At 74.0% G+C, this 45,365-nt stretch carries 41 protein-coding genes; 33 read left to right on the top strand and 8 right to left on the bottom strand.

Annotated features, from left to right (window positions below; all coding sequences use genetic code 11):
- Positions 1-205: 205 nt before the first annotated feature.
- Together ACFC1F_RS24445 and ACFC1F_RS24440 are read right to left on the bottom strand one after the other, a co-directional pair.
- Positions 206-1,129, bottom strand: coding sequence for a lytic polysaccharide monooxygenase (locus ACFC1F_RS24445; RefSeq protein WP_376161263.1), 924 nt, complete (start codon positions 1,127-1,129; stop codon positions 206-208).
- 285 nt (positions 1,130-1,414) lie between these two features.
- Positions 1,415-2,647: an amino acid deaminase/aldolase gene (locus tag ACFC1F_RS24440; RefSeq protein ID WP_376161261.1), complete on the bottom strand. Its 1,233-nt coding sequence runs from the start codon at positions 2,645-2,647 to the stop codon at positions 1,415-1,417.
- A 99-nt stretch (positions 2,648-2,746) separates the two neighbouring features.
- On the opposite strand from ACFC1F_RS24440, the gene ACFC1F_RS24435 reads away from it, so the two are divergent.
- Positions 2,747-3,490 (top strand): SseB family protein, encoded by a 744-nt coding sequence (locus ACFC1F_RS24435; RefSeq protein ID WP_376161259.1) that lies wholly within the window; start codon positions 2,747-2,749, stop codon positions 3,488-3,490.
- A gap of 58 nt (positions 3,491-3,548) precedes the next feature.
- Here the strand turns inward: ACFC1F_RS24435 and ACFC1F_RS24430 are convergent, their stop codons facing one another.
- Positions 3,549-3,926 (bottom strand): DUF1844 domain-containing protein, encoded by a 378-nt coding sequence (locus ACFC1F_RS24430; protein WP_209415201.1) that lies wholly within the window; start codon positions 3,924-3,926, stop codon positions 3,549-3,551.
- Positions 3,927-4,385: 459 nt separating this feature from the next.
- Here ACFC1F_RS24430 and infC point away from each other — a divergent pair, with 459 nt between their 5' ends.
- The 12 genes from infC (at position 4,386) to ACFC1F_RS24370 (ending at position 16,356) form a co-directional block, all read left to right on the top strand.
- Entirely contained in the window at positions 4,386-5,093 is a 708-nt protein-coding gene (gene infC, locus ACFC1F_RS24425; RefSeq protein ID WP_209415245.1) for a translation initiation factor IF-3, read from the top strand.
- A gap of 140 nt (positions 5,094-5,233) precedes the next feature.
- Positions 5,234-5,428, top strand: coding sequence for a 50S ribosomal protein L35 (rpmI, locus tag ACFC1F_RS24420; protein ID WP_030055648.1), 195 nt, complete (start codon positions 5,234-5,236; stop codon positions 5,426-5,428).
- A 109-nt stretch (positions 5,429-5,537) separates the two neighbouring features.
- A complete protein-coding gene (gene rplT, locus ACFC1F_RS24415) occupies positions 5,538-5,933 on the top strand; it encodes a 50S ribosomal protein L20 (RefSeq protein WP_030055649.1) in 396 nt (131 codons plus the stop codon).
- A 283-nt stretch (positions 5,934-6,216) separates the two neighbouring features.
- Positions 6,217-7,092 (top strand): TrmH family RNA methyltransferase, encoded by an 876-nt coding sequence (locus ACFC1F_RS24410; RefSeq protein WP_376161257.1) that lies wholly within the window; start codon positions 6,217-6,219, stop codon positions 7,090-7,092.
- Between the two features lie 51 nt (positions 7,093-7,143).
- Positions 7,144-8,247: an ATP-binding protein gene (locus tag ACFC1F_RS24405; RefSeq protein WP_209415204.1), complete on the top strand. Its 1,104-nt coding sequence runs from the start codon at positions 7,144-7,146 to the stop codon at positions 8,245-8,247.
- Between the two features lie 251 nt (positions 8,248-8,498).
- Positions 8,499-9,620 (top strand): phenylalanine--tRNA ligase subunit alpha, encoded by a 1,122-nt coding sequence (gene pheS / locus ACFC1F_RS24400; protein ID WP_209415205.1) that lies wholly within the window; start codon positions 8,499-8,501, stop codon positions 9,618-9,620.
- Positions 9,620-12,121, top strand: a complete 2,502-nt coding sequence (pheT, locus tag ACFC1F_RS24395) for a phenylalanine--tRNA ligase subunit beta (RefSeq protein WP_376161254.1) — start codon at positions 9,620-9,622, stop codon at positions 12,119-12,121. Before pheS ends, pheT begins: the two co-directional genes overlap by 1 nt.
- A gap of 100 nt (positions 12,122-12,221) precedes the next feature.
- Positions 12,222-12,665, top strand: a complete 444-nt coding sequence (locus ACFC1F_RS24390; RefSeq protein ID WP_209415207.1) for a GntR family transcriptional regulator — start codon at positions 12,222-12,224, stop codon at positions 12,663-12,665.
- Positions 12,662-13,591 (top strand): ATP-binding cassette domain-containing protein, encoded by a 930-nt coding sequence (locus tag ACFC1F_RS24385; RefSeq protein ID WP_376161251.1) that lies wholly within the window; start codon positions 12,662-12,664, stop codon positions 13,589-13,591. Before ACFC1F_RS24390 ends, ACFC1F_RS24385 begins: the two co-directional genes overlap by 4 nt.
- Positions 13,588-14,562 (top strand): ABC transporter permease subunit, encoded by a 975-nt coding sequence (locus tag ACFC1F_RS24380; protein WP_209415209.1) that lies wholly within the window; start codon positions 13,588-13,590, stop codon positions 14,560-14,562. The genes ACFC1F_RS24385 and ACFC1F_RS24380 overlap by 4 nt, the downstream gene beginning before the upstream one ends.
- A 111-nt stretch (positions 14,563-14,673) precedes the next feature.
- Positions 14,674-15,516: a chitosanase gene (locus tag ACFC1F_RS24375; RefSeq protein WP_376161249.1), complete on the top strand. Its 843-nt coding sequence runs from the start codon at positions 14,674-14,676 to the stop codon at positions 15,514-15,516.
- 108 nt (positions 15,517-15,624) lie between these two features.
- Positions 15,625-16,356 (top strand): hypothetical protein, encoded by a 732-nt coding sequence (locus ACFC1F_RS24370; protein ID WP_209415211.1) that lies wholly within the window; start codon positions 15,625-15,627, stop codon positions 16,354-16,356.
- Positions 16,357-16,763: 407 nt separating this feature from the next.
- On the opposite strand, the gene ACFC1F_RS24365 is transcribed toward ACFC1F_RS24370, so the two are convergent.
- Positions 16,764-17,633 (bottom strand): 3-hydroxybutyryl-CoA dehydrogenase, encoded by an 870-nt coding sequence (locus tag ACFC1F_RS24365; protein ID WP_209415212.1) that lies wholly within the window; start codon positions 17,631-17,633, stop codon positions 16,764-16,766.
- 351 nt (positions 17,634-17,984) lie between these two features.
- Between ACFC1F_RS24365 and ACFC1F_RS24360 the strand changes: the two genes are divergently transcribed.
- Complete coding sequence (locus tag ACFC1F_RS24360) at positions 17,985-18,803, top strand: SDR family NAD(P)-dependent oxidoreductase (RefSeq protein ID WP_376161246.1); 819 nt, start codon at positions 17,985-17,987, stop codon at positions 18,801-18,803.
- A gap of 65 nt (positions 18,804-18,868) precedes the next feature.
- Here ACFC1F_RS24360 and ACFC1F_RS24355 read toward each other — a convergent pair whose 3' ends face one another.
- Positions 18,869-20,089 carry an MFS transporter gene (locus ACFC1F_RS24355; protein WP_376161244.1) on the bottom strand — a complete coding sequence of 407 codons (1,221 nt, stop codon included), beginning with the start codon at positions 20,087-20,089 and terminating at the stop codon, positions 18,869-18,871.
- Between the two features lie 156 nt (positions 20,090-20,245).
- Positions 20,246-21,169 (bottom strand): polysaccharide deacetylase family protein, encoded by a 924-nt coding sequence (locus ACFC1F_RS24350; protein WP_376161242.1) that lies wholly within the window; start codon positions 21,167-21,169, stop codon positions 20,246-20,248.
- 221 nt (positions 21,170-21,390) lie between these two features.
- On the opposite strand from ACFC1F_RS24350, the gene ACFC1F_RS24345 reads away from it, so the two are divergent.
- The 3 genes from ACFC1F_RS24345 to ACFC1F_RS24335 all read left to right on the top strand — a co-directional run bounded on the left by ACFC1F_RS24345 (position 21,391) and on the right by ACFC1F_RS24335 (position 23,553).
- A complete protein-coding gene (locus ACFC1F_RS24345; protein ID WP_209415215.1) occupies positions 21,391-22,281 on the top strand; it encodes an SAM-dependent methyltransferase in 891 nt (296 codons plus the stop codon).
- A gap of 155 nt (positions 22,282-22,436) precedes the next feature.
- On the top strand, positions 22,437-22,985 hold the full coding sequence (locus tag ACFC1F_RS24340; protein ID WP_376161240.1) for an HD domain-containing protein: 549 nt from the start codon (positions 22,437-22,439) through the stop codon (positions 22,983-22,985).
- A gap of 61 nt (positions 22,986-23,046) precedes the next feature.
- Entirely contained in the window at positions 23,047-23,553 is a 507-nt protein-coding gene (locus tag ACFC1F_RS24335) for an FBP domain-containing protein (RefSeq protein ID WP_376161238.1), read from the top strand.
- Positions 23,554-23,671: 118 nt separating this feature from the next.
- Here ACFC1F_RS24335 and ACFC1F_RS24330 read toward each other — a convergent pair whose 3' ends face one another.
- A complete protein-coding gene (locus ACFC1F_RS24330; protein ID WP_148647632.1) occupies positions 23,672-24,046 on the bottom strand; it encodes an RNA-binding S4 domain-containing protein in 375 nt (124 codons plus the stop codon).
- Positions 24,047-24,071: 25 nt separating this feature from the next.
- Entirely contained in the window at positions 24,072-24,473 is a 402-nt protein-coding gene (locus ACFC1F_RS24325) for a VOC family protein (protein ID WP_148647631.1), read from the bottom strand.
- A gap of 97 nt (positions 24,474-24,570) precedes the next feature.
- Here ACFC1F_RS24325 and ACFC1F_RS24320 point away from each other — a divergent pair, with 97 nt between their 5' ends.
- The 16 genes from ACFC1F_RS24320 (at position 24,571) to cobA (ending at position 45,125) form a co-directional block, all read left to right on the top strand.
- Positions 24,571-25,773, top strand: coding sequence for a methyltransferase (locus ACFC1F_RS24320; RefSeq protein WP_376161236.1), 1,203 nt, complete (start codon positions 24,571-24,573; stop codon positions 25,771-25,773).
- Positions 25,774-25,869: 96 nt separating this feature from the next.
- A complete protein-coding gene (argC, locus tag ACFC1F_RS24315) occupies positions 25,870-26,898 on the top strand; it encodes an N-acetyl-gamma-glutamyl-phosphate reductase (protein WP_376161234.1) in 1,029 nt (342 codons plus the stop codon).
- On the top strand, positions 26,895-28,067 hold the full coding sequence (gene argJ, locus ACFC1F_RS24310) for a bifunctional glutamate N-acetyltransferase/amino-acid acetyltransferase ArgJ (RefSeq protein WP_376161232.1): 1,173 nt from the start codon (positions 26,895-26,897) through the stop codon (positions 28,065-28,067). The genes argC and argJ overlap by 4 nt, the downstream gene beginning before the upstream one ends.
- Positions 28,068-28,142: 75 nt before the next feature.
- Positions 28,143-29,018 (top strand): acetylglutamate kinase, encoded by an 876-nt coding sequence (gene argB / locus ACFC1F_RS24305; RefSeq protein WP_376161265.1) that lies wholly within the window; start codon positions 28,143-28,145, stop codon positions 29,016-29,018.
- Entirely contained in the window at positions 29,015-30,226 is a 1,212-nt protein-coding gene (locus ACFC1F_RS24300) for an acetylornithine transaminase (RefSeq protein ID WP_376161230.1), read from the top strand. The genes argB and ACFC1F_RS24300 overlap by 4 nt, the downstream gene beginning before the upstream one ends.
- 17 nt (positions 30,227-30,243) lie before the next feature.
- Entirely contained in the window at positions 30,244-30,792 is a 549-nt protein-coding gene (locus tag ACFC1F_RS24295; RefSeq protein WP_148647626.1) for an arginine repressor, read from the top strand.
- 268 nt (positions 30,793-31,060) lie between these two features.
- Entirely contained in the window at positions 31,061-32,485 is a 1,425-nt protein-coding gene (argH, locus tag ACFC1F_RS24290) for an argininosuccinate lyase (protein ID WP_376161228.1), read from the top strand.
- Positions 32,486-32,583: 98 nt separating this feature from the next.
- A complete protein-coding gene (locus ACFC1F_RS24285) occupies positions 32,584-32,850 on the top strand; it encodes an RNA polymerase sigma factor (protein ID WP_376161226.1) in 267 nt (88 codons plus the stop codon).
- Between the two features lie 381 nt (positions 32,851-33,231).
- Positions 33,232-33,735, top strand: coding sequence for a GNAT family N-acetyltransferase (locus ACFC1F_RS24280; RefSeq protein ID WP_209415224.1), 504 nt, complete (start codon positions 33,232-33,234; stop codon positions 33,733-33,735).
- Between the two features lie 544 nt (positions 33,736-34,279).
- On the top strand, positions 34,280-35,320 hold the full coding sequence (locus tag ACFC1F_RS24275) for a methionine ABC transporter ATP-binding protein (RefSeq protein ID WP_376161223.1): 1,041 nt from the start codon (positions 34,280-34,282) through the stop codon (positions 35,318-35,320).
- Entirely contained in the window at positions 35,317-36,063 is a 747-nt protein-coding gene (locus ACFC1F_RS24270; RefSeq protein ID WP_209415226.1) for a methionine ABC transporter permease, read from the top strand. The genes ACFC1F_RS24275 and ACFC1F_RS24270 overlap by 4 nt, the downstream gene beginning before the upstream one ends.
- A 57-nt stretch (positions 36,064-36,120) precedes the next feature.
- Entirely contained in the window at positions 36,121-36,948 is an 828-nt protein-coding gene (locus ACFC1F_RS24265) for a MetQ/NlpA family ABC transporter substrate-binding protein (RefSeq protein WP_209415227.1), read from the top strand.
- 190 nt (positions 36,949-37,138) lie between these two features.
- On the top strand, positions 37,139-37,774 hold the full coding sequence (locus ACFC1F_RS24260) for a GNAT family N-acetyltransferase (RefSeq protein WP_209415228.1): 636 nt from the start codon (positions 37,139-37,141) through the stop codon (positions 37,772-37,774).
- Positions 37,775-37,997: 223 nt separating this feature from the next.
- Positions 37,998-39,260, top strand: coding sequence for a precorrin-6y C5,15-methyltransferase (decarboxylating) subunit CbiE (gene cbiE, locus ACFC1F_RS24255; protein ID WP_376161220.1), 1,263 nt, complete (start codon positions 37,998-38,000; stop codon positions 39,258-39,260).
- 629 nt (positions 39,261-39,889) lie between these two features.
- Positions 39,890-43,762, top strand: coding sequence for a nicotinate-nucleotide--dimethylbenzimidazole phosphoribosyltransferase (cobT, locus tag ACFC1F_RS24250; protein WP_376161218.1), 3,873 nt, complete (start codon positions 39,890-39,892; stop codon positions 43,760-43,762).
- Between the two features lie 106 nt (positions 43,763-43,868).
- Complete coding sequence (gene cobA / locus ACFC1F_RS24245; RefSeq protein WP_376161216.1) at positions 43,869-45,125, top strand: uroporphyrinogen-III C-methyltransferase; 1,257 nt, start codon at positions 43,869-43,871, stop codon at positions 45,123-45,125.
- Positions 45,126-45,365 lie beyond the last annotated feature (240 nt).

The following is a 45,365-nucleotide window of genomic DNA, read 5'->3' as shown; positions in this document are numbered from 1 at the left end:
TTTTATACCTCTCGGGCTGCGCAGCCAGTTCCCCGCGCGCCCCCCCACCCCCGGGCGCCCCCCCCGCAACGGCCGGCGGGCCCCGCCGTCGTGTCGGGCGGTCCCGTCCCGTCCGGCGGGGCGGGGCCGCCCTCCTGCGCAGGGGTGGGTCACCGGGCCCGGACCGCACGGGGTTCGGTGGGCGGTCCGGCCCCGGTTCCGGCGGTCAGGCGTCGCGTCGAACAGCCTCGAAGCGACGGCGCCGGAGCACCATGCCGGCCCAGCCGACGCCGATGGCGGCGGCGCCGGCGAGCAGCAGCGGGCCGGTGGCCGAGCCGCCGCCGACGGCGGCGCTGGCGGTCGGGACGACCGCGCCGGCCGGCTCGTTGGCGTTGCCGCCGTGCCCGTGGTGGGAGACGGTCGACTTGGCGAGGCCCGCGGTGATCTGGTCCTCGCTCGGCGCGGCCGGCGCCTGCGCGGCCAGGGCGGAGACCGGCTGCCCGGCGGTGGCGGCCTTGCCGAAGTCGATGTCGGAGCAGCTGTAGAAGGCCTCGGGGCTGTCGGTGCGCTGCCAGACCGTGTACAGCAGCTGGCGGCCGGTGCGCTGCGGCAGCGTGCCGGTGTAGTTGTAGTAGCCGTTGTCGGAGGTGCGGCTGGTCGGCACCACCGCGACCGGGGTCGGGTCCAGGTCGGACCACTTCAGCGGCTGGGTCGGGTCCCAGCTCTGCTTGGTGATGTAGACGGTCTGGTTGCCCTGGTGCGGCGCGGTGACGCGGAACTTGAAGGCGAGGCTGCCGGAGCTCACCGGGGTGGCGGGCCAGTCGGCGCGCGGCAGGTCGAGCGCCTTGTACTTGTCCCGGTTGGCCGAGCAGAGCTTGCCGTCCGGGATCAGCGCCTGGTGGTGGCCGTCCGCGTTGGCGATGTTGACCTCGTTCCAGTCGTAGAGCGGCTGGGTGCCGCTCATCGCCACGAGGTCCTTGCAGATCTGGGACTTGGGGGTCTCCGGGCCTTCGGCGTAGCAGGCGGCGACCCGGCTGACCGGTCCGGTCATCGTGCCGTGGGCACCGGCGGTGCCGGCGGTGGTGGCCGACACGGCGAGGACCGCGGCGCCGATCACGCCGACGGACAGGGCAGTTCGCTTGATGGACATGGGGTGGGGACTCCTTGACCGTGTTCCGGGCCGATGCGTGGGGGATGGACACGTCTGCCCTGGGGCCGCCGACCCGGCGCGCGGGCCCCGGCCAGAGCGTATGATTGGACTAGACCAACTGGCAATAGCCCGTTGTGGGCCACTTTTTGACGGACTGTAGCCGTAAGCGCAGCACAAAGGCCCGACGGGAAGCCGGAGTTAGGCATCCCATCGGGCCTGCTTAAGGCGGGGGAAAGGTCGTCGGCCGTGCGGCCGCCCGGTCGGGTGGCGGGCCGGCCGTCGGGGTCAGAGGAACGTCTTCCCCTCGCCCCGGTAGGTCGGGACGGTCCGCACCACCGCGTCGCCCTCGATCAGGTGCAGCTCGGCGAAGCGCTCGCACAGCTCGCCCGCCTTGGCGTGCCGGAACCAGACCCGGTCGCCGATCAGCAGGTCGTCGGCGGCCGCGCCGAGCAGCGGGGTCTGCACCTCGCCGGCGCCCTCCATCGGGTCGTAGCGCAGCCCCTGCGGCAGGTACGGCACCGGCGAGCGGTCCGGGCCGGCCACGCCGGAGGCCGGGTAGCCGCCGCCGAGGACCGTCACCACGCCGACCCCGGGCCGGCGCACCACCGGCTGGCCGAACAGCGCGGCCGGGCGCCCCCGGAATGAGCGGTAGTTGTCGAACAGCCGCGGCACGTACAGCCCGGAGCCGGCCGCCACCTCGGTGACCGCCCGCTCGGCGGCGGTCGACTCGACGCTGCCGGTGCCGCCGCCGTTGACGAACTCCAGCTCGGCCACCCGCCGCAGCTGCCGGACCACCTCGGCGCGGCGCGCGGCGAGCTCGGTCCGCGCCTTGGCCTGCATCAGCCGGACCATCCGCGAACGGACCGGCCGCCCGGGCACGTCGTCGCCCACGCCGGCGATGTGCCCCTCGTACGCCATCAGCCCGACCACCCGGAACCCCCGGCGGCGCTGCACCAGTTCGGCGAGGGCGGCCACGTCCTCGGGCGTGCGCAGCGGCGAGCGCCGGGCGCCGACCCGGACCCGGCCGCCCAGCAGGTGCAGCGCGGTGTCCAGCTCCAGGCAGACCCGCACCTCGGCGGAGCCGGCCCGGGCGGCGTCGATCAGGTCGAGCTGGGCCGGGTCGTCCAGCAGCACGGTGACGCCGGCGGCCAGCTCCGGGTCGGCGGTCAGTTCGGCGAAGCCGGCCCGGTCGGCGGAGGGGTAGGCGAGCAGGACGTCGCGCACGCCCGTGCGGGCCAGCCAGAGCGACTCGGCGAGGGTGAAGCTCATCACCCCGGCGAAGCCCTCCATCGCCAGCACCCGGTCCAGCAGGGCCCGGCAGCGCACCGACTTGCTGGCCACCCGGACGGGTTTGCCCGCGGCCCGGCGCACCAAGTCGGCGGCGTTGGCGTCGAAGGCCTCCAGGTCGACGACGGCCACGGGGCCGTCGAGGTGGGCGGTGGCCCGGTCGTACCGGGCGCGGTCGGCCGCCGGCGAGGGGGCGGGCGCGGTACGGGCAGCAGCTTCGAGCGTGGCCATGGCCGCACCTTGCCACACCCTCCCTACCGCCGGGTAGGGGTCGGACGCGGGACCTTCGGACCGTGTGGCCGCGGGGCGGGGTGGCATAGGGTCGGCCTGGTGGAGCGCAAGAACATCCCGAACCCAGGATTCGCCGCCGACGACGGCACCGCCGACCCCGTGCTGGCCGAGGCGCTCGCGCGCTGGTCGCAGGACCGCACGGCCGAACCGGAGCTGCTCGCCGCGCTGGCGCCGACCCGGCTGATGGTCCCGATCGTGGCCGTCCTCGGCGAGGTCGAGGTGGACGAGCACGGGCACAAGCACGAGAAGACCAGTGACATGGCCGTCCCGGTGGTCGAGGCCGCCGACGGCCGGCGCGCGCTGCCGGCCTTCACCTCGATGGAGACGATGGCCCGCTGGCGCGCCGACGCCCGCCCGGCGCCGGTCGCCGCGCCGCAGGCCGCGATGGTCGCCTTCTCGGAGCGGGCCGACACCCTGCTGGTCGACCCGGCCGGCCCGGTGACGTACCGGCTGTCCGGCGCCCGGCTGCGCGCGCTGGCGGAGAACCGGCCGTACCTGCCGCCGCTGGACGACCCCGAGGTGCGGGAGGCCGTCCGGGCGCTGCTGGCGGCCGAGCCGGAGGTGGTGAGCGGTCTGCTGGCGCCGTACCAGGACGGTGACGGGCTGCTCGCCGTGGTCTTCGACCCGGCGCTGGACCAGGCGGGCGTGCAGGCGGCCGCGGAGCGGGTGGGCCGGGCGGTGGCCGCCGACCCGGTGCTGCGGGTCCGGCTCGACCGGGGCCTGAGCCTGGCGGTGCTGCCCGCCGGCGCCGCGTTGCCGGGCGAGCCGCTCCACCGGCGCTGAACGCGCGGGTGCCCCCTCGGACCGGGTCCGAGGGGGCACCGCCGTGTCCGGGGAGGGGTCAGGCGTAGACGGGGCCGGTGAACTTCTCGCCCGGGCCCGCGCCCGGCGCGTCCGGGACGAGGGAGGCCTCGCGGAAGGCCAGCTGGAGCGACTTCAGGCCGTCCCGCAGCGGGGCGGCGTGGAAGTTGCTGATCTCGGGGGCGCCGGCGGTGACCAGCCCGGCCAGCGCGGTGATGAGCTTGCGCGCCTCGTCGAGGTCCTTGTCGGCCTCGCCTCCCTCGGCCAGGCCGCACTTCACGGCGGCGGCGCTCATCAGGTGCACCGCGACGGTGGTGATCACCTCGACGGCCGGGACCTCGGCGATGTCCCGGGTGAGGTCGTCGAAACCGATCGCCTCGTCGTCCGCGGCGGGGTTCTGGGTGGGCTCGCTGCTCAAGGGGGGCTCGTTCCGTCGTGCCGGTGTCCGTACAGGGCGAGCGTACAAGGGCCGGTGGGAAGGGGCGGAATAGCGTTCGACCCCTGTGGGCTGTATGCTTCGAGACTGACCGGCCAGGAGCCCTGAGGGCGCCCGGCCAGCAAGAGGAGGCTCCACCCAGGAGGCCCGAGAGGGCAACCGCGAAAGTCTCCCACCCGATCGGCCTCGCGGTCGACGGGTCCGGTCCGCGACGGGCGCCCAGGCGCCGAGTCGCCCGCAGCGTCCCTCACCGGACGCGGCCCCCGGTTGTGTGGAGCCCCGCTTGTACCGAGCGGGGCTTTTTTCGTGTCGCGGTGCATGCAGTGCCTAGCAGCAAGTCAGGCAGCGCAGCACGAATGAAGCCCCGCCCAGTGGTCGAGTCCACTACGTGCGACCGCCGTCCGACGGCCGCATCGCAGAAGGTGCAACCGAGGAGGCCCCATCAGCACCGAGCCCCGCATCAACGACCGGATTCGCGTCCCCGAGGTGCGACTCGTCGGTCCCAGCGGCGAGCAGGTCGGCATCGTGCCGCTTGCCAAGGCGCTGGAGCTCGCGCAGGAGTACGACCTCGACCTGGTCGAGGTCGCGGCGACCGCCCGGCCGCCGGTGTGCAAGCTCATGGACTACGGCAAGTTCAAGTACGAGTCGGCCATGAAGGCCCGTGAGGCGCGCAAGAACCAGGCGCACACGGTCATCAAGGAGATGAAGCTCCGGCCGAAGATCGACCCGCACGACTATGACACCAAGAAGGGTCACGTCGTCCGGTTCCTCAAGCAGGGCGACAAGGTCAAGATCACGATCATGTTCCGCGGTCGTGAGCAGTCCCGCCCCGAGCTGGGCTTCCGACTGCTGCAGCGGCTGGCGAACGACGTCCAGGACCTGGGCTTCGTGGAGTCCTCGGCCAAGCAGGACGGCCGAAACATGATCATGGTTCTCGGCCCGCACAAGAAGAAGACCGAGGCGATGGCCGAGGCCCGCGCCCTCGCGGACGCCCGCAAGGCCGAGCGCCAGGGCCGGACCACCGGCCCCGACGACGCCGAGGTCGACGAGGACGCAGCGCTTGAGGCCGAGAACGCCGCGGCCGAGGCGGAGGCCGACACGGCCGACGACGAGGTCGAGCAGCCGGCCGAGGCCTCCCAGGACGCCTGAGCCTTCACGGCCAGGGCGGCCCGGGTGACCGGCCACCAAGGGTGACGGGGCGTCCCGCCCGGTCACCGCAGATCCATCCTTCACGCCCGCGCGGCGCACACCGCGCGGGCGTGGACGGACCGACGAGGAGATACGGCGAAATGCCGAAGCAGAAGACGCACAGTGGCGCCAGCAAGCGCTTCAAGATCAGTGGCTCTGGCAAGGTGCTGCGCGAGCGCGCCGGCCGCCGCCACCTCCTGGAGCACAAGCCCTCGACGCTGACCCGCAAGCTGGCCGGGACCGTCGAGCTGGCCCCCGCTGACGCCAAGAAGATCAAGAAGCTTCTCGGCAAGTGATCGCGCTCCCGCCCGGCGTCAGCCGCGTGCGGGACAGCTGATCCTTCCCGACCCATTCGAATGACGGACCGCGTGAAGTAGTCCGTGGTCCAACCCAAGGAGTAATCAAGTGGCACGCGTCAAGCGGGCAGTCAACGCCCACAAGAAGCGCCGGGTCATCCTGGAGCGCGCCAGCGGCTACCGTGGCCAGCGCTCGCGCCTGTACCGCAAGGCCAAGGAGCAGGTCACCCACTCGCTGGTCTACAACTTCAACGACCGCAAGAAGCGCAAGGGCGACTTCCGTCAGCTGTGGATCCAGCGCATCAACGCTGCGGCCCGTGCCAACGGCATCACCTACAACCGCTTCGTGCAGGGCCTGAAGGCCGCCAGCGTCGAGATCGACCGCAAGATGCTGGCCGACCTCGCGGTGAACGACCCGGGCGCCTTCGCGTCGCTGGTCGAGGTTGCGCAGAAGGCGCTGCCGGCCGACGTGAACGCCCCGAAGGCCGCCGCCGACGCCGCCTGATCCCCTCCTGGATCAGCAGTCGCACAGACCGGACCCGCAGGCACCTCCTGCGGGTCCGGTTTTGCGTTCCGCCGTCGTCCCGCGCCCGCCGGGTCCCGCGGCCGGGTCCCGCGGCCGGGTGCCGCGGCCCCGGGTTCCGCGTGCCGCCGCCGGACGGCGTCCCGGCGTCCTCGCGCCTTTCCGCGTCCGCCGTCGTTGAACTCCCCGGGTGCCTCCGCCGGCCCCGCACCGCCGCCGGCACCGCACCGCACCGCCACCGGCTCCCCGCCACAGAGACGAGACCATGCCGAGCACCGACACGCCCCTGCTCACCTCCCTGCGCTCGCCGCGCGTCGTCGCCGCCCGCCGGCTCGCCAAGCGGAACCAGCGCACCAAGGAGCGCCGTTTCCTCGCCGAGGGCCCGCAGGCCGTCCGCGAGGCCGTCGCGTTCGGGAAGCTGCCGGGCACGGCCGAGCACGCCGTGGTCGAGGTGTACGCCACCCCGGAGGCCGCCGAGCGGCACGCCGGCATCGTCGACGCCGCCCTCGCCGAGGGCCTGCCGGTGCTCACCGCCACCGACGAGGTCATCGCGGAGATCTGCGACACCGTGACCCCGCAGGGCATCGTGGCGCTCTGCCGCTTCATCGACACCCCGTTCGCCGAGGTGCTCAAGGCCCGCCCGAAGCTGGTCGCCGTGCTCGCCCACGTCCGCGACCCCGGCAACGCCGGCACCGTGCTGCGCACCGCCGACGCGGCCGGCGCGGACGCCGTGGTCCTCACCGACGCCTCGGTGGACCTGTACAACCCGAAGGCCGTCCGGGCCTCCGTCGGCAGCCTGTTCCACCTCCCGGTGGCCGTCGGCGTGCCGGTCGAGGAGGCGGTCGCCCGGCTGCGGGAGGCCGGCGTGCGGGTGCTCGCCGCCGACGGCGCGGGGGAGCGCGACCTCGACCAGGAGCTGGACGAGGGCACGCTGGGCGCACCCGGCGCATGGGTGTTCGGCAACGAGGCCTGGGGGCTCCCGGAGGAGACCCGCGCACTCGCCGACGAGGTGGTGCGCGTGCCGATCCACGGACACGCCGAGAGCCTCAACCTGGCCACGGCCGCCGCCGTCTGCCTCTATGCCTCCGCCCGGGCGCAGCGCTCGCCCGGAGGGTGTCGCGCACAGGGCCAGGGGCGCTAGGGTCTGCCTCGGTGGGGGGAAAGACACGGTGGGTAATCGGGGAGGACACCCATGGTCGGCAGCAGGCCAGAGCTCGATCCGGACGACCTGCCGGACGGCCTGGTGGTCGCCGACGCCCGGGGCCGGGTGGTCTGCTTCAACCGGGCCGCCGCCCGGCTGACCGGCATCCGCCCGCAGGCCGTGCTCGGCAGCCCGCTGGAGGAGGCCCTCCCGCTGGAGGACCTCGACGGCCGCCGCTGGTGGCAGCTGACCGACCCGTACGGCGGCCTGGCGGTCCGCACCAGCCAGCCGGAGCGCAACCTGCTGCTGCCCGGCGGCCGTGAGGTGCTGGTCTCCGCCCGGTACGTGCGGGAGTGCCCGCAGGGGCCGCTGGAGCGGCTGGTGATCGCGCTGCGCGGCACCGAGGCGCGCCGCCGGACCGAGCGCAGCCACGCCGAGCTGATCGCCACCGTGGCGCACGAGCTGCGCTCGCCGCTCACCAGCGTCAAGGGGTTCACGGCGACGCTGCTGGCCAAGTGGGAGCGGTTCACCGACGGGCAGAAGCGGCTGATGCTGGAGACCGTCGACGCGGACGCCGACCGGGTCACCCGGCTGATCGCCGAGCTGCTCGACATCTCCCGGATCGACGCCGGCCGGCTGGAGCTGCGCAAGCAGGTGGTCGACCTGGCCGCGGCGGTGCGCCGGCACGTGGAGCGCAAGGTCGCCACCGGCATCCCCGAGGACCGCTTCGACATCCGGATCGGCGGGCCGCTCACCGTGCTCTGGGCGGACCCGGACAAGGTCGACCAGGTGCTGGGCAACCTGCTGGAAAATGCGGTGCGCCACGGTGAGGGAACTGTCACGATCGAGGTGGCACCGGCCAAGGAGGTCGTCGAGGCACCCGTCTGGGAGCGCTCGGGCACCCCGCCCCGCACCGTGGAAGGCACTGCAGTCACCGTGAGCGACGAAGGAACGGGCATCCCCGAGGAGTCGATGCCGCGCGTCTTCACCCGCTTCTGGCGCGGCTCCAAGCGCGGCGGCACGGGCCTGGGCCTCTACATCGTCAAGGGCATCGTGGAGGCCCACGGCGGCTCGATCCGCGTCGACCGCGCGCCCGGCGGCGGCGCCCGGTTCCGATTTATCCTGCCCGCCGGGGTGCCCGACTTCATGCTCTGAAGGAGCACGAGCGACGAACACGACCACGTGTGAGTCGAGGGCCCGGCGGGCACCGAGGCAGCCGCGCTACGCGCTGCGACTACACTCGACCTTTGGCGTTGCGCAACGCCCTGCGCGGCCGTGCCGCGGACAACCTCCCCGGGAACCGAGGCGGGGGCTGCCCGTGCCCCGGCCACGCCGGGCGTGACGCGAAGGTCGCGAGCCCCCCCTTTACCTGAGCACGGACGAGCAGGAGCACGGGAAAGATAGAGATGTCGGCACCCAACAAGTCGTACGACCCGGTCGAGGTCGAGGCCCTCAAGCCCGAGGTGGTGGAGCAGGCCCGGGACGAGGCCGTGCAGGCCTTCGCCGCCGCCGCCTCCCTCGACGAGCTGAAGCAGGCCAAGGTCGCCCACACCGGCGACCGCTCCGCGCTCTCCCTCGCCAACCGCGAGATCGGCGCCCTGCCCCCGCACGCCAAGGCCGCCGCCGGCAAGCTGATCGGGCAGGCCCGCGGCGCCGTCAACCAGGCCCTCGCCAAGCGCCAGGCCGAGCTGGAGGCGGAGCGCGACGCCCGCGTGCTGGTCGAGGAGGCGGTGGACGTCACGCTGCCCTACGACCGCGCGCCGCGCGGCGCCCGGCACCCGCTGACCACGCTGGCCGAGCGCATCGAGGACACCTTCGTCGCGATGGGCTACCAGGTCGCCGAGGGCCCCGAGGTCGAGGCGGAGTGGCTGAACTTCGACGCCCTCAACCTGGGCCCGGACCACCCGGCCCGCTCGATGCAGGACACCTTCTTCGTCCAGGCCCCGGACGGCTCCGCCGACTCCGGCGTGGTGCTGCGCACCCAGACCTCCCCGGTCCAGGCCCGCACGATGCTCGACCGTGAGCCCCCCGTCTACGTCGTCTGCCCCGGCCGGGTCTACCGGACGGACGAGCTCGACGCCACCCACACCCCGGTCTTCCGGCAGGTCGAGGGCCTGGCCGTGGACGAGGGCATCACCTTCGCCGACCTCAAGGGCACCATCGAGCAGCTGGTCTCCAAGCTGATCGGCGACGGCCTGGAGCTGCGCTGGCGCCCCTCGTACTTCCCGTTCACCGAGCCGAGCGCCGAGATCGACCTGCAGTGCTTCGTCTGCCGCGGCGAGTCCGTCGGCAACCCGGACAAGCCCTGCCGGACGTGCTCCTCGGAGGGCTGGATCGAGCTCGGCGGCTGCGGCGTCGTCAACCCGCGGGTGCTGGTCGCCTGCGGCGTCGACCCGAACCGCTACAGCGGGTTCGCCTTCGGCCTGGGCCTGGAGCGGATCCTGATGAACCGTCACAACGTCGCCGACATGCGCGACATGGTCGAGGGTGACGTGCGCTTCACCCTCCCGTTCGGGATGGAGATCTGATGCGCGTCCCGCTTTCCTGGCTGCGCGAGTACGTCGACCTGCCGGCCGGCGAGACCGGCCGCGACGTGGCGGAGCGGCTGGTCCGGGCCGGCCTGGAGGTCGAGACCGTCGAGCAGATCGGCGCCGACCTCAAGGGCCCGCTGGTGGTCGGCCAGGTGCTCTCCATCGAGGAGCTGACCGGCTTCAAGAAGCCGATCCGGCACTGCTTCGTCAACGTCGGCGACGCCAACGGCACCGGCGAGCCGCAGGAGATCGTCTGCGGCGCGACCAACTTCGCGGTCGGCGACAAGGTCGTCGTCGTGCTCCCGGGCGCCGTGCTGCCCGGCCCGTTCCCGATCGCCGCCCGGCAGACCTACGGCCACACCTCGGCCGGCATGATCTGCTCCGCCCGCGAGCTGGGCATGGGCGACGACCACAACGGCATCATCGTGCTCCCGCCCGAGTACGAGCCCGGCACCGACGCGATCGAGCTGCTCCAGCTGGTCGACGAGGTGCTGGACATCGCCGTCACCCCGGACCGCGGCTACTGCCTCTCCATGCGCGGCGTGGCCCGCGAGGCCGCCGCCGCGTACGGGCTGCCGCTGGCCGACCCGGCGCTGCTCGACGTGCCGCCGGCCAACTCCTACGGCTACCTGGTCAAGGTCGCCGACCCGGCCGGCTGCGACCGCTTCGTGGCCCGCACCGTGGTCGGCCTCGACCCGGCCGCCAAGTCGCCGATCTGGCTCCAGCGCCGCCTCCAGAAGGCCGGCATCCGCCCGATCTCGCTGGCCGTCGACATCACCAACTACGTGATGCTGGAGGTCGGCCAGCCGCTGCACGCCTACGACAAGCAGCGGGTCGACGGCCCGATCCTGGTCCGCCGGGCCGAGGACGGCGAGACCCTCACCACCCTCGACGGCGTCAAGCGCAAGCTCTCCGCCGAGGACCTGCTGATCTGCGACAACAGCGGCCCGATCGGCCTGGCCGGTGTCATGGGCGGCGCCTCCACCGAGATCCTCGACCCGGCCGCCGGCCCGGGCACCACCGAGGTGATCATCGAGGCGGCGCACTTCGACCCGGTCGCCATCGCCCGCGGCGCCAAGCGGCACAAGCTGCCGTCCGAGGCGTCCAAGCGCTTCGAGCGCGGCGTCGACCCGGAGGCCGCCCGCGCCGCCGCGCAGCGCGCCGTGGACCTGCTGGTGCTGATCGCCGGCGGCACCGCCGAGGCGGGTGTCACCGACATCGCCGCCCCGCACCCGCTGCGCACCATCACCATCGCCGCCGACCTGCCCGACCGGGTCGCCGGAACCGCGTACGGCCGCGAGACCGTCACCCGGCGCCTGCAGGAGATCGGCTGCTCCGTCGCGGGCGCCGACGTCCTGGAGGTCACCCCGCCGACCTGGCGCCCCGACCTCACCGACCCGTACGACCTCGCCGAGGAGGTCATCCGCCTGGAGGGGTACGACAACGTCCCCGCCCGGATGCCCACCGTGCCGCCGGGCAAGGGCCTCACCGAGGCCCAGCGCACCCACCGCCGGGTCGGTGTCGCGCTGGCCGCCGCCGGCTACGTCGAGGTGAACAACTACCCGTTCGTCGGCGAGGCCGCGTTCGACGCGCTCGGCCTGGAGAAGGACGACCGGCGCCGCCGCACGGTGAAGCTGGTCAACCCGCTCAACGACGAGGAGCCGGCGCTGCGCACCACGCTGCTGCCGGGCCTGCTCGGGGCGCTGCGCCGCAACGTCGGCCGCGGCAACACCGACCTGGCGGTCTTCGAGACGGGCACCGTCTTCCTCCCGAAGGACGAGCTGTACGTCGCGCCGCGCCCGGCCGTCGACCGCCGTCCGAGCGACGAGGAGCTGGCCGCGCTGGACGCCGCGCTGCCGCACCAGCCGCGCCGGGTCGCCGTCGCCCTCGCGGGCGAGCGGCTGCCGTCCGGCTGGTGGGGCAAGGGCGCCCAGGCGGGCTGGGCGGACGCCGTCGAGGCGGCCCGCACGGTCGCCCGGGCCGCCGGCGTCGAGCTGACCGTGCGCCAGGGGCAGCTGCTGCCCTGGCACCCGGGCCGCTGCGCCGAGCTGGTCGTGGCCGGCACCGACCGCGTGGTCGGCCACGCGGGTGAGCTGCACCCGCGCGTGGTCAAGGCGCTCGGGCTGCCGGAGCGCACCGCCGCGATGGAGCTCGACGTGGACCTGCTGACCGAGGACGGAACCGGGCGGGTCTCCGGCCCGGCGGTCTCCGGCTTCCCGGTGGCCACCCAGGACGTCGCGCTGATCGTGGACTCCGCCGTCCCGGCCGCCGAGGTCGAGGCCGCGCTGCGCAACGGCGCCGGCGAGCTGCTGGAGGCCATCCGGCTGTTCGACGTGTTCACCGGCGAGCAGGTCGGCGAGGGCAAGAAGTCGCTGGCGTACGCGCTGCGCTTCCGCGCCACCGACCGGACGCTGACCGCCGACGAGGCCACCGCCGCCCGTGAGGCGGCCGTCGCCGAGGCCGTCGCCCGTACGGGTGCGGTGCTGCGCGGCGCCTGACGCGCAACGCCCGAAGGGCCCCGCCGGATCCCGGATCCGGCGGGGCCCTTCGTCGTTCCCGACTTGACGCGGCGTCGGATATCTTCTTAACTCATTAACTATGGAAGTAGATAAACCGCAGCAGGGGGACCAGCCCTCGCCGATCGAGTTCCGCCTGGACCCGGCCTCCGGCGTCCCGACCTACCTCCAACTGGTGCAACAGGTCGAACAGGCGCTGCGGATGGGCTGGCTGACGGAGGGCGACCGGCTGCCCCGGGTGCGCGAGGTGGTGGCGGGGCTGGCGATCAACCCCAACACCGTGCTCAAGGCGTACCGCGAGCTGGAACACCGCGGGCTGGCCGCCGGCCGGCGCGGCCAGGGCACCTTCGTCCGGGGGCTGCCCGCCGGCGTCGTGCCGCTGCGCGAACGGGCAGCGCTGCGTAGGGGGTTGCTCGACTGGCTGCGCACCGCGCGGGCGGCCGGGCTGGACGAGGAGGGCATGGCCGCGGTGTTCGAGGACGCGCTGCGCGACCTCCGCGAGGGACGGGACGGGGTGGTGGCGTGAAGGCGCCCGACACGGTGATCGACTGCGGCGGGCTGGGCAAGCGCTACCGCCGCTCCTGGGCGCTGCGGGACTGCCATCTCGCCGTCCCCGCCGGGCACGTGGTGGCCCTGGTCGGCCCCAACGGCGCCGGCAAGTCCACGCTGCTCAACCTGGCCGCAGGCCTGACCGCCCCGACCGAGGGCGCCCTGACCGTGCTCGGCGGCGAACCGCCCGGCTCGCCGGGGGCGTTGGACCGGATCGGCTTCGTCGCCCAGAACGCCGCGCTCTACCCGGGCCTGGCCGTCCGCGACCTGCTGCGGATGGGCCGCGGCCTCAACCGGCGCTGGGACGAGGCGCGGGCCCGCACCCACCTGAACGGGCTCGGCATCCCGCTCGACCGCAGGTACGGCCGGCTCTCCGGCGGCCAGCAGGCCCAGGTCTCGCTCGCCCTCGCGCTCGCCAAGCGGCCCGAACTGCTGCTGCTGGACGAGCCCCTGGCCGCCCTCGACCCGCTCGCCCGGCACGACTTCATGGCCGTGCTGCTGACCGCCGTCGCCGAGGACGGCCTCTCGGTGATCTTCTCCTCGCACGCCGTCGCCGAGCTGGAGCAGACCTGCGACTACCTGGTGGTGCTGGGCGGCGGCCGGGTCCAGGTCGGCGGAGAGGTGGACGACCTGCTCGGCGCACACCGGATGCTGACCGGTCCCACCGCCGAGGCCGACGCCGTCGCCGCCCGGCTCCCGGTGGTCCGCGACCGGCGGGCCGGCGCCCAGTCCCACCTGCTGGTGCGCACCGGCGGGGTGGACGCCCCCGTCGGCGGCAGCTGGCGCCAGCAGCGCGTCGGCCTGGAGGAGTTGGTGCTCGCGTACCTGCGCGAGCCGGCCGCCTCCGCACTTCCCGGCCCGCGCGGGGCCGTCCGTCGAGACGAGAGGGTTCTGCTGTCATGAGTGCCGTCACCGCCGCTCCCGCCGCCTTGTCCCGCAGCGGGGTGCTCCTCGCGGCGTGGCTCCGCCACCGGTCCTCGGTACGGACGCTGCTGGGTGTGCTCGCCGCCCTGGTCCTGGTGCTCGCCGTCACTGGGTACTTCGTGCACGCGGGGTTCGACCGTTCCGGGGCGGGCGGCTGCGACATGGCGACACGGGCCTGCAACGAACGCTGGAAGGGCTTCCTGCGCGAGTACGGCACCGAGCTGATGGTCGGCGGCAACATCGTCTACCTGCTCGGCGGCGTGCTCGGCGCCTTCGCGGGCGGTCCGCTGCTGGCACGGGAGTTCGAGCACGGCACGGTCCGCTTCGCCTGGACCCAGGGCGCCGGGCGCACCCGGTGGGCGGTGGGCGGGCTGGCCGTCGTGGGCGGCGTGCTGGCGGCCGCGACGGCGGGGGCGGCCGTGGTGGCCCACTGGTGGATCGCGCCGCTGGACGGCTCGGGGAGCCGGTTCGCCCCACTGCTCTTCGCGAGCGCCCCGCCGGCCCTGGTCGGCCGGGTCCTGCTGGTGTTCGGGCTGACCGTGCTCGCGGGCGCGGTGCTGCGCCGGACGGTGGTGGCGGTGGGGATCGGCGTGGCGGCGTCGGTGGTGACCGTCCTGGTCGCCGAGTCGCTGCGGTTCCACTACCGGACCCCGCTGCAGGACACCGTGCACACGCTGGCGCAGTCCTCGGTCGACCACCGCTGGACGGGCGCCAGCTGGATCACCGACCCGGCCGGCAACCGGATCGGCAGCGGCGAGCTCTTCGACCTGGGGCACGACTTCTACGGGGCCCAGAAGCTGGTGAGCGAGGGCGGCTACACCGTGCACGAGACCTACCAGCCGGACGATCGCTACTGGTCGTTCCAGTTCGTCGAGTTCGGCTGGACGGCCGCGGTCGCGGTGGTGCTGTGCGCGGCGGCGCTCTGGTGGGTGCGCCGTAGGGCGGTCTGATGCGCCGGTTTTGAAGATATTCCGTCAAAGGCCTTGCGGGGGTGGGGGATGAGGGCGCTACCTTCTCGTTAGGAAACTTTCCTAACTTCCCCCGAGGAAACGGAGCGTCGAATGCGCCCCCAGCACCACCGTGCCCTCCGCATAGCCCTCGCCGCCGCCCTGGTGGCCGCACCCGCCACGGTCGCGGCCGCCGGGGCCGCCCAGGCCGCCCCCGCGGCCGCGTCGGCCGTCCAGCTCAAGGGAGCCGGACTGGACGACCCGCACAAGAAGGACATCGCGATGCAGCTGGTGTCCAGCGCCGAGAACTCCTCGCTGGACTGGAAGGCCCAGTACAAGTACATCGAGGACATCAAGGACGGCCGCGGCTACACCGCCGGCATCATCGGCTTCTGTTCCGGCACCGGCGACATGCTCGACCTGGTCGAGCACTACACCGACCTCAAGCCCGGCAACGTCCTCGCCAAGTACCTCCCCGCGCTGCGCAAGGTCAACGGCACCGAGTCGCACGCCGGCCTCGGCTCCGCCTTCGAGCGCGACTGGGCGACCGCCGCCAAGGACGGCGTCTTCCAGCAGGCCCAGAACGACGAGCGCGACCGCGTCTACTTCAACCCCGCCGTCAACCAGGCCAAGGCCGACGGCCTGCGCGCGCTCGGCCAGTTCGCCTACTACGACGCCATCGTCATGCACGGCGGCGGCTTCGACCCGGCCGGCTTCGGCACCATCCGCAAGAACGCCCTGAAGAAGGCCAAGTCCCCCGCCCAGGGCGGCGACGAGGCCACCTACCTGAAGGCCTTCCTGGACGCCCGCAGGGCCGCCATGAAGCTGGAGGAGGCCCACTCCGACACCAGCCGCGTCGACACCGAGCAGCTGGTCTTCCTCAACGCCAAGAACTTCGACCTGAACCCGCCGCTCAAGTGGAAGGTCTACGGGGACAGCTACGCCATCAACAGCTGATCCCACGCCATCCCCGCGGCGGGGCGCCGGTGTGCCCGGCCCCCCGCCGCGGGGCACGCGCGTTAATCCGGATGACGCCCGAACGGACGTGCTGCTAGCGTCCCGGGTGTGGCAAAGCTGAACCAGATCATCGCCGTCGAAAAGGGCGTCAAGTCGAAGTCCTTCCAGGAGCTGACGCACTCCCACCAGGACCTGCAGAAGCCCGCGCTGCTGGCCGGCATCTCCCGGACGTACCAGCCCAAGGACGAGGAGGGCGAGGAGCTTCCCCCCGAGTCCACCCGGGTCCAGGTCAAGGCCGAGGACGTCCTGCGGACCACCGCCGCTACCCTGACCCGGCTGTTCGACGTCACCGCGACCAAGGACTGGGCCAACACCGCGGCCCGGGCCGACGTGGTGGTCGACGGGCGGACGCTGGTCGCCGCAGCCCCGGTCACCTACCTGCTCTTCCTGGAGAAGCAGCTCACCGACCTGCGGACCTTCGTCCGCAAGCTGCCCGTGCTGGACGCCTCCGAGGCGTGGAACCTCGACGCCTCCACGGACTCGTGGAAGACCGAGGCGGTGCGCACGATCCGCACCAAGAAGGTCCCGCGCAACCACGTGAAGGCGGAGGCGACGGAGAAGCACCCCGCACAGGTCGAGGTCTACTACGAGGACATCGCGGTCGGCTACTGGACGACGGTGAAGTTCTCCGGGGCCCTTCCGGCCCGGCGGGTGAACGAGCTCCTGGAGCGGGTCGAGAAGCTCCAGCAGGCCGTCCAGTTCGCCCGCGAGGAGGCCAACAGCGCCGAGGTCACCGACCAGCGGGTCGGCGACGCGGTGTTCGGCTACCTGTTCGGGTAGCCCCATGATCGCCCCCGTGTGAGAACGGGGGTGGCGCGAAGAGCGCAAGCTGACACTGAAGTTGAAGCTGACATCAGGGAACACGGTGGAGGTTCGAGTCCTCCCCCCGGCACCACGCGCCGGGGTGGCCCAACATGGCAGAGGCACCCCTGTGAAACTCAGACTCTCGCTCAAGTCTCAGCATTCGCCGCCGAGCGCCGGATCGACCGGGTGTGTGCTTCAAGCATTAGGTTGCGGGTTCGACTCCCGTCTGCGCCTCTCCCATGGCGCGGTAGCTTTAATGGCAGAGCGAATGCTGTGAGACTGACCCACACCCTTAAACGTGCCGGCGCAGAGCAATTGGGTGGCACCTCAGGGGCCCGGGAGCTGGATACCGCTCCCGGGCCCCGTCACCGTTCCCGGGCCGGTCAGGCGCCGGCGGTGTAGTCGTAGAAGCCGCGGCCCGACTTGCGGCCCAGCAGGCCCGCGTCGACCATCCGGGAGAGCAGCGGGGGAGCCGCGTACAGGGGCTCCTTGTACTCGTCGTACATCGACTCGGCGATCGAGACGATGGTGTCCAGGCCGATCAGGTCGCACAGCCGCAGCGGCCCCATCGGGTGGGCGCAGCCGGCCTCCATGCCCTTGTCGATGTCGGAGGCGGTGGCGACGCCCGACTCGAACATCCGCACCGCGGAGAGCAGGTACGGCACCAGCAGGGCGTTCACCACGAAGCCGGCCCGGTCCCGGGCGCGGATCGGCTCCTTGCCGAGCACCTGGGTGGCGAAGGCCTCGACCCGCTCGGTGGTCGTGGCCGAGGTGGTCAGGGTGGGGATCACCTCGACCAGCTTCTGCACCGGTGCCGGGTTGAAGAAGTGCAGGCCGATGACCTGCTCCGGGCGCGAGGTGGCGGCGGCCAGCTTCACGATCGGGATCGACGAGGTGTTGGAGGCGAGGATGGCGTCCCGGCGCTCGACCACCTGGTCCAGCGTCTGGAAGATCTGGACCTTGATGTCCTCGCGCTCGGCGACCGCCTCGACCACCAGGTCGCGGTCGGCGAAGTCGGCGAGGTCGGTGGTGAAGGCCAGCCGGGCCAGCGCGTCGTCGCGCTGCTCCGTGGTCAGCTTGCCCCGCTTGACGGCCGTCTCCAGGGAGTTGGTCAGCCGGGTGCGGCCGAACTCCAGCGCCTCCCCGCTGGCCTCCGACACCAGGACGTCCAGCCCCGCCCGGGCGAACACCTCCGCGATGCCCGACCCCATCAGGCCGCAGCCGATCACTCCGACGCGCGCGATGTCACTCACTCAGTTGCCCTTCGGTGGTGCTGGGGGTGCGGCCCCAGCGACAGGTGTCCCAGCAAGCTGCTGTTCAGCGGGCCGGTGCACCGGAATGCGTGCACCGGTGCACCGCCCCGACGACGTTACTACTCCGTACCGGCGAGTAGGTCATCCCCTCCCCGCCGCGGCCGGCCCGCCGGGAGGCTGAGCCGAACGGGTGAGCCGCCCGCCGGAACCCGTGCGCCCGGGTTCCGCGACGCCCGCGGCCGGACAGAATGCGGGACGGCCGGGGCAGGCGAAGGCCGGCGGCGGCCCGGGGCGGCCCGGGCCCACGGCCGGTGGCGGCCAGCCGCCGCCGGCAGGCGAAGGGAGTCGGGGATGGCAACGGGATCGCTCACAGGACAGGTCGCCCTGGTCACCGGAGCAGGCCGGGGCATCGGCCGGGAGATCGCCGTCGGCCTCGCCGCCGAGGGCATGGCGGTCGGCCTGGTCGGCCGCACCCACGAGACCCTCACCGACACCCTCAAGGAGTGCGCCCGGCACGGCGCCCGCGGCGTCGCCGTCACCGCCGACGTCACCCGCCCCGGCTCGGTCCGCGAGGCGGTCCGGGTCGTCGAACGCGACCTCGGCCCGGTCGACCTGCTCGTCAACAACGCCGGCCAGGTCGACAGCGCCGAGGTCCCGCTCTGGGAGACCGACGCCAACCAGTGGTGGCAGGTCGTCGAGACCAACCTGCGCGGCCCCTACAACATGCTGCGCTGCGTCCTGCCCGGCATGGTCGAACGCCGCCGCGGCCGGGTCGTCAACCTCAACTCCGGCTTCGCGCTGCGCCCCGACGGCCACTACACCGCGTACGCCACCTCCAAGGGCGCACTGCTCCAGCTCTCCGACAACATGGCCGACTCGCTCGCCGAGCACCAGGTGGTGGTGCTCGACATCAGCCCGGGCGCGGTCGCCACCGACATGACCGCCGGGATGCCGATGTTCGCCTCCATGAAGACCTGGGGCTCCATCCCGTACGTGGTCGCGGTCATCGTGGACGCCGCCCGCGGCCGCTTCGACGCCCTGCACAGGCGCTTCATCCACGCCGGCCGGGACAACCTGGAGGAACTGGTCGGCCGCGCCGAGGAGATCCGCGCCTCCGACGCCCGCACGCTGCGGCTGCGCCCGTACGGGCCCGACGACCCGATGGGCTAGCGCCGCTCCTCGGGTCCGGGCCTTGCAGACCCGGGGCGCCCCCCGGGCGGGGGAACCGGCCGGGGTCACCGGGAGGGGGCGGCGGCTTCGGCGGTGCGGGTGCGGTGCAGGAGGTACGCGCCGGAGGCGGCGGCGAGGACGGCCATGCAGGCGGTGAAGACGAGGCCGGCGTCGGCCAGGCCGAGCGGCTCGCTGAGCAGGCCGACGCCGATGACCGGGATCGAGATGCCGAAGTACGCGACCACGAACAGCGCCGAGAGGGCGCCGCCGCGGTGCTCGGCGGGCGCGGCCGCGGCGATCTCGCCCACCGCGCCGCGCAGGCCCATGCCCTGGCCCGCGCCGCCCACCAGGGCGCTGAGGACCAGCGGCGGCAGGGTGGTCCAGGCGAGGGAGACGGCGAGCAGGGCCAGCCCGGCGATCAGGACGAGGCAGCCCAGCGGGACGGCCCGCGCGGTGCCGAGCCGGGGTACCAGCAGCTGGCCGAGGGTGGAGGCGAAGAAGGCCGCGAAGACGATGAGGCCGACGGCCGCGCGGTTGTGGATGCCCAGGTCCTCGGCGAGGAACGCCGGGCTGACCGAGGTGAACACGCCGAGCAGGGCGAAGCCGGTGAAGGCGGCGACCCCCGCCGGGACGAAGACCCCCCGCACCTCGGGCGGCAGCCGGGGGCGCTGCGGGCGGGCCGTGCGCAGCGGCCGGGCGCCGGGGACCGTCTCCGGGAGGAACCAGGTGACCGCGAACGAGGCGGCGAGCAGCACCAGGTGCACCACGAACGGCAGGACCAGGGGCCGGGGCGCGTACTCGGCGAGGAAACCGGACAGCAGCGGTCCGCAGCCCAGCCCGCCCATGTTGGCGGCGGTCGCGACGAACCCGGCGCGGGCCCGGCGTCCGGGCGGGGCCAGCTCCAGGACGTACGCGGTGGCGGTCCCGGTGAACAGGCCCGCGGACAGGCCGGACAGCAGCCGGCCCAGGCAGAGCAGCGGCAGGCCCTGTTCGGCGAGGAAGGCGACCGCGCTGCCGGCCGCGAGGGCCAGGCCGCAGAGCAGGACGGGCCGGCGCCCGACGGAGTCGGAGACGTTGCCGACGAGCAGCAGGACGCCGATCACGCCGAAGGCGTAGACGGCGAAGACCACCGTCACCATCAGCTCGGAGAAGCCGATCTCCTCCTGGTACAGGCCGTACAGCGGGGTCGGCAGGGTGGTGCCGGCCATGCAGACGGCGAAGGCGGCGGCGGCCCCGAGGTAGGCCCGGCGGCCCGCGGCACCCCGGCCGGTCCGGCGGTTGGTCATCCGCCCACGGTAGGCAGCCGGCCCCGTGGCGCCCGGCCCCGGCGGGGCCGGCTGCGCTGGATGGCGGCGGTCCGCCACCGGAAAGGCGACGGGCACCACCACCGTCGCCGGCAGCCGGGCCGGCCGGGCCGTGACGGACGCCCGCCGGACGGGGTGTCAGGCGCAGAGCTGGCTGGCGGTGACCGGCTTCAGCCCGTTCCTGGCGAGCCCGTCCAGGATGGCCGGCAGCGCGTCCACCGTGCACTGGTGGCCCATGTGCAGGGCGACCACCGAACCGCCCTTGACGGAGCCGAGCACCCGGCGCTGGAGCTCGGCCGCGCTCGGGTCGCTGTAGTCGCGCGGGTCGACGTCGAAGGAGAGCACGTGCTCGTAGCCGACCGCCCTGGCCTGCTCGCGCACCATCGGGGTCGCGTACTGGGCGGCGGACGGCCGGAACCAGCGGCCGATCGAGCCGGTGAGCCGCTGGAGCCGCTCCGCGCACTGGGCGATCTCGGCGCGGGCCTGCTCGGCGGACATCGCGGAGATGTTCTGGTGGTTCTGGGTGTGGTTGCCCAGCTCGTGGCCGCCGTCGAGGATGCGCCGGGCCATCTGCGGCTGCTGGTCCAGCCAGCTGCCGACGGCCATCACGGTCAGCCTGGCGCCGTGCTGTTCGGCGATCTCCAGCAGGGTGGTGGCCAGCTTCGGGTCGCCGCTGCCGTGGAAGGTCAGGGCGACGTTCTTGCCGGTGCGCGGCCCGTACGCGACCTCGGCCGGGGTGCCGGCGGCGAGCGGCGGCAGCACGGGCGGGGCGGGCGGCGCACTGGGGGTGGCCGCCGGGTCGGGCGCGGGCGCGGTGGGGGCGGTCGCGGCCGGGGCGGGCGAGGCCGGGCCCTCGCCGCCCGCCCAGGCCGGGTCCACGGCGCCGGGGTCGCCGCCCGGGTGGACGGTGCCGGGGTGCACGGCGAGCGCCCCCGGGTCGGCCCGGCGCGGGCCGGTGCTGCCGCAGGCGGTGAGCAGTCCGCTGCCTGCGGCGAGGCCGGCCAGTCGGGCGGCGGCGCGCAGGACGGTGCGGCGGTCGGCGGTCATCCGGTCGGCAGTCATCGGCAGCCAGCATAGAGACGGCGAAACGCCGGGGCGATTCGAGGGGCCGCCCCGGGACCGGTATTGACATGCACACACACCATCCGTGGAGGGCTGCGGAAACGTGAACTCGCGCTGTTTCCACGGCGGGTCGTCGGATACGATCACGGCGCACCGCGCGGTGGTACACGCACCGCGACGGTCGGGGGACTCCGGCAGTCAGGCATAGGGGGCGGAACACGATGCACGAGGACACCGCTGCGGCGACGACCGGCACGGGAACGGGCACCGACTGGGACTGGGCGCGGGCCGACGACTGGCAGCCGCCGACCGAGCTGGACACGGGCATCCCGCACACCGCCCGGATGTACGACTACTACCTCGGCGGCAAGGACAACTTCGAGGCCGACCGCAAGGCCGCCGAGGCCGCCATCGCCGCCTACCCGGCCCTGCCGCTGCTGGCCCGCACCAACCGCGAGTTCCTCGGCCGCGCCGTCGAGTTCGCGGCCGGCCGGGGCATCCGCCAGTTCGTCGACATCGGCACCGGCATCCCCGCCGTCGGCTCCACCAGCGAGGTCGCCCGGCGGGTCGCCCCGGACGCCCGCGTGGTGTACGTCGACAACGACCCGATCGTCGCCACCCACGCCCGGGCCCTGCTGGCCGGCCACCCGGCCGGCCACACCTCGGTGATCGAGGCCGACCTGCGCGAACCCGCCGCGATCCTCGGCCACCCCGGCCTGCGCGCCGCCGTCGACCTCGGCGAGCCGGTGGCCCTGATGCTCGTCGCCGTCCTGCACTTCATCCGGGACGAGGACGGCGCCGAGGCGATCGTCCGCACCCTGCGCGACGCGCTCGCCCCCGGCAGCGTGCTGATCCTCTCGCACGGCAGCCCCGACTTCGCCTCCCGGGAGAGCGCGGCCGAGGGCGCCCGCATCTACCGCAGCGCCAGCGCCCCGCTGGTGCTGCGCCCGCGCGGCGCCGTCGAACCGTTCTTCGGGGACTTCGAGTTCGCCGGTCCCGGCCTCGTCCAGCTCCCGCTCTGGCGCCCCGAGGCCGGGCACGTCCCGACCGGCGAGCTGCCCGAGGGCTGGCAGGACGTCTCGGCGTACGCGGGCGTGGCCTTCAAGCGCTGAGCCGTGCCGCTGCCGTCCGTACGCCGTGGCCGGTCCCGGCGCCTCCCCTCCAGGCGCCGGGACCGCCCCGCGTCCCCGTGCACCCGGACGATAGCCCGCGCCACTGACAACCCGTCAGTCGCCGGCTCTTCACCCGCCCGGGTTACCCTGCGCCCGTGACCGACATCCCGCCGCTGCCCGGCGCCGCCGCCCGTCTGCTGGAAGCCGTCGCCGCGCCGCCACGGCTGGTCGCCCACCTCGGTCTGGTCCACGAGGTCGCGCGGACCGTCGCCGACTGGTGCGCCGCCGCCTGCCCCGGCCTCGTGCTGGACCGGGAGGCGGTGCTGTTCGGCGCCGCCACCCACGACATCGGCAAGGCCGTCCACCGCGAGGAGCTCACCGCGCCCGGCTCGGCCCACGAACCCGCCGGGTACGAGCTGCTGCTCGCCCACGGCGTCCCCGAGCGGCTGGCCCGGTTCGCCCGCACCCACGCACGCTGGGGCGAGCCGGGCGTCACGGTCGAGGACCTGCTGGTGAGCCTGGCCGACAAGGCGTGGAAGAACAGCCGGGTCCGTGACCTGGAGGACCGGGTGGTCGACCGGCTCGCGACGGCCGGGCGCCGCGAACCCTGGGAGGTCTTCCTGGAGTTGGACGACCTGCTCACCCGGATCGGCGACGACGCCCCGCGCCGGCTCGCCGTCCAGGCCGCCCACCCCGTCCGGTAGCGGGGCGTCCCGGCGGATATTGGCGCGACACCCCGCGCGGGCCGGTGCTAGCTTCCGCAGCATGAAGCCCCTGAGCGAGAACGAGATCCGCGGTTCCTTCGTCAACTGTTCCAAGGGCGAGGCCGGTCGGCTCAACCTGCCCCGGGGCCTGGCCGAACTCCCCTGGGAGCACCTGGACTTCCTCGGCTGGCGGGACCAGGGCGCGCCCGACCGCGGCTACCTGGTGGCCGAGCACGGCGGCGGCCTGGTCGGCGTCACGCTGCGGGTGCCCTCGGTGCGCCGCAGCCTGCGGATGAGCAACGTCTGCTCGTTCTGCATCTCCACCCACGCGGGCTCCGGCGTCGCGCTGCTCGCCGCGCGCCGGGCGGGCGCAGCCGGACGCGAGGGGAACACGGTCGGCACCTACGTCTGCGCCGACCTGCAGTGCTCGCTCTACGTGCGCGGGCTGAAGCAGTCCGCCCTGGTCAGCCGGGCGGAGGAGTCGCTGTCACAGGAGGAGCAGATCGCCCGCACGGTGGCCAACCTGGGCGGCTTCCTGGCAAAGGTCCTCACCGACACCGCGGCCTGACCGACGCCGGGCCTGACCGGCGCCGGGCCTCACCGACACCGCGGCCCGACCGACGCCCGGCCTGACCGCGCGGCCTGGCGGGCAACGTGGCCGCCGTCCGCGCGCCGCCTGCCGCTGCCTACTGCCGCCGCAGCCCGTCCAGCTCGCGCCTGTCCCGCTTGGTGGGCCGCCCGGCACCCCGGTCCCGTTCGCCGGCCGCCGCCAGCAGCTCACGCGGCGGCCGCGGCGGGCTGTTGTCCACCAGGCACTCGGCCGCGACGCCCGCCCCGACCCGCTTGCGGACCAGCTTCGTCACCACGACGACCCGCTCGTACCCCTCCTGGCGCACCCGGACCTCGTCCCCCGGCTTCAACGCCTGCGCGGGCTTGGCCCGCTCCCCGTTCACCTTCACGTGCCCGGCCCGGCACGCGGCCGCCGCCAGCGCCCGCGTCTTGGTGAGCCGCACGGACCAGATCCAGCTGTCGACCCGGACGCTTCCCTCGTCTTCGACCATCCTCCGAGCCTACCCAGGCCCTCGGCTACCGCGGCGGCGACTCCTGGACGGCCCAGCCGTTGCCGTCGGGGTCGGAGAAGAAGACGAACGAGTTCCAGTCGCCGCCGCGCCCGTCCACCCGGGCGCCGGCCTCGAAGTGCTGGACCGGGCTCACCTCCACCCCGCGCGCGACCAGCTGGCCGTGCGCCCGGTCGATGTCCGTCACCACCAGCTGGAGCCCCTTCAGCGAGCCCGGCGGAGCGTCCGTCACGCCGGTGCCCAGCACGATCGAGCAGCCGGAGCCCGGCGGCGTCAGCTGCACCACCCGCACCCCGTCCCGGATCCGGGTGTCGTGGTCCACCGTGAAGCCGGCCTGCTCCTCGTAGAAGACCTTGGCCCGGTCCACGTCGGACACCGGGACGACCACCACTTCGAGCTTCCAGTCCATGTCTGATCCCCTTCCGGTCAGACCCGTCCGGACGGGCCCCTCCAGTATCGGCCGTCCGGGCGGCCCCCGCCCGGCGGTCGGCTAGCCTGAGACCACGATGAACCGCCTCAGCACGCCTGCCGCCGCCACCCCCTTCACCACCCCGTGGGGCACCCTCGACCTCACCCGCTACCCGGAGGACCCGCGCGAGCGGCTGCGCGCCTGGGACGCCGCGGACGAGTACCTGCTGCGCCACCTGGCCGGGGAGGCCGCCGGCGCCGAGGGAGGGGCCACCGACCTCACCGGCCGCACCGTCGTCGTCCTCGGCGACCGCTGGGGCGCGCTGACGACGGCTCTCGCCGCGCACGCCCCCGTGCAGATCAGCGACTCCCACCTCGGGCGGCAGGCCACCCTGGCCAACCTCGCCCGGGCCGGTGCCGCGCCCGGCGCCGCCCGGCTGCTCACCACCCAGGACACCCGGCCGGAGCGGATCGACGTCCTGCTGGTCCGGGTCCCGAAGAGCCTGGCGCTGCTGGAGGACCAGCTGCACCGCCTCGCCCCGGCCGTCCACCCGGGCACCGTGGTGATCGGCACCGGCATGGTCACCGAGATCCACACCTCCACGCTGCGGCTCTTCGAGCGCATCCTCGGCCCGACCCGCACCTCGCTCGCCGTCCGCAAGGCCCGGCTGGTCTTCTGCACCCCCGACCCGGCGCTCGACCCCGGTCCCAACCCGTGGCCGCACTCCTACGCGCTGCCGGACGACATCGGCCCGGCCGCCGGCCGCACCGTGGTCAACCACGCCGGCACCTTCTGCGCCGAGCGCCTCGACATCGGCACCCGCTTCCTCCTCGGCCACCTGCCGGCCGCCGCCCCCGGCGACCGCGTCGTCGACCTCGGCTGCGGCAACGGCGTGGTCGGCACCGCCGCCGCCCTGGCGGGCCCGGGCGCCGAAATCGTCTTCGTGGACGAGTCCCACCAGGCCGTCGCCTCCGCCGAGGCCACCTTCCGCACCAACCTCGGCCCGGACGCGCCCGCCCGGTTCCTCACCGCCGACGCCCTCGACACCGAGGCCGTCCCGGCCGGCTCGGTCGACCTCGTCCTCAACAACCCGCCGTTCCACTCCCACCAGGCCACCACCGACGCCACCGCCTGGCGCATGTTCACCGGCGCGCGCCGCGCCCTGCGCCCCGGCGGCGAACTCTGGGTCGTCGGCAACCGCCACCTCGGCTACCACGTCAAGCTCCGCCGCCTCTTCGGCAACTGCCAACTCGTCGCCGGCAACCCCAAGTTCGTCATCCTGCGAGCCGTCAAGCGCTGACCCGGGCGGTGACCGCCCCGGGTGGGTCCGTCGCATACTCCTTGCATGAATGTTCCGTGCTGCGTATATTCATGCCACGACTAAGGAGGGAACGCCATGGCATTGCGAGTCGCCGTCGCCGGCGCGAGCGGGTACGCGGGCGGTGAGGTGCTGCGCCTGCTGCTCGGCCACCCCGAGGTGGAGATCGGGGCGCTGACCGGCGGCTCGAACGCGGGCGCAAGGCTCGGCGCGCTGCAGCCGCACCTGCTCCCGCTCGCCGACCGGATCCTGGAACCCACCACCCCCGAGGTGCTGGCCGACCACGACGTGGTGTTCCTGGCGCTGCCGCACGGCCAGTCCGCCGCCGTCGCCGAGGCGCTCGGCGGGAACGTGCTGATCGTCGACTGCGGGGCCGACTTCCGGCTCAGGGCCGCGGCCGACTGGGAGCAGTTCTACGGCTCCGCGCACGCCGGCACCTGGCCGTACGGCCTGCCCGAGCTGCCCGGCCACCGCGCCGCCCTCAAGGGCGTCAACCGGATCGCCGTGCCCGGCTGCTACCCCACCGCGGTCTCGCTCGCGCTCTTCCCGGCGTACGCCGCGAAGCTCGCCGAGCCCGAGGCCGTGATCGTCGCCGCCTCCGGAACCTCCGGCGCCGGCAAGGCCGCCAAGACCCACCTGCTCGGCAGCGAGGTCATGGGCAGCGTCAGCGCCTACGGCGTCGGCGGTCTCCACCGGCACACCCCGGAGATGTCGCAGAACCTGACCCCGGTCGCGGGCGAGCCGGTCACCGTCTCGTTCACCCCGACCCTCGTGCCGATGCCGCGCGGCATCCTCGCCACCTGCTCCGCCAAGGCGAAGCCCGGCGTGACGGCCGGGAGCCTGCGCGCCGCCTACGCCGAGGCGTTCGACGGCGAGCCCTTCGTCCGCCTGCTGCCCGAGGGGCAGTGGCCGCAGACCAGCAGCGTCTACGGCTCGAACGCCGCCCTGGTCCAGGTCGCCCTGGACGAGACCGCCGGGCGGATCATCGCGATCAGCGCGATCGACAACCTGGTCAAGGGCACCGCCGGCGGCGCGGTGCAGAGCATGAACATCGCCCTCGGCCTCCCCGAGGAGCTCGGCCTTCCCGTGAACGGAGTCGCACCGTGACCAAGAACGTCAACGTCGGCGTGACCGCCGCCAAGGGCTTCCGCGCCGCGGGCGTCACCGCGGGCATCAAGGCCTCCGGCACCCCGGACCTCGCCCTGGTCGTCAACGACGGCCCCTCGCTCGCGGCCGCGGGCGTCTTCACCTCCAACCGGGTCAAGGCCGCCCCCGTGCTCTGGTCCGAGCAGGTCCTCAAGGGCGGCGTGGTCTCCGCGGTCGTCCTCAACTCCGGCGGCGCCAACGCCTGCACCGGCCCGCTCGGCTTCCAGGACACCCACGCCACCGCGGAGAGGGCCGCCGAGGAGCTGAAGGTGAACGCCGGCGAGGTCGCCGTCGCCTCCACCGGCCTGATCGGCGTCCGCCTCCCGATGGACATCCTGCTGCCCGGCGTGGCCGAGGCCGCCGCCGCCCTCAGCACGACCGGCGGCGAGGCCGCCGCGATCGCGATCAAGACCACCGACACCGTCCACAAGACGGCCCAGGTCACCAGCCCGGCCGGCTGGACGGTCGGCGGCATGGCCAAGGGCGCCGGCATGCTCGCCCCGGGCCTCGCCACCATGCTGGTCGTCCTCACCACCGACGCCGACCTCGACGCCGCCGCCCTGGACGCCTCGCTGCGCGGCGCCACCCGCACCACCTTCGACCGGATCGACTCCGACGGCTGCATGTCGACCAACGACACCGTGCTGCTGCTCGCCTCGGCGGCCTCCGGCGTCACCCCGGGACGGGCCGAGTTCGACGAGGCCGTCCGCACCGTCTGCGCCGACCTCGCCCGCCAGCTGATCGGCGACGCCGAGGGCGCCAGCAAGGACATCCGGATCGACGTGACCGCGGCCGCCACCGAGGAGGAGGCCGTCGACGTCGCCCGCGTGATCGGCCGCAACAACCTGCTCAAGTGCGCGATCCACGGCGAGGACCCGAACTGGGGCCGCGTCCTGGCCGCCATCGGCACCACCGGCGCCGCCTTCGACCCGGACCGCCTCGACGTCGCCATCAACGGCGTCTGGGTCTGCAAGGACGGCAGCGTCGGCGAGGACCGCGACCTCGTCGACATGACCGGCCGCGAGGTCGTCATCACCGCCCGCCTCAACGCCGGCGAGGCCGCCGCCACCCTGTGGACCAACGACCTCACCGCCGACTACGTGCACGAGAACAGCGCCTACTCCACCTGAGCCGATCAAGGGAATCCCGTGCAGATCGCACCCAAGGGCGAACAGGCCCGCAACAACACCGCGTTGCCCAAGGCCATGACGCTCATCGAGGCGCTGCCGTGGCTGGAGCGCTTCCACGGCAAGACCGTCGTGATCAAGTTCGGCGGCAACGCCATGGTGGACGAGAGCCTCAAGGCGGCCTTCGCCCAGGACGTGGTCTTCCTGCGCTACGCCGGCCTGCACCCGGTCGTGGTGCACGGCGGCGGCCCGCAGATCAGCGCCCAGCTGGACCGGCTCGGCCTGGAGTCGTCCTTCACCAACGGCCTGCGGGTCACCACCCCCGAGACCATGGACGTGGTCCGGATGGTGCTGGCCGGCCAGGTCCAGCGCGAGCTGGTCGGCCTGCTGAACGGCCACGGCCCGTTCGCGGTCGGCATGACCGGCGAGGACGCCCACACCATGACCGCGGTCAAGCGGTACGCGCTCGTGGAGGGCGAGCAGGTCGACATCGGCCTGGTCGGCGACATCGTCAACATCGAGGCGGGCGCCGTGAAGGCGCTCATCGCCGACGGCCGGATCCCGGTGATCTCCTCGATCGCCCGCGGCGCCGACGGCCACGTCTACAACATCAACGCCGACACCGCCGCCTCCGCCCTCGCGGTCGCGCTCGGCGCCGAGATGCTCGTCGTCCTCACCGACGTCGAGGGCCTCTACAAGGACTGGCCGAACTCCGACGACGTGATCAGCCAGCTCAACGCGAGCGAGCTGGAGGAGCTGCTGCCCGGCCTCGCCAGCGGCATGCTCCCCAAGATGGAGGGCTGCCTGCGCGCCGTCCGCTCGGGCGTGGGCACCGCCCGCGTCCTGGACGGCCGGGTGCAGCACAGCCTGCTGCTGGAGATCTTCACCGACGAGGGCATCGGCACGATGGTCGTGCCGGACGACGAAGCGACCGTGACCGGGGGACTGGCATGACTTCCAACGAGCAACTCACCGAGCGGTACCGGCACTCCTTCACCGAGAACTACGGCACCCCCCGGATCCCGCTGGTCCGCGGCGAGGGCGCGAAGCTGTGGGACGCCGACGGCAAGGAGTACACCGACCTGCTCGGCGGCATCGCCGTCAACGCCCTCGGCACCGCCCACCCGGCGGTCGTCGAGGCGGTCACCCGGCAGATCGGCACGCTCGGCCACGTCTCCAACCTCTTCATGGCCGAGCCCACCATCGCCCTCGCCGAACGGCTGCTGGCCCTGGACGGCCGGGAGGGCGGCCGGGTCTTCTTCTGCAACTCCGGCGCCGAGGCCAACGAGGCCGCGTTCAAGATCAGCCGGCGGACCGGCCGCACCCGGGTCGTGGCCCTGGAGGGCGGCTTCCACGGCCGGACCATGGGCGCCCTCGCGCTCACCGGCCAGCCCGCCAAGCAGGCGCCGTTCCTCCCGCTGCCCGGCGAGGTCACGCACGTCCCGTTCGGCGACGTCGAGGCGCTGCGGGCGGCCGTCACCACCGAGACCGCCGCCGTCTTCCTGGAGCCGGTCCAGGGCGAGAACGGCGCGATCCCGCTGCCCGACGGCTACCTGGCCGCCGCCCGCGAGATCACCCGCGCCACCGGCACCCTGCTGATCCTGGACGAGATCCAGACCGGCATCGGCCGCACCGGCCACTGGTACGCCCACCAGGCCTTCGAGGGAGTCGAGCCGGACGTCGTCACCCTCGCCAAGGCGCTCGGCGGCGGCCTGCCGATCGGCGCCGTCCTCGCCTTCGGGGAGGCCGCCGAGCTGCTCACCCCGGGCCAGCACGGCACCACCTTCGGCGGCAACCCGGTGGTCGCGGCGGCGGCGCTCGCGGTGCTCGACACCATCGAGTCCGAGGGCCTGCTGGAGCACGTCCGCAAGCTCGGCGAGCGGCTGCGGAACGGCATCGAGGCGATCGGCGACCCGCTGGTCTCGCACGTGCGCGGCGCCGGCCTGCTGCTCGGCATCGTGCTCACCGAGCCGGTGTCCGGCCAGGTCCAGGCGGCCGCCCAGGAGGCCGGCTTCCTGGTGAACGCCGCCGTACCGGACGCCGTCCGGCTGGCGCCGCCGCTGGTGCTCACCGAGCAGGAGGCGGACGCCTTCCTGGCCGCCCTGCCGGAGATCCTCCGGACGGTGCGGGAGAACGCCCCGGCCGATGCGAGCCGAGCGTAGTCCGGGAGAATAATCACATGACCGTACCCAACTCCGGCCAACCCGCCGCCGGCCCGTCGCCGCAGGTCCCGCAGACCCGGACCGCGCGCCACCGGCGGATCGTGGACCTGCTCACCCGCCAGCCCGTGCGCTCGCAGAGCCAGCTCGCCAAGCTGCTCGCCGACGACGGACTGGTGGTCACCCAGGCCACCCTCTCCCGGGACCTGGACGAGCTGGGCGCGGTGAAGATCCGCAACCGGGACGGTGCACTCATCTACGCCGTCCCGGCCGAGGGCGGCGACCGCACGCCGCGCGCACCGATGGGGGAGTCGGCCAGCGAGGGCCGGATGGCCCGGCTGGCGGGCGAGCTCATGGTGTCCGCCACCGCCTCCGGCAACCTCGTCGTGCTGCGCACCCCGCCGGGCGCGGCCCAGTTCCTGGCCTCCGCGATCGACCAGGCCGAGGTCTTCGAGATCATCGGTACCATCGCCGGCGACGACACCGTCCTGCTGATCAGCCGGGACCCGGCCGGCGGCCAGGCCCTCGCCGACCACCTGATGCAACTCGCCCAGGCCAAGGCCCAGTAGCACCCGCGCCCGTACGGACCCCGGTCGGTGGACCTTCACCGGCCGGGGTTTGCGTTTCATACGGCGTAGTGCATAATTATGCCCATCGCCGCAAACTTGTACGCCCCCGTACCCATGTGCGACACGGGCGACACCTTCGACCGGTCGACGTCCGAGGGCTTCACCGAGACCTTCGGGACGTCATCGGAGCCCGCCGCCCGCCGGGGCCTCGGCTGACCGGCCCACCCCCTCCAACCCCCTTCCCGTACCCCGCACAAGGAGCCACGCGATGTCCGCCGAGAAGTCCTCCGACGTCCGCCTCTGGGGCGCGCGCTTCGCCGACGGCCCGTCCGAGGCGCTGGCCAAGCTCTCCGCCTCGGTCCACTTCGACTGGCGCCTCGCGCCGTACGACATCGCCGGCTCCAAGGCCCACGCCCGCGTGCTGCACAAGGCCGGCCTGCTCGGCGACGCCGAACTCGACGGCATGCTGGCCGGCCTCGACCAGCTGCTCGCCGACGTCGAGGCCGGCACCTTCACCGGCACCGTCGCCGACGAGGACGTCCACACCGCGCTGGAGCGCGGCCTGCTGGAGCGGCTCGGCGCCGAACTCGGCGGCAAGCTGCGGGCCGGCCGCTCGCGCAACGACCAGATCGCCACGCTCTTCCGGATGTACCTGCGGGACCACGCGAAGATCATCGGCGGGCTCGTCCTCGACCTCCAGCACGCCCTGGTCGGCCTGGCCGAGGGGCACCCGGACACCGCCATGCCGGGCCGCACCCACCTCCAGCACGCCCAGCCCGTCCTCTTCGCCCACCACGTCCTCGCGCACGTGCAGGCCCTCGGCCGGGACGCCGAGCGGCTGCGCCAGTGGGACGCCCGCACCGCCGTCTCCCCGTACGGCTCCGGTGCGCTCGCCGGCTCCTCGCTCGGCCTCGACCCGCAGGCGGTGGCCGCCGATCTCGGCTTCGAGCGCGGCTCGGTCGGCAACTCCATCGACGGGACGGCCTCGCGCGACTTCGTCGCCGAGTTCGCCTTCGTCACCGCGATGATCGGGATCAACCTCTCCCGGATCGCGGAGGAGGTGATCATCTGGAACACCAAGGAGTTCGGCTTCATCACGCTGCACGACGCCTTCTCCACCGGCTCCTCGATCATGCCGCAGAAGAAGAACCCGGACATCGCCGAGCTGGCGCGGGGCAAGTCCGGCCGCCTGATCGGCAACCTCACCGGCCTGCTGGCCACGCTCAAGGCGCTGCCGCTCGCCTACAACCGGGACCTCCAGGAGGACAAGGAGCCGGTCTTCGACTCCTGCGACACGCTGGAGGTGCTGCTGCCCGCCTTCACCGGCATGATGGCCACCCTCACCGTGCACCGGGAGCGGCTGGAGGAGCTGGCCCCGGCCGGCTTCTCGCTCGCCACCGACATCGCCGAGTGGCTGGTCAAGCAGGGCGTGCCGTTCCGGGTCGCGCACGAGGTGGCCGGAGCCTGCGTCAAGACCTGCGAGCAGCAGGGCATCGAGCTGGCCGACCTGACCGACGAGCAGTTCGCCGCGATCTCCGGCCACCTGACGCCCGAGGTCCGCTCGGTGCTCAGCGTCCACGGCGCGATCGCCTCGCGCAACGGGCGGGGCGGCACCGCCCCCTCGGCGGTCGCCGTCCAGCTCGGCGAGGTGAAGGCCGACCTGGCGCTCCAGGAGGCGTGGGTCCGGGGCTGACCCCGCGGTCCGGGGCAGGGGCGTGGCGGTCCGGCCGCCGCGCCCCTTTCGCGTGCACACGACCGGGGGCCCGTAACCGGGGCCGCCCCCGCCCGGTCATGAACGGTGTGTGCGCCGACCTTCCGCCCGTCCCCTCCGCCGAGGACGAGGTGTTCGCCGTCCTGCGGCGGCGCCTCGTCCGCGAGGCGGTGGCCGCCCTGCCCGGCCGCTGCCCCCAGCTGGTCGCGGCCCTCGCCGAGGACCCGCCGCCCAGCTACCGCGAGCTCTCCGAACGCCTCGGCATGCCGCGCGGCTCGATCGGCCCGACCCGCTCCCGCTGCCTCGCCTGCCTGCGCGCCCTCCTGCACGGCGAGCGCTACGGCTGACCGCCCGCGGCCCGGCCCCGCCGCCCCTTCGGCCGCCGCCCCGGGCGCGCCGCCCGGGCGTCCCGAGCGGCCCTCCGCCGGCGTCCCCGCCCCGTTCCCGCCGGACGTGACCCTCGCCACGTCCGGCAGCCGGAAGGTTGAGAGCAGCTGACGCGCGGGTAGAGCGCTGGCGAACGTAGCTCTTGACGGTCGCGCGATCGCTCGGATACTGAGCGTGAACGCGCCATCGGCGTCGCGGGCCCGACCGGGGCACCACGGCTGGTACGTTCGTGCGCCACCCCCGGTCAGGGCAGATCCCCGGCCGGGACACCTCCGGCAGGGCATCCGGTGCGGCACCCTCACGTTTGCGCGCCGGGCACGACATTGGGGAGGCCCCAGCACATGGGCATGAGCGTGATCATCTCGGCGGCCGACGCCGAGGACGCGGAGCAGATCCTCAAGCTCCAGTACCTCGGCTACCAGAGCGAGGCCGAGCTGTACGGCGACTGGACCCTGGAGCCGCTGACGCAGACCCTGGAGAGCCTGCGCGGCGAACTGACCGAACAGCACTTCCTGGTCGCCCGCCTCGGCGACGAGGTCGTCGGCACCGTCCGCGGCCGGACCGGCCCCGACGGCATCGCCCGGATAGGGCGTCTGGTCGTCCACCCCCGGATGCAGCGCCACGGCCTCGGCGGCCGGCTGCTGGAGGCGCTGGAGCGCCGCCTCGCCGAGGAGGGCCGCCCGGTGACCGCCTACCGCCTGTTCACCGGCCACCGCAGCCTCGGCAACCTGCGCCTCTACGCCCGCCAGGGCTACCGCCAGACCACCGTCGAGCAGGTCAACGGCCGGCTCAGCCTGGTCCACCTGGAGAAGCCCGCCGCCGTCGAGCTCGCCGCCACCGCCTGAGCCCTCCCGGGGCCCGTACCCGGCCCCACCGGCCCGGCGCCGCCATCATCCGGACATCCCGGAGGCGGTGCCGGGCCGTATTTGTGCTGGTCACAGCAGTTTCCGTCCGCATTGCGGACGGAGGAACCAAATAATTGGGACCAAATCGCCCCATCTGATTTACTGGCTCACATGACCGCGACGACGCAATGGACCCCCACCGGCACCCTGCCGGCAGGTGAGCGCGCCATGTGTCGTCGAATGTGTCACTGCTGAGGGCCACCGTTCCCCCTCCTCGCGCCCCGAAGCGAGACCGGCCGCTCCCGTCCTGAGTGAGCGCGCCCCGCCTGCCGCAGAGCACCCCCTCCCTCCGCCTGCCCGTCCACGGGCGGGTGGCGTTCCCTGATGACTCGTAAGGGCCACGCCGTCGCGCGGCCCGACCGCGCACCGGGGGCGATCAAGGGGTGGCAGGTCCGGATCCCCCTGGCGAAACGCCGTCCACGTCGCCGACCGCAACCCGGTCCCGCGGCCGTGCGCCGTCCGCCCCCGACCCACGGAAGCAGCTGTGATCACCACCACGGACCTCACGAAGGTCTACCGCTCCCGCGGCCGCGAGGTGACCGCCCTCGCCGGCGTCGACCTGCACGTCCGCCCCGGCGAGGTCTACGGAGTCGTCGGCACCAGCGGTGCCGGCAAGTCCACCCTCATCCGCTGCGTCAACATGCTGGAGCGCCCCAGCTCCGGCACGGTCACCGTGGACGGCGTCGAGCTCACCGCGCTCGCCGGCGGCGAGAACCGGGCCGGCCGGGAGCTGCGCGAGGCCCGTCGCCGGATCGGCATGGTCTTCCAGCACTTCAACCTGCTGGCCTCGCGCACCGTCCAGCAGAACGTCGAGCTCCCGCTGGAGATCATCGGCCTGGACCGCACCGAGCGCCGCCGCAAGGCCGCCGAACTCCTCGACCTGGTCGGCCTCGCCGACAAGGCCCGCAGCTACCCCGGCCAGCTCTCCGGCGGCCAGAAGCAGCGCGTCGGCATCGCCCGCGCCCTCGCCGGCGACCCCAAGGTGCTGCTCTCCGACGAGGCCACCTCGGCACTCGACCCCGAGACCACCCGCTCCATCCTCAAGCTGCTGCGCGACCTCAACCAGCAGCTCGGCCTCACCGTCCTGCTGATCACCCACGAGATGGACGTCATCAAGTCCGTCTGCGACTCCGCCGCCCTGATGCGCGGCGGCAGGGTGGTCGAGTCCGGCGAACTCACCGACCTGCTCGCCACGCCCGGCTCCGAGCTCGCCCGCGAGCTCTTCCCGCTCAGCGAGTTCGGCACCGGCAGCCCCGGCGGCACCGTGCTGGAGATCACCTTCCAGGGCGACACCTCCGCCCGGCCCTTCGTCTCCCAGCTCGCCCGCACCTACCAGATCGACATCAACATCCTCGGCGCCGCCGTCGAGACCATCGCCGGCCGGATGGTCGGCCGGATGCGGGTCGAACTGCCCGGCAGCCGGACGGACAACGTGGTCCCGATCGGCTTCCTGCGCGAGCAGGGCCTCCAGGTGGACGTGATCGACGCGGACGGCGTCGGCAGGGCGAGCGGAGCGGTGGCATGACCTGGGACCAGATGCAGGAACTGATGTGGCCCGCCACCTGGGAGACCCTCCAGATGGTCGGCGTCGCCACCGTCGGCACCGTACTGCTCGGCCTGCCGCTCGGCGTCCTCCTCGTCCTCACCGACAAGGGCGGACTGCTGCAGAACCGGCCCGTCAACAAGGTGCTCGGCGCCGTCGTGAACGTCGTCCGCTCGGTGCCGTTCATCATCCTGATGATCGCCCTGATCTCCTTCACCCGCTGGCTGGTCGGCACCTCCATCGGCTGGCAGGCCGCGACCGTGCCGCTCACCATCGGCGCGATCCCCTTCTTCGCCCGCCTGGTCGAGACCTCCGTCCGCGAGGTCGACCGCGGCCTGGTCGAGGCCGTCCAGGCCATGGGCGGCTCCACCTGGACCATCGTGAGGAAGACGCTGCTGCCCGAGGCGCTGCCCGCCCTCGTCGCCTCCGTCACCACCACGGTCATCACGCTGATCAGCTACTCCGCGATGGCCGGCGTCGTCGGCGGCGGCGGCCTCGGCACCCTCGCCATCAACTACGGCTACTTCCGCTTCGAGACCGCCTTCATGTGGATCATCGTCGCGGAGCTGGTGATCATCGTCACCGCCGTCCAGCTGATCGGCGACCAGGCCGTCCGCAGCCTCGCCAACCGCGGACGCGCCGGCGGCCGGACCCGCCTCCTCGGCCCGCGCGGCGCCGCCCCGGCCGCCCCGGCCACCCCCGACGAGGACGTCGTCGCCCCCTAGACCTCCCGCGCCCGACTCCGGACGCGGCTCCCCGTACCACGCAGAAAGGCACTTTTCGTGCGCAACGCCCTGAAGTTCACCAGCGTCCTCGCCACCGCCGGCATCGCCCTCTCCCTCGCCGCCTGCGGCAGCTCGGGCTCCTCCGGGTCCTCCGACCCGAACGCCCCGCTGACCGTCGTCGCCAGCCCCACCCCGCACGGCCAGATCCTCAAGTACGTCAAGGACAACCTGGCGGACAAGGCCGGCCTCAAGCTCAACATCAAGGAGGTCACCGACTACGTGACCCCCAACACCGCGGTGCAGGACGGCTCGGCCGACGCCAACTACTTCCAGCACGTCCCGTACCTGGAGGACTTCAACAAGAAGCACGGCACCCAGATCGTCTCCGTCGAGCCGGTCCACCTGGAGCCGCTGGGCGTGTACTCGAAGAAGGCCAAGGCCATCGGCGAACTCAAGGACGGCGCCACCGTCGGCCTGCCCAACGACGCCACCAACGAGGGCCGCGCGCTCAAGCTGCTCGCCGACAACAACCTGATCACCCTCAAGGCCGGCGTCGGCACCGCCGCCACCCCCGCCGACGTCACCGGCAACCCGAAGAACCTCAAGTGGAAGGAGCTGGAGGCCGCCCAGCTGCCCCGCTCCATCGACGACCTCGACGCCGCCGTCATCAACGGCAACTACGCCCTCGACGCCGGCCTCAAGCCCAACGGCGACTCGCTGGTCCTGGAGAAGGCCGAGGGCAACCCGTACGCCAACATCCTCGCCGTGAAGCAGGGCAAGGAGAACGACCCGCGGGTCAAGAAGCTCGCCGAGCTGCTCCACTCGCCCGAGGTCAAGAAGTACATCGAGGAGAACTTCAAGGGTTCCGTCATCCCCGCGTTCTGATCCCCCGGATCACCGCACCTCCACGACCGGGCCCCCGCCGCACCTCGGCGGGGGCCCGGTCGGGCAGTATGCACCAGTGACTCCCTGACAGACCGGCTTCTGACGTACCGTCGTCCGGTCCGCGCACCGCGTGACACCGGGGGCACCGGGAGGCGTACGGTGTGTCCACGACCCGGCGAGGAGAGACGGCATGGCAGCGAGCTTCCCCGAGACCGCCATCAGCACCGAACGGCTGATGCTGCGCCCCCTTGCGGAGGACGACGCGCCCGGCCTCGCCGAGATGATGGCCGACGACCTCGTCCTGGCCTGGACCGACCTCCCGCACCCCTTCACCGAGTCCTACGCCGCCGAACTCGCCCGCACCCTCGCCCCCGCCCACCGCGCGGCCGGCCGCGGCATCGTCTTCGCCGTCACCGAACACCTCACCCAGCGCCTCGTCGGACTGGTCGAGCTGCGCAACACCGACTGGCGGCTGCGGTCCACCGAGATCTCCTACGTCACCGCCACCTGGGCACGCGGCGAGGGCTACGCGCCCGAGGCCGTCCTCGGCGTCGCCCAGTGGCTGTTCGAGGACCGCGGCTTCCTGCGGCTGGAACTGCGCACCGCCGCCGGCAACACCGCCGCCCAGCAGGTCGCCCAGAAGATCGGCTCCATCAGCGAGGGCGTGCTGCGCAGCGCCTGGATAGTGCGCGGCGAGTCCGGCGAGGTGACCGAGGAGAGCCGCAGCGACCTCATCCTGTGGAGCCTGCTGCCGGAGGACATGGAGAACCCGGCCGACCAGGGGAGCGGCTGGCCCGGCGACCACCGGTACGTCCTGCGCGACTGAGCGCCCGGCGGTTCCGTCCGCGGCCGCGCGCCCCGGCTCGCGCGCCCCGGCCGCCCCGGGCGGCTCGCGGTCAGGGCCGCGGTCAGGGCCGCGGTCAGGACTCTCCGCGGCGGACATGTGTGCGAGATGTAGGCGCCGAGGGGATCACACCCGGTAGCCTCTGACCGGCGCCGCACACGGGCGCCGCACGTCGGCGCACGAGGCGAGGGAGAACAGGCCGCAGATGGCTGACCGGATCACGGTCATCGGGTGGGACGGCACCCCGCTGACCGAGGCCGCCGGCGCGGCCCTCGCCGCGGCCACCCTGGTGGCCGGCGCCCCCTACCAGCTCAGCGCCCTCCCCGTGCCGCCGGGCGCCGAACGGCTCGCCCTCGGGAACGTCCAGCTCGCCGCCCGGCGGATCGCCGAACACCGCGGCGCCGCCGTCGTGGTCGCCGAGGGCGACCCGGGTTTCTTCGGCGTCGTCCGCACCCTGCGCCGCCCCGAGTACGGCCTCGAACTCGAAGTCCTGCCCGCCGTCTCCTCGGTCGCCGCCGCCTTCGCCCGGGCCGGCATGCCCTGGGAGGACGCCCAGGTGGTCAGCGCACACGGCGGACGGCTGCGCCGCGCCGCCAACGTCTGCCGGGCCAACCCCAAGGTCGCCGTCCTCACCGCGCCCGGCGCCGGCCCCAGCGAACTCGCCCTGATGCTGCGCGGGGTGCACCGGACCTTCGTGGTCTGCGAGGCCCTCGGCACCCCAGAGGAGGACGTCACCGTCCTCACTTCCGACCGGGTCGCCGACCACGTCTGGCGTGACCCCAGCGTGGTGCTGGTCATCGGCGGCAACGGCAGCGGCCCCCAGGCCGGCAGCGTCGGCCAGGCGGCCGGCTGGCTGGCCGGACGCCCGGTCGGCTTCCCCGGCCCGGACCGCGGCTGGGCGCTCCCCGCAGACTCCTACGCGGGCGCGGGGCGCACGGAGGACGCGCCCGGCGCATCCGAGACGCTCCCCGCGCACGTTCGCGCCCTGGTGCTGGCCCGTCTGGGTGCCCGCCCCGGCGACCTCGTCTGGTCGGTCGGCGCGGGCGACGGCGCCCTCGCCGTCGAGGCCGCCCGCTTCGGTGCCGCCGTCGTCGCGATCGAGGCCGACCGCGCGGCCTGCGCCCGGCTCACCGTCACCGCCCGCCGCTACGGCGTCGAGGTGGAGACCGTCCACGGCGCCGGCCCCGAGGTGCTCGGCGGCCTGCCGGAGCCGGACGCCGCCGTCGTCGAGGCCGGCGGGCCGGCGGTGGTGCGCGCCGTCCTGGCACGCCGGCCCGAGCGGTTCGTCGCCGTCGCCCACGGCTTCGCCGAGGCGGAGGAGACCCGCCGCGCCATCGCCGAGGCCGGCTACCGGCCGGACGGCGTGCTGCTGCAGTCCTCCCCGCTGGAGACGGACGGGACGGGCGCGCTGAGGCTCGGGGCGGGGGAGCCGGGCGTGCTCCTGCTCTGGGGTGAGCAGATCGTGTGAAGACGAGGTGCCCCGGTGGCGCCCCCGGTGGCGCATCCGGTGAGGGTTCCGGCGCGCGCCCCGGCGTGGACCGCCCTCGGACGCGCCTGCGGGTCCCGGTCCTGACGGGGTGACGCCGCCCGGGCCGGCCGCTCCGTGCGGAGATCCGCGCGGTGATCGAGTCAATGATCGAATCGGTGATCGAGTCGGTGATCCCGGTCGCATCCGGACACCGATTCGAGAGGCGGCGGCGCCGGGCCGGTAGTGTGGCGTCCGGGACGGCTGCGGCGTCCGACGGCCCGCCCGATCCGGTCGGTTTGTCGCCTTTTTGACGCGATGCAACCCGGTACGGCTCGGAGTGTGGGCAATTCGACGGGCCGCCTGCCGGACCTGGAGAATGCCGTAGGGTCCGGTGCGGTCGTGCCGGTTGCCCCGGCTTGTCGTTGTTTCAGATGGCGCACCGCCCCCTGTGGGTGGTGCGCGGGCCGGGGTGCCGCAGCGCGCCGGAAGGACTTCGGCCGCAGCGCCTCGGCGCGGCGGCCGTGTGTGGTTGAGGGGCGGGCCGCTGCTGGCCCGGCCCGTGCGGATGGGCGCTGCGGTCGGTGATCGCGTCGCCGAGGGCGCGGCAGCGGCCTGGAAGGAGCTTTGACATGACCGATGGCGGCCACGTTCCGAACGAGGGACTGCCGGAGCACCTGCTCGCCGGGCCGGAGGGCGTCGCGGCTGTCGCGCCCCTGCAGGGCGTCGCACCCGTGCAGGGTGTCGCGGTGGACGGCGGCGTGATCCCGAACCCCGCGATGCCGAACGCCGGGATGCCGAACGCGGGGATGCCGAACCCCGGTATGGCGAACCCCGCGGTGCCGGGGAACGGCATGCCCGGCGCGGTGCCGCCGCAGGGCCTGCCCGGCCAGGGCCAGCCGCTCGGCACGCCCGGCTACGGCGTCCCGGTCGCCGGTGTGCCCGGTGCGCCCGTCCCGGGCGCCCCCGTCGGCGGCGTGCCGGCCGAGGGCTGGGCCGTCGACCCGGGCGCCCCGCGCCCCGCCTTCCACTTCCTCGACCAGCCCGACCAGCCGGACCTCCTCGACGACGAGGACGACGTGCTGCTCATGCCCGGCCCGCAGGGCTCCTGGGGCGAGCCGCTCGCGCCCCTCCACGCCGACCCGGCCGCCGACCAGCAGGGCGGGCCCGGCACGCCCGTCGAGCCGTCCTGGCCGCCGCTGGAGCCGCCGGTGCTCGGTACCGACCCGGCCGCACAGCAGGTCCCGGGACAGCCGATGGTCCAGGGCCAGCCGGTGCAGGGCCCCGGCCAGCCCGTCCAGACCCCGCTCCAGGCACAGGGCCAGGACGCGCTGACGGCGGCTCAGCAGCCGCGTCGCCCGCTGCACGCCGGCCCGCCGGTCCCGGACCCGTCGCTGATGACCGGGCAGGTCCCGGTGCGCTCGCTCGCCGACCGCGGCCCGTCGCAGGGCGGTACGCCCGCGCACGGCATCCCGGTCGTCGTCGGGCAGCAGGAGCCGCAGGCCGCCGTTCCCGTCCAGGCCCAGCCGGTGCCGCAGCCGGCCCCGGAGGCCCCGCAGGTCGTCGAGGCTCCCCAGGTCGTCGGGGCCGCGCAGGTCGTCGAGGTTGCCGAGGCCGCGGTGGCGGTCGAGCCGGTCGTCACGGAGACGGTCGAGGCCGTCAACGCCGAGCCTTCCGTCGCCGAGCCTGCCGTCGCCGAGGCGGTCGCCGTCGAGGCAGTCGCGCAGTCCGGGGCCGAGGCCGTTGTCGAGCAGCCGGCCGAGCCGCAGGCCGTGGCCGCGCAGGCGGAGGCCCCCGAGGCTCTCGTCGCGCCCGTGGCGGAGCCCACCGCGGAAGCCCCCGTCGAGGCTCCGGCCGACTCCGTCGTGGAGCCGATCGCCGCCGAGCCGACCACCACCGAGCCGAGCGCTGCTGAGGCGCCCGTGGAGGCTGGAGCCCCCGCCGACCCGGCTGGCCCGGTCGCCGCCGAGGAGCAGCCGTCCGAGGCCGCCGCCCCGGCTCAGGGCACCCAGGTTCAGGGCGCCCAGGTTCAGGGCGCCCAGGTTCAGGGCGCCCAGGCCGGCCAGCCGCGCCGGATCTCCGCCTTCCTCGCCGCACCCGCCCCGCACGGCCTGCCGCAGGTCGAGGCGGTCGAGCAGGCGCCGGCGGGCGCGGAGGCCGAGGCGCAGCAGTCCGTGCCCATAGCGCCCGCCGAGCAGCCCGAGGCGCCCGCCGAGGCCGGCACGGACGCCACCGCCGAGTCCGGCGCGCCCGCCGAGTCCGGCGTGCCCGCCGAGGCGGGTGCCCAGCCCGAGGCCCAGGCTCAGCCCGAGGCCCAGGCCCAGCCCGAGGCCGTCGCGGAGACGGCCGTCGGCACCGGCGAGATGCCCTCCGGCCAAGCCGTCGCCACACCGGAGGCCGAGCAGCCGCAGGAGGCCGCGCCGGCCGAGGCCGCCGCCGAGGTGACGACACCCGCCGAGCCGGCCGCCGCCGAGGCCGCCGAGTCGGCCGGTGAGCGCGAGGCTGCCGTCGCCGCCGAGGCCGACGCGCAGCCCGAGGGCCAGGCCGCTCCCGCCGGGACCGAGGCCGCTGCCGACCCCGCCCCCGCCCCCGAGGCCGTCGTGGACGCCCCCGCCGAGGGTGTCGCCACGGACGGTCCCGCCGAGCAGCCTGCCGCCGAGCCCACCTCCTCGGAGCCCGCCTCCGCCGAGGCCGCCTCCGAGGAGTCGGCCCCCGAGGACCTCGCCCCCGAGGAGCCCGCCGAGCCGCGCGGCCCGGCCGCCCCCGCCTACGACGACGCCGGCCGCGAGGCGGTCCACCAGGTCATCCGCGAGCGCCGCGACATCCGCAACGGCTTCCGCCCGGACGCGATCCCGCACGAGGTGCTGATCCGCGTCCTGGAGGCCGCCCACACCGCGCCCAGCGTCGGCTACTCCCAGCCGTGGGACTTCGTGGTCATCCGCTCGGCCAAGACCCGCCGCAAGATGCACGAACTGGCCGAGCGCCAGCGCGTGGCGTACGCGGACTCGCTCCCCAAGGGCCGCGCCAAGCAGTTCAAGGAAATCAAGATCGAGGCGATCCTCGAGACGCCCGTCAACATCGTCGTCACCGCGGACCGCACCCGTGGCGGCCGGCACACCCTGGGCCGGCACACCCAGCCGCAGATGGCGCCGTACTCGGCCGCCCTCGCCGTCGAGAACCTCTGGCTGGCCGCCCGCGCCGAGGGCCTCGGCGTCGGCTGGGTGAGCTTCTTCGACGAGGACGAGATGGTCCGCGAGCTCGGCCTGCCCGAGCACCTGGAGGTCGTCGCGTACCTCTGCGTCGGCTACGTCGACGCCTTCCCGGACGAGCCCGAGCTCCAGCAGCAGGGCTGGGCCAAGAAGCGCCCGCTGTCCTGGGTCGTCCACGAGGAGCAGTACGGCAACCGCGCGCTGCCCGGCGAGGAGCCGCACAGCGTGCTCTCCGAGACCCTGCGCGGCATCCGCCCGCTGGACGCCAAGGCGCTCGGCGAGGCCTGGGACCGCCAGAAGCGGATGACCAAGCCCGCCGGTTCGCTCGGCATGCTGGAGATCATCTCCGCCCAGCTGTCCGGCCTCTCCCGCAAGTGCCCGCCGCCGATCCCGGAGCCCGCCTGCGTGGCGATCTTCGCGGCCGACCACGGCGTCCACGCCCAGGGCGTCAGCCCCTGGCCGCAGGAGGTGACCGCCCAGATGGTCGGCAACTTCCTGGCCGGGGGAGCGGTGATCAACTCCTTCGCCAAGCAGATCGGCACCGAGGTCTGCGTGGTGGACGTCGGCGTCGCCGCCGAGCTGCCCGACGCGATCCAGCAGGGCCGCACCACCGGCCTGCTGCCGCGCAAGGTCCGCCCCGGCACCGGCGACATGACGCAGGGCCCGGCGATGACCCGCGAGGAGGCCCTCAAGGCCCTCGAAATCGGCATCGAGACCGCCCGTGACCTGGTCGCCGCCGGCAACAAGGCGCTGATCACCGGCGACATGGGCATCGCCAACACCACCGCCTCCGCCGCCCTGATCTCGGTCTTCACCGGTCTGGACCCGGCCGAGGTCACCGGGCGGGGCACCGGCATCGACGACGCGACCCACGCCCGCAAGATCGAGGTGGTCCGCGCGGCGCTCACCCTGCACCAGCCGGACCCGGCCGACCCGATCGGCGTCCTCGCCGCCATCGGCGGCCTGGAGCACGCCGCAATCGCCGGCTTCCTGCTCGGTGCCGCGTCGCTGCGTACGCCGGTCATCCTGGACGGCGTCATCGCCGGCTCGGCCGCCCTGGCCGCCAAGGCGATCGCCCCCGAGGTGCTGGCCGCCTGCATCGCGGGCCACCGCTCCGCCGAGCCCGGCCACCAGGCCGCGCTGGCCAAGCTCGGGCTGCGTCCGCTGATCGACCTCGACCTGCGGCTCGGCGAGGGCACCGGCGCCCTGCTGGCCCTGCCGCTGGTGCAGAGTGCGGCCCGGGCGATGCACGATGTAGCCACGTTCGACTCCGCCGGGGTCACCGAGAAGGCCTGACGCCCGTTCGCACCGCTCCGTGGACCGGCCCGAGGGCGCGCCGGAACGCGGAGCGGTGCCTTGCCGTACCCCCACCACCCTCACCCCTGATCCAGGAGTCCCGCCCATGACCGCGCCCAACCCGCACCCCGGCACCGAGGGCCGCACCCCGTACCCGGTCGGCCTGCTGCTCGCCGGCCGCCGTGTCGTCGTGGTCGGCGGCGGCCACGTCGCCCAGCGCAGGCTGCCCGCCCTGATCGCCACCGGTGCGGACCTGCACCTGATATCGCCGACCACCACGCCAGCGGTGCAGGCCATGGCCGACGCCGGCGAACTGACCTGGCACGAGCGCCGCTACCAGGACGGCGACCTCGCCGGCACCTGGTACGCCCTGGTCGCCACCGACGACCCGGCGGTCAACACGGAGGTCAGTGCCGAGGCCGAGCGCGAGCGGGTGTTCTGCGCCCGCAGCGACGACGCGGCCGCGGCCACCGCCTGGACGCCGGCCAGCGGCCGCGACGCGGGTGCCACCGTCGCCGTCCTCACCGGTGACCCGCGGCACTCCGCGGCCCTGCGCGACTCCATCGTGGACGGTCTGCGGGACGGCTCGCTGGCCGCCCGCCAGTACCGCGCGCACGGGGCCGGGGTCGCCCTGGTCGGCGGCGGTCCGGGCGACCCGGACCTGATCACCGTCCGCGGCCGGCGGCTGCTGGCCGACGCGGACGTGGTGGTCGCCGACCGGCTGGCGCCGCGCGAGCTGCTCGCCGAGCTGCCGGAGCACGTCGAGGTGATCGACGCATCGAAGATCCCCTACGGGCGTTTCATGGCCCAGGAGGCGATCAACCGGACGCTCATCGAGCACGCCAAGGCCGGCAAGTTCGTGGTCCGGCTCAAGGGCGGCGACCCGTACGTGTTCGGCCGTGGCGGCGAGGAGCTGCTGGCCTGTGCGGAGGCCGGACTGCCGGTCACGGTGGTCCCGGGCATCTCCAGCTCGATCAGCGTCCCGGCGTCGGTCGGCGTGCCGGTCACCCACCGCGGGATGACGCACGAGTTCACGGTGATCTCCGGCCACGTCGGCCCGGACGACGAGCGCTCGCTGACCAACTGGGAGGCCGTCGGGCGGATGACCGGCACCCTGGTGCTGCTGATGGCCGTGGACAAGATCGGCGCGATCGCGGCCAAGCTGGTCGAGTGCGGACGTCCGGCGGACACCCCGGTGGCCGTCGTCCAGGAGGGCACCACCGCTGCCCAGCGCCGCGTGGACGCCACCCTGGCCACCGTCGCGGCCACCGTCCAGGCGGAGCAGATCAAGCCCCCGGCCGTGATCGTCGTCGGCGACGTCGTCAACGTCCTCGCCCCCGCCACCCCCGCCGCCCACTCCTGACCGGCCCAGCCCGACCCCCTCTTTGCAAAGTGTGACTTTGCAAAGAGGGGGCGGGGGCAATCACCCCGGGCACCCGGGCACCCGGGCGCCCCACCACCTGCAAGAACCGCAGACCGGGCCCTGGGCCCCGGCCCCCGTCTCGGCCCCCCCGGCCCCGGTCCGTGCGGGTTTGGGCGTTGGCCTTTGGAAAAACACGGGGGGGGGGGGGGGGGCCCGCCGCCGGGGGGGGTTTAAAAAAGG

The sequence above is a fragment of the Kitasatospora sp. NPDC056181 genome (genome assembly GCF_042266225.1).
Taxonomy (GTDB): domain Bacteria; phylum Actinomycetota; class Actinomycetes; order Streptomycetales; family Streptomycetaceae; genus Kitasatospora.
Note: the sequence above shows the minus strand (reverse complement) of the source record. Positions and strands in the feature narration are given on the sequence as shown.

Excerpts from the sequence above, each read along its gene's own strand:
- ACFC1F_RS24445 (WP_376161263.1), bottom strand. The coding sequence starts at position 1,129 with ATGTCCATCAAGCGAACTGCCCTGTCCGTCGGCGTGATCGGCGCCGCG.
- ACFC1F_RS24440 (WP_376161261.1), bottom strand. The coding sequence starts at position 2,647 with ATGGCCACGCTCGAAGCTGCTGCCCGTACCGCGCCCGCCCCCTCGCCG.
- rpmI (WP_030055648.1), top strand. The coding sequence starts at position 5,234 with ATGCCGAAGCAGAAGACGCACAGTGGCGCCAGCAAGCGCTTCAAGATC.
- ACFC1F_RS24410 (WP_376161257.1), top strand. The coding sequence starts at position 6,217 with ATGCCGAGCACCGACACGCCCCTGCTCACCTCCCTGCGCTCGCCGCGC.
- ACFC1F_RS24405 (WP_209415204.1), top strand. The coding sequence starts at position 7,144 with ATGGTCGGCAGCAGGCCAGAGCTCGATCCGGACGACCTGCCGGACGGC.
- pheS (WP_209415205.1), top strand. The coding sequence starts at position 8,499 with ATGTCGGCACCCAACAAGTCGTACGACCCGGTCGAGGTCGAGGCCCTC.
- pheT (WP_376161254.1), top strand. The coding sequence starts at position 9,620 with ATGCGCGTCCCGCTTTCCTGGCTGCGCGAGTACGTCGACCTGCCGGCC.
- ACFC1F_RS24390 (WP_209415207.1), top strand. The coding sequence starts at position 12,222 with ATGGAAGTAGATAAACCGCAGCAGGGGGACCAGCCCTCGCCGATCGAG.
- ACFC1F_RS24380 (WP_209415209.1), top strand. The coding sequence starts at position 13,588 with ATGAGTGCCGTCACCGCCGCTCCCGCCGCCTTGTCCCGCAGCGGGGTG.
- ACFC1F_RS24375 (WP_376161249.1), top strand. The coding sequence starts at position 14,674 with ATGCGCCCCCAGCACCACCGTGCCCTCCGCATAGCCCTCGCCGCCGCC.
- ACFC1F_RS24360 (WP_376161246.1), top strand. The coding sequence starts at position 17,985 with ATGGCAACGGGATCGCTCACAGGACAGGTCGCCCTGGTCACCGGAGCA.
- ACFC1F_RS24355 (WP_376161244.1), bottom strand. The coding sequence starts at position 20,089 with ATGACCAACCGCCGGACCGGCCGGGGTGCCGCGGGCCGCCGGGCCTAC.
- ACFC1F_RS24350 (WP_376161242.1), bottom strand. The coding sequence starts at position 21,169 with ATGACTGCCGACCGGATGACCGCCGACCGCCGCACCGTCCTGCGCGCC.
- ACFC1F_RS24345 (WP_209415215.1), top strand. The coding sequence starts at position 21,391 with ATGCACGAGGACACCGCTGCGGCGACGACCGGCACGGGAACGGGCACC.
- ACFC1F_RS24335 (WP_376161238.1), top strand. The coding sequence starts at position 23,047 with ATGAAGCCCCTGAGCGAGAACGAGATCCGCGGTTCCTTCGTCAACTGT.
- ACFC1F_RS24330 (WP_148647632.1), bottom strand. The coding sequence starts at position 24,046 with ATGGTCGAAGACGAGGGAAGCGTCCGGGTCGACAGCTGGATCTGGTCC.
- ACFC1F_RS24325 (WP_148647631.1), bottom strand. The coding sequence starts at position 24,473 with ATGGACTGGAAGCTCGAAGTGGTGGTCGTCCCGGTGTCCGACGTGGAC.
- ACFC1F_RS24320 (WP_376161236.1), top strand. The coding sequence starts at position 24,571 with ATGAACCGCCTCAGCACGCCTGCCGCCGCCACCCCCTTCACCACCCCG.
- argC (WP_376161234.1), top strand. The coding sequence starts at position 25,870 with ATGGCATTGCGAGTCGCCGTCGCCGGCGCGAGCGGGTACGCGGGCGGT.
- argB (WP_376161265.1), top strand. The coding sequence starts at position 28,143 with ATGACGCTCATCGAGGCGCTGCCGTGGCTGGAGCGCTTCCACGGCAAG.
- ACFC1F_RS24300 (WP_376161230.1), top strand. The coding sequence starts at position 29,015 with ATGACTTCCAACGAGCAACTCACCGAGCGGTACCGGCACTCCTTCACC.
- ACFC1F_RS24295 (WP_148647626.1), top strand. The coding sequence starts at position 30,244 with ATGACCGTACCCAACTCCGGCCAACCCGCCGCCGGCCCGTCGCCGCAG.
- argH (WP_376161228.1), top strand. The coding sequence starts at position 31,061 with ATGTCCGCCGAGAAGTCCTCCGACGTCCGCCTCTGGGGCGCGCGCTTC.
- ACFC1F_RS24285 (WP_376161226.1), top strand. The coding sequence starts at position 32,584 with ATGAACGGTGTGTGCGCCGACCTTCCGCCCGTCCCCTCCGCCGAGGAC.
- ACFC1F_RS24280 (WP_209415224.1), top strand. The coding sequence starts at position 33,232 with ATGGGCATGAGCGTGATCATCTCGGCGGCCGACGCCGAGGACGCGGAG.
- ACFC1F_RS24270 (WP_209415226.1), top strand. The coding sequence starts at position 35,317 with ATGACCTGGGACCAGATGCAGGAACTGATGTGGCCCGCCACCTGGGAG.
- ACFC1F_RS24260 (WP_209415228.1), top strand. The coding sequence starts at position 37,139 with ATGGCAGCGAGCTTCCCCGAGACCGCCATCAGCACCGAACGGCTGATG.
- cbiE (WP_376161220.1), top strand. The coding sequence starts at position 37,998 with ATGGCTGACCGGATCACGGTCATCGGGTGGGACGGCACCCCGCTGACC.
- cobT (WP_376161218.1), top strand. The coding sequence starts at position 39,890 with ATGACCGATGGCGGCCACGTTCCGAACGAGGGACTGCCGGAGCACCTG.
- cobA (WP_376161216.1), top strand. The coding sequence starts at position 43,869 with ATGACCGCGCCCAACCCGCACCCCGGCACCGAGGGCCGCACCCCGTAC.